Here is a 57,671-nt window from a genome sequence, read left to right as displayed (position 1 = left end):
GCCGCGTCCAGGTTCCGCAGGTTGTGCCGGTTGACGTCCCGCAGTTCCAGCCACCCGGCCGCTTCGCGCCGGGCACCTTGCCGGGCGCCGCCGTCGTCCGCTCCCTCCTGTGGGGCGCCTGGGAACAGGAACGGCCGTGTCACGGACTCCGGCACCTCATCGAGGCCCTGCACGGGGCCGCTGTAGAGCACTTTTCCGCCGTCTTCGCCCGCCCGCGGCCCCACGTCCACCAGCCAGTCCGCCCGGCGGACCATGTCCATGTTGTGTTCCACCACGAAGACGGAATTTCCTGACGACTTGAGCTGGTCCAGGACGGCCAGGAGGGGTTCGGCGTCGGCGGGGTGCAGGCCCGCCGACGGTTCATCCAGCACGTAGATGACGCCGAACAGCCCCGAACGGAGCTGGGTGGCGATCCGCAGCCGCTGCATTTCCCCGGGCGAAAGCGTTGGCGTGGCCCGTCCCAGCGCAAGGTACCCCAGGCCCAGTTCCAGCAGCACGGTAATGCGCTGGAGCAGGTCGCGGGTGATGGCCACGGCCACTTCGTTGGACTCCGATGACTGCTTGCGGGATGCTGTCGCTGCCGCGGCCAGTGTGGTGGTGGGGCGGATGATCGCGGCGAGTTCGGTCATGGGTACCGCGTTCGGCGCGGCGATGGTGTGGCCGGCAAAGGTCACCGCGAGGGCTTCGGGCCTGAGCCCGGTTCCGCCGCACCGCGGGCACGGCCCGGTCTCCATGAAGCGCAGGACCTTTTCCCGCATGGCGGGGCTCTTGGAATCGAGCAATGTGTGCATGACGTAGCTTTTGGCACTCCAGAACCTGCCCTTGTAGGGCTTGGCCACGCGGTCCCGCTGGGGTGTCACCTCCACCACTGGCTGCTCTTCGGTGAACAGGATCCAGTCCCGCTGTTTCCTGGGCAACCGCCGCCACGGGACGTCCACGTCGTAGCCCAGGTGGGTCAGGATGTCGCGTAGGTTCTTGCCCTGCCAGGCACCGGGCCACGCGGCGATTGCCCCCTCACGGATGCTCAGCGAGGGGTCCGGGACCAGGGACGCCTCCGTCACGGTGTGCGCCGTGCCCAGCCCGTGGCATTCCGGGCAGGCGCCGGCAGCGGTGTTGGGGGAGAAAGCGTCCGAATCGAGGGGCGCCGCGCCCTCCGGGTAGCTGCCGGCGCGGGAAAACAGCATCCGGAGCGAATTGGACAAGGTGGTGACCGTTCCCACGGTGGAGCGGGACGTTGCGGTTCCGCGGCGCTGCTGGAGGGCGACGGCGGGCGGCAGCCCGGTGATGAGGTCCACCTTGGGATTGTGGCCCTGCTGGATAAGCCGGCGGGCATAGGGCGCCACGGATTCGAAGAACCGGCGCTGCGCCTCCGCGTAGATGGTGCCGAATGCCAAGGACGACTTGCCGGAACCGGAGACGCCGGTGAACGCCACGATCGCGTCCCGCGGCACATCCACGCTGATGTTCCGCAGGTTGTTTTCTCGGGCACCGCGCACGCGGACGAATCCGTCTTCGGCGTGGGCCGCCGCGGGAGCGGAGGTGTTCAGCGCGGTCAATGTCCCGGTGTTCTGTTTGGCATGCACCGCTTCGACTCTAGTAGGCGTCCGTGCGTGGCCTGAACTTTCCGGGATCTGTCGGGACGGCGCAGACGGATTTACACTGAAGCATTCCGCGGCGCAGGCGGGGGAAGCGGACCGAAAACACAAGATCAACTACATAGGTGGAAGGGCCGGCCATGGGCAACGCGTCGCAGGGAGCTAACAGGGCAGTATCCGAGGCCGCGTCCGCGAGCCGCAGCCCGGCAGTGCGGATCCTGGCACGCGCCGGATTCGTTTTCATCGGCCTGGTGCACATCCTGATCGGGGCCATCGCGTTGCAGCTGACCCGGGGCCAGGGGGGAGAAGCCGACCAGTCCGGGGCGATCGGTGCCCTGGCTTCCAAGCCCGGCGGCGGCATCCTGCTGTGGGCCGGTGCTGTTGCGTGTGCCGCGCTGGCCCTGTGGATGGTCAGCGAGGCAGTTTTCGGGGCACGCACGGAGACCGACTCCAAAACGAAGCTGAAGAACGCAGCCAGCGCAGCGGGGAAGGCAGTGGTCTTCGGTTTCCTTGCCTTCACCTTTGCCGTCTTCACCTCCGGCGGCAGCAAGAACTCCAGCCAGTCCGCCAGTGATTTCACCGCAAAGCTGATGGGAGCGCCGGCCGGGGTGGTTGTCCTGGTGATGGTCGGCCTGGCGATCATTGGCGCCGGCGTCTTTTACGCGTTCCGGGGTGTCACCCGGAAATTCATGGAGGACCTGCAGGACCCGGGAAACGCTCGCACGGCCGTGGAGTGGATCGGCACGATCGGCTACGCAGCCAAGGGCGTGGTGCTCGCCGTCGTCGGAGTCCTGATCATTGTGGCCGCCGCAACCGCTGATCCCTCCAAATCCTCAGGCCTCGACGGGGGGCTGAAGACACTCGGTTCGCAGCCGTACGGCGTGTTCCTCCTTGCTGCCATCGCCGCAGGGCTTATCTGCTACGGCGTGTACTCCATGGCGCGTGCACGCTATGGAAAGTTCTAGGGTCCCGGAGCCCGGCCAGGGGTACCTAATGCCCTAAACGTTCCTGTGGAGTCGCTGTGCATCCTGTTGATCCGGTCACCTTTGGCCCTAAAGTAATCCCACAATTGCCTACGATGGGACACGGACAACAAGACGAACCGCTGCCGGGCACCTGCCCGGCCACCCGGTAAATCCAGGCAGGAGGAGGCGCCATGCAGGACAGCATGCTGCTGCACGGGCACCCCGCCCGGCTGTTGACGGCCGGGGTGGCCGCCATCCTCCTGGCCGTGACGTCGGGAAGCGCCGCCCAGACCCGGCCGACAGCCACCGCTTCACCCCTGGTCCGCGTTGTGGTGGTGGGGGACTCGCTGAGCACCGGCCATGGGACGTCCCCGCAGGAGGCGTGGCCGGCGCTGATGCGGACGGACCCTGGCGTGGCAGGGCTGGAAGTAGTCAACGCGGCCGAGGACGGCAGCGGCTACGTCAGCCTGGGCGACTACAACGGAACTTTCGGGACCCAGGTTGACGACTTCGTCACCCCGGACACCGGAATCGTGGTCTTCTTCGGTTCGGAGAACGACCTTGGCTATGCCTCCTCGGAGGTCGGCGACGCTGCGCTGGCGGCGATGGACAGGGCCGAGGCCCTTGCCCCGGAGGCGAGGATCATCGTGGTGGGGCCGCCGTCGTATACGTCGAATCCCGACCCCGGACTGGTGGATATCAGCGACCAGCTCAGGACCGCCACTGCGAGGGCCGGCGCAGAATTCGTCGACCCAATCTCGGAAGGCTGGATCAGCGACGACTTTGACGACCTGATCGGCCCCGACGGCGACCACCCGACCGTCCTGGGCCAGCATTACCTGCTGGAGCATATCGGGGCGTACCTTGAGCAGGCTGCGCCGGCGGCCCAGGCCGCGCTGGAAGGCCGCCAGGACCTGCACAAGCCGGCTGCCTAGGATCCCGCGGGAGCTTAGACCAGCGGCCAGGGGTAGCGCATCCCCGTGTGGTCAACCGGAAGCACCATGTCCCGCAACAGGTGCTGCACCCTTCGCTGAAGGGCAGCCACTTCGGCAGGGTGGAGCAGCCCGGCCACCTCGGCCGGAACAGCGCCGGCCAGTGGACGGATGTCCTCCAGCAGGTGGTCCGGAATGGGGTCGCCGGCGAAGTCCCAGATTACGGTGCGCAGCTTGAAGGCGGCGGAGAAGCACAGGCCGTGGTCGATGCCCCAGATCCGCCCGTCGGTTCCGCGCAGCACATGACCGCTTTTCCGGTCCGTATTGTTCGCCACGTAATCGAACAAGGCCATCCGGGCCAGGTCGTCGTGGGTCTCCGGGGCGTCGGCATACAGGGTGAAATAGTGTTCCTGGTGGTCCCCTTCGATGAACCACTGGAGCGACCCCACCCCAAGCGGGGCGTCCGTGCGCACCACCGTAGGGGGCACCATGCCCCAGCCCAACGCTTCGCTCAGCTGGAACGCTGCGCACTCGCGGCGGTACAGGCCGGCGTCGAAATCCACCAGGGGCCGTTCTCCCGCCTCCGGCTTGTAGACGGCCCACGCCGAATCACCCTCGCAGGAAACCTCCGCGAGGAACGTGGCATTGCTTCCGCTCATGATGCGGCCCAGCAGCTCCACGCGGCCGTCGGTGAGGAGGGTCAGCTCCCGCGCGGACACCGCATGCCCCATACGCATCCCGGCCTGGTCACGGCGACCTCAGACCGCTGAGGGGTTCCGACGTCGAATTCACCGTGAGCACGGCCGGTGCCTGCCCGTCAGTGTAGGAGATCACAGAGACCGACGCCGGGCTGATCATGATCCGTTGGAAGAGGTCCAGGTGCGTGCCCAGCGCGTGGGCCACGGCCGCCTTGATGGGGTCGGCATGGGAGAAACAAACCACGACGCCACCGCGGTGGGCGGCCCGAAGATCGTCCAGCGTCGCAACCATCCGGGCCTGCATCCCGGAGAAGCCTTCCCCGTTGGGAAACCGGAACGCGGACGGGTTGTGCTGGACGGTCTGCCACTCCGGCAGCGCAGCCAGTCCGGCGAGGGCCGCGCCGGTCCAGTCACCGAAATCGCATTCAAGGAGCCCGGCTTCTTCCGTGACCGGCCGTCCGGTGCGCGCGGCTGTGGGCGCCGCAGTTTCCCGTGCCCGTTCCAGGGGCGACGAGTAGACCGCCTCCACTGGCAGGCCGGCGAGCCGGCCGGCAGCGGCGTCAGCCTGCGCCCGGCCGCGTTCGGAAAGATGCAGGCCGGGGGCCCGGCCCGGCAGGACGGTGCCGGTGGTGGGCGTCTCGCCGTGGCGGACCAAAAGAATCAGTGTGCTTTCTGTCACGGCTCAAGCCTAAGGCCAGCCGCACAGGAATCTGGCGGAATCCCTCGATAAGCCGCGGGGCGGGGCTTACCGTAGAGGGGTGACTGATCGCCCCGAAATTTACACCGTTGGTGAACTGCGTGCGGCCGGGTATGTCCTGAAGGACCTGAGGCATGAAATCCGGGACAACCTCCTCGCCGCCCTGGCTGCGGGGCGTGACCCGTGGCCCGGCCTGTACGGCTTCGGCCGGACAGTGGTTCCGCAGCTGGAGCGGGCACTGCTCGCCGGCCACGACGTCGTCCTCCTGGGGGAGCGCGGGCAGGGAAAGACCCGCATCCTCCGCACCTTGGCGGGGCTGCTGGACGAGTGGTCGCCGGTCATCGAGGATTCAGAGCTGAACGAGCACCCCTTTGAACCCATCACCGAACAGTCACGCGCCCGGGCGCTGACCGAGGGGGACCGGCTGCGGGTGGCGTGGCGGCACCGTTCAGAGCGTTACGTGGAGAAGCTCGCAACACCGGATACGTCGGTGGCTGACCTCATTGGCGACGTGGACCCGATGAGGGTGGCTGAGGGCCGCCGCCTGGGGGATCCCGAAACCATCCATTACGGGCTGATCCCACGCTCCAACCGCGGCATAATTGCCATCAACGAGCTCCCCGACCTCGCTGAACGCATCCAGGTGGCCATGCTGAACGTCATGGAGGAACGCGATATCCAGATCCGCGGCTACGTCCTGCGGCTTCCGCTGGACGTGCTGGTGGTGGCCTCTGCCAACCCGGAGGATTACACCAACCGTGGCCGGATCATCACGCCGCTGAAGGACCGCTTCGGTGCGGAAATCCGCACCCACTACCCGATTGAGCTGGAAGACGAAGTAGCGGTCATCCGGCAGGAAGGGCGGCTGGTGGCCGACGTCCCGCCGTTCATCCTTGAAATCCTGGCCCGCTACACCCGGGCGCTGCGGCAGTCCCCTGCCATCAACCAGGCCTCCGGCGTGTCGGCACGGTTCGCCATTGCCGGGGCAGAGACGGTGGCGGCAGCGGCCCTGCGCCGGGCCAGCCTGCGGGGCGAGGACCAGGCAGTAGCCCGGATCATCGACCTTGAGCCCGCCGTGGAGGTGCTGACGGGCAAAATCGAGTTCGAATCCGGCGAGGAAGGACGGGAGGAGGGGATCATGGACCACCTCCTCCGGACCGCCACCGCTGAAGCTGTCCGGGCCCACTTCCAGGGCCTGGACATGGGCCCGCTCGTGGCGGCCCTGGATGGGCACCGCACCGTCACCACCGGCGAACAGGTCACGGCACGGGAGTTCCTGGGCAACCTCCCGTCGCTGAACGGATCCGGCCTGTATGACGAAATTGGGCGCCGCCTGGGTGCGGCCAACGACGGACAGCGGGCCGCCGCCGTCGAACTGGCCCTTGAAGGGCTGTACCTCGGCCGGCGGATCTCCAAGGAGTCCGACGACGAGGAAACCATCTACGGCTAGGCACAGGAGGCACCATGGCCATCCACAGGAGGTCCGCCAGGTACGGCCGGTATGCCGGCGGTCCGGATCCGCTGGCCCCGCCCGTCGACCTGGCTGAGGCCCTGGACGCCGTCGCCGAAGACGTCATGGCAGGGTACTCGCCGCGGCACGCCCTGCAGGAGTTCCTGCGGCGCGGCGGACGCGACCGGGACGGCCTGGACGACCTTGCCCGGCGGGTGCAGCAGCGGCGGCGCGAGCTGCTGGGGCGCCACCGGCTGGACGGCACCCTGGACGAGGTGAAGAAACTCCTGGACACGGCCGTGCTGGAGGAACGCAAGCAGCTGGCGCGGGACGCCATGATGGACGACACGGACCGCGCCTTCCGCGAGATGCAGCTGGAGAACCTGCCGTCCTCCACGGCGGCGGCTGTCAATGACTTGGCATCCTACGACTGGCAGTCGAGCACAGCCAGGGAAGCTTACGACCGGATCAAGGACCTGCTGGGCCGCGAAATCCTGGACCAACGCTTCGCCGGCATGAAGCAAGCGCTGGAGAGCGCCACCGATGATGACCGGGCGGCCGTGAATGACATGCTCCGGGACCTCAACGAACTGCTGGCAAAACACCGTCGCGGGGAAGATACTCAGGCCGACTTCCAGGAGTTCATGGCCAAACACGGCCAGTTCTTTCCTGAGGACCCGCAGTCCGTGGAGGAACTGGTGGACGCCCTGGCCCAGCGCGCAGCCGCGGCCCAGCGCCTCCTGCAGTCCATGTCCCCGGAACAGCGCGATGAGTTGATGCGGCTGTCCGCCCAGGCCTTTGGGTCGCCCGGGCTGATGGCCCAGCTCAGCGAACTCGATGCCAGCCTCCAGGCCCTGCGTCCGGGGGAGGACTGGTCGGGATCGGAACGGTTCGAAGGGCAGGAGGGCCTGGGACTGGGCGACGGCACCGGTGTGCTGCAGGACATCGCCGAACTCGACGAACTGTCGGAGCAGCTGTCCCAGTCGTACAACGGTTCCACGCTCGATGACCTGGACCTCGACGCCCTGGCCCGGCAGCTGGGCGAGAACGCCGCGGTGAGCGCCCGTACCCTGGCGGAGATCGAACGGGCAATGCAGGAGGGCGGCTACCTTCGCCGTGGCGCCGACGGTGACCTCAGGCTGTCGCCACAAGCCATGCGGCGGTTGGGGAAGTCGCTGCTGCGCGACGCCGCCAAGCAACTCTCCGGCAGGCAGGGAAGCCGTGACACCAGGATGGCAGGTGCCGCCGGAGAACAGACAGGATCCAGCCGGCAGTGGGAGTTCGGGGACGCCGAACCGTGGGACGTCACCCGCACCATGACCAACGCCATCCGGCGCACCATGGCCGACGGCGGGGACCCGGCCCGTGGCCTGCGCCTCGCGGTGGGCGATATCGAAGTCTCGGAGACGGAGGCCAGGACCCAGGCCGCGGTTGCCCTGCTGGTGGACGTCTCCTTCTCCATGGCTGCAGAAGGGCGGTGGGTTCCCATGAAGCGGACCGCGCTAGCACTGCATCACCTGGTCTCCACCCGCTTCCGCGGTGACCGCCTCGAACTCATCACTTTCGGCCGCTACGCCCAGTCCATGGACATCGGGGAACTCACGGCCCTGCCGGCCTTCCGCGAACAGGGAACCAACCTGCACCACGGCCTGCTCCTCGCCGGACGTTTTTTCCGCCGTCACCCATCCATGCAGCCGGTCCTGCTGATCGTCACGGACGGCGAGCCAACGGCGCACCTCCTGCCGGACGGGGACTCCTGGTTCAACTGGCCTCCGGACGCAGAGACCATCCGCGCGACGGTTGCCGAGCTGGACCGCCTTGGCCGCGCCGGCGTCCAGGCCACCTTCTTCCGCCTGGGAAGCGACCCCGGCCTGGAGCGGTTTATCCAGCGGATGGCCCGGCGCGTGGAGGGCCGTGTTGTCGCCCCGGAGGTGGGCGACCTTGGTGCGGCGGTGGTGGGGGAGTACCTGCGCGCCCACGTCCGCAGCTTCTATGGCGACGCCGGATGGGAGCTTTGATTTCTCCCATCGAGCCCGGCCTGCGAGATGAGTTCGGTCAGCCAGGGACGGTGTTCGCGGTGGAACGTCAGGCCCGCGGGCAAGCCCTGCACCGCGGCTTCGCTGCCAGTGATGTCGATAGTGATGCGGCCGCCGGCCAGGGGTGCGTTGGTGATGTGCAGGTTCCCGTAGGACTGGGGCAGGGCCGGATCCATCCAGAAACCGCCTCGGGAGACGTGGGCGTCATACCGCATCAGGCAGGTAATCAGCATGATCGGCGTGGTGGCCGCCCAGGCCTGCGGGGAGCATGCCGTGGGGTAGGGCACCGGCTGGGCAACCTGCTCCCGGCTGAAGCCGCAGAACAGCTCCGGAAGCCGGCCGCCGGAAAAGTCAGCGGCTTCAAGCAGTGCGGTGGCGATGCGCTGGGCCTCATCGACGAATCCGTGCCGCATGAGTCCCGCCGCGATGATGGCGTTGTCGTGCGGCCATACGGAACCGTTGTGGTAGCTGGCCGGGTTGTAGGCGCCCATATTGGAGGCAAGGGTCCGGACACCCCAGCCGCTGAACATTTCCGGAGACATCAGCCGTTCAGCCACAAGCGGCACCTTGTCGTCGTCAACGATGCCACGCCACAGGCACTGCCCCATATTTGATGCGCAGGCATCAACCGGCCGTTTGCTTCCGTCCAGGGCAACTGCAAAGTAGCCGCGGTCCGGCAGCCAGAATTCCTCGTTGAACCGTTCCTTCAACCCTGCCGCCTCGGCGGTGAGCCGGGCTGCCAGGGGTGCATCCCCGGCATCAAATGCCATCCATGCCCGGGACAGGAGCGCTGAGTAGACGAGCGCCTGCACCTCGCACAGCGCGATGGGCGGTTCGGCGATGGTTCCGTCCGCAAAATTGATCCCGTCCCAGGAGTCCTTCCATCCCTGGTTGATGAGGGGCTGGTCGTTGAGGCGCTGGTACTCAACGAACCCATCGCCGTCTTTGTCGCCGTAGTTCCTGACCCAGTCCAGGGCGCGGTCGGCGTTGGGAAGGAGAGCGGCAATGGTGTCCTTGCCGGTCCGCCAGCGTCTGCAGGGTGCCCAAGGCCAGGGACGGGTCCACGGGAAGGGCCATTTCCGAAGCCCACAGCGAGTCACGACCGAATAGGGTCATGAACCAGGGGGCGCCGGCTGCCACCACGATCCGTTCCGGATGCTCGGGGTCTTCGATCCGGAGAGCGCCGAGATCGTCATAACTGCGCCGCAGCGTCCGTTCAATGGAACAGTTCGTCATCTGCAGTCTGGGGATTTTGGCAACCCATTCCTGGTGCCGCCGGTCACTCGGGGAGAGCCCGTGCCCGGCCGGGCGCCAAACGTTGTCCTGTCCTGCGGGTGCCACGCTCAGCCTCGTGGACCACTGGCCGTAGCCGGGAATCACGGCATGGTATGCCAACGCGCCGGCGGAGGCGACGGCGCCACGGCCCCTGACCAGGACGGCCTTCCGCAGGTCCTGCCAGGCCGCACTGATGATCAGCGAATCGCCGTCGGCTCCGCGGGTGACGTCCCAGCGCCGCTGGACCCTTGCTTCCTTCACCTCGAACAGGTCGGCAAAGTCCGAATCGACGCCGACGGAAACGTTGCAGGCGACGGGAAGGCCCGAGTAGTTGCGGATGGTGATTTCCTCGACCACTCCGGCTGCCACTTCACGCAGGCGCTCCACGATCAAAGGGCTGTCCGCGTACCCGTCGGCCCGGGGAACGCGGCCGATGAACAGTGCCCGGTAGGGTTCCTTCGTTTCCGCCGTCAGTGGTTCGAGCGGCGAGCCGTTCACCGTCATACTCCATCCGGACAGGATGCGGGTGTCCTCATGGAATACGCCGTGGGGCAGGTCCGGGTGGATGTCCCCGTTGGCGGCGGAGATGCAAAAACATGAGCCTTCCACCAAGGTGACGGTTCCCGCGCCCACCGGCCCCGCCGCTGTGTCTGAATTCCACCCGGCCATGTCCGCTCCTTTGACGGCTGCGATGCCTCCGGCGGGATAGACGCTACGCCTGTGGAAGGGCTGATGAAAGGGGAGGCGGCACCCTTGTACGTCCCGTCCGGTCGGGCATAACATGGCCGGCACATCGACGCCGATCAGTCCTGAGGAGGCAGCCATGGGCGCCGCACCAGCTGAAATGTCACCAGCGACACTGATGGTGGACCTGATCATCTCCCTGGACGGGTATGCCTCCGCCGAGGGGTGGCCCGGGTGGTGGGGACTGGAAGGGCCGGAATACCTGGCGTGGCTCGGCCAGGAGTCGGCAAAGGAGTACACCTTCCTCCTGGGGGCGAACACTTACCGGCTGATGTACGGAATGTCTGCGCAGGCCGCGGCAGACCGGTCCGGTTTCTCCGAGGAGGAGGGCGCCAGTCTCACCGGGCTGTCCGCCGTGCCGAAATTCGTTTTCTCCTCCTCGTTGCACGCGCCGCTGGACTGGCCGAACTCGACCTTGGTCACCGGGGACGCGGTTGAGGCGGTCCGCGAACTGAAGCGCACGCAAAGAGGGCCGCTGAGTACCCTGGGAAGCATCAGCCTGGCCCGGTCGTTGCTGGCGGCCGGTCTCGTGGACAGGTTCCGGCTGGTGATCTTCCCTGTGATCACCGGGGCCACCGGCCGGGAGCGGATCTACAATGGCTACCCTGATGTCCGGCTGGAGATGGTGCAGAGCAGGACGTTCGACGGCAGGCTCCAGCTTCTCGAGTACGTACCCACGGTGCTCACCGGGCCGCCGGGCACCCGGAAACAGTGATGCGCAGAAAATACTTGAAGGTTGAAGTAAATTGGGCTACCTTTAAGTTCAAGTTTCAAGTATCCACTGCCCGCGATCCCGGAGGCTCTTTTGACCGTCGCCACCCATGCAGCCCCGCCCCGGGGTTCCCTCCCTTTGGCTACAGTCCGCACCAGCGTCACCGTGCCGCTGCGATTTCCTGACGGCTATGGCACGACGGCGGAGGTCCTTACCTTTCATGGCCTGGCGGACGGCAGGGAACACCTGCTGCTCGCCCTTGGACCCTGGGAACAGTCGCTGCTGGGACAGGGCTCCGGGGCCGGGGGCGCCGGCAGCGGGGCCCCGCTGGTCCGGCTGCACAGCGAGTGCATGACGGGTGACGTCTTCGGCAGCGAACGTTGCGACTGCGGACCACAGCTCCGGGAAGCCGTCGAAAGCATTGCCGCCACCGGGGGTTTCCTTCTCTACCTCCGGCAGGAAGGCAGGGGGATCGGCCTGTATTCCAAACTTGACGCCTATGCGCTGCAGGACCGGGGCCTTGATACCTATGACGCGAACCTCGCCCTGGGGCATGGTGAGGACGAACGCGATTACACGGCGGCAGCCCAGATGCTCAACACCCTTGGCGCCACCACGGTTCGGCTGCTCAGCAACAACCCGGACAAGGCCAACCAGTTGGTTGCACTGGGAATTAGTATCCAGCAGCAGGTTCCCACCGGCGTCCACCTTTCGGAGGCCAACTCCCGCTACCTTGCCGCCAAGCGCGACCGCACCGGCCATACGCTGGAACTTGGCCGCGCCGCCGTCGACCATTCCGTGCACCCCGCTGCCGGGACCGTGGCGGGCCTGCCGGACATGCCGGCCCGGGTCGCTGCGCTGGTTCCGGGGCTGCGCGCCAGGGCGGAAGAGGCCGAGAGGCTACGCCGGTTGCCGGAGTTGACGGTACAGGAGCTGCAGGAGGCCGGCGTCTTCCGCATCCTGGCGCCCGCCGCTGTGGGCGGGTATGGGCTGGGTGCGCGCACCTATGCTGAAGTTGTCCGGGTCCTTGCCAGGGGATGCGCCTCCACCGCCTGGACTGCCGGCCACCTTGCCGAACACGCCTGGATGCTGGCCCGTTGGCCCCGCGCGGTGCAGGAGGAGGTCTTTGCGGGCGGCCAGGTACCCCTTGCCGCCGCGACGAGCGCCCCCGTGGGAATGGCGCGGAAGGTACCGGGCGGCTACGCCATTTCGGGCCACTGGAGTTTCGCTTCGGGTGTGATGCACTCGCGGTGGGCCCTGCTGGCCGTGCAGCTCAACGGTGCGCGGCTGCAGGCGCTGGTTCCTGTAGCCGACCTTGAACTGCTCGACGCCTGGCACACCGACGGGCTGCGGGGAACCGGCAGCAATGACCTCCATGCCGACGGACTCTTTGTTCCGGACCATCGCGTGGTGGAATGGGCACTGCTCAGCAGCCCGGAGAACCCCGGCAGCCTGATCCACCAGGACGCGCTCATCCACGCACCCATGGCCATGCTCCTGAATCTCGTGGCGCCCGCCGCGGCCCTGGGATCCGCCGAGTACGCCATGGAACTTTTCCGGGAGCAGCTCCTGGTGCCAAGGCAAAAGAACGGCATCGAAACGCGGCAGGCGGATTCAACCCTCGCCCAGGCGCGCTCCGCCCGGGCGGCCGGGGCCTTGGCTGCGGCACAACTGCAGTGGCAGGCGGCCCTGTCCGTACTGCCCCCGGAGGGGCAGGCTGCTCCCGCATTGGCTGAGGATCAGCACGCCTCGTTCCGGCTCTCCCTCGCCCTCAGCGCCGAGGCCTCGCAGGAGGCGGTCCGGCTGGCGGTGGGCGGCTCAGGCGGCAGCGTGCACCGGCTCACACACCCGCTCCAGCGCATCCAGCGGGACATCGGCGTGCTCCTGAACCACCCAACCCTGGGCATCGACGCCATCCTGGAGCAGTCGGGACGGGGCCTGCTGGGGCTGGGATTCAGCACGCAGTCCTTCTAGGCGCCACGGCCGGAGTCACGGCTCCTGCGCAGCGGACCAATTCCGTGTGAGGATCGAGGTATGCCCCAGCGCCTCATGCTGCTCGACACTGCCTCCCTGTACTTCCGCGCCTTCTACGGGCTGCCGGACACCATCCGCCGCCCTGACGGGACGCCGGTCAATGCGGTCCGCGGGTTGCTGGACATGATCGCCCGCCTCAGCACGGACTACCAGGCCTCCCACCTTGTGGCCTGTTGGGATGACGACTGGCGGCCGCAATGGCGGGTGGACCTGGTCCCCACCTACAAGGCGCACCGGGTGGCCCGGGCCGTACCCGGCGGCACGGACGTCGAAGTGGTGCCTGAGGGCCTGGAAGCGCAGCTGCCCATGATCCGCCGGGCGCTGGAGCTGGCGGGCATCGCCATTGTGGGCGCGGCCGGGCACGAGGCCGACGACGTCGTGGGCACCTACGCCAGCCACGCCAGCCTGCCGGTGGACGTGGTCACGGGAGACCGTGACCTCTTCCAGGTGTGCGACGACGCCCGCGGGGTGCGGGTGATATACACCGCCCGCGGCATGAAGAACCTCGAGGTCATCGTGGAAGAGACCATAGTGGCCAAGTACAAAGTCCTTCCGCAGCAGTACGCGGACTATGCCACGCTGCGCGGCGATGCCTCCGACGGCTTGCCCGGCGTGGCCGGGATCGGTGAGAAGACGGCCGCGTCGCTGCTGCTCAAGTACGGCACCCTGGAACGGCTGCTGGAGGCGGCGGAAGCGGACGACGGCGGGGTGTCCGGTCCCGTCCGGGCCAAGCTTTCCGCCGCCGCGGCGTACCTCCAAGCAGCCCCCGCCGTCGTCCGCCTGGTGCGGGACCTCAAGCTGCCCACCCTTGAACAGGCAGGCGCGCTGCTGCAGCCGGTGACCGGCGGCCGGCGCTCCGAACTCGAGCAACTGGCCATCGACTGGAATCTGGGCGGCTCGGTCCGCCGGCTCCTCGCCGCGCTGGACCAGCGGGCGTAGCCCGTGCCCGGCGGGATGCCGATGACTCCGGATGTCCGGGCGTGACCTTTCGTTGCGGTCCGGGTCGGCGTGTTTCGGAAGGCTTTGGTGGCCCGGTTTGGTGATGGTTTGGTGGGGTAACGATCCAGACGAGAGGGCCCTCCATGACAGTCACATCAGATCTTGCTCCCCGCCGGCTTCGGGATATTTTCGGAACATTCGCCAGCGGCCTGACCGTAGTCACCGGTTCCACCCCTGACGGGCCGGCAGGCTTCACCTGCCAGTCCTTTGCGGCATTGTCGCTGGACCCTCCGCTCGTAACGTTCAGCCCATCCCGCACGTCAACCACCTGGCCCGTGCTGCGGAAGGCCGGTTCATTCACCATCAACATCCTCCCCGCGGAACACCGGCACCTCGCCGGACAGTTCGCCCGCTCCGGGGCGGACAAATTTGCCGGCGTGGAACACTCATCCTCTCCGCTGGGCAATCCGGTGCTGGACAATGCGCTCGCCTGGATCGACTGCGACCTGCACGCAGAGTATGACGGCGGCGACCACACCATCGTGGTGGCTGCCGTGCGGCACCTCCATGCCCGCCAGGACGCCGAACCATTGCTCTTTTTCAGGGGCGCCTATGCAGGTCTTGAGCCGTTGGGCCACCTGCTCGAAGCCGCCCGCTGACGCGGGTTCCGCAAACGGCACCCTTGCGCCGCGCCCACGTGGTAGTAAGCTTACTGAGCAATACTAGTAAGCTTGCTGATTAAAGTGGATGGGAGCAGGAGCCATGGGCGCAATTTTCGGTACGGCCCTGTCACTGATGCTGACCGTGGGCGGGGCGGCAGTGGCCGCACTGGACGGCCCGGGCGCGGCCCGGCACTACCTCGCCGGCCACGTTCTGCTCGGAGTAGGAATTGGACTGATGATCGCCACCGCCATGCGGACGGCCGCCCGTTTCCTCATGGCACGGCCCACCCCGACGGCACGCGGAACCATGGTGCCGGTGCCGTCCGTTGACGCGGCCCCGGTCACAGTCCTGCCCGTCCGGTCCGGACCTGCCGTCCCACTCCGGGGCAGGCATGCCGCCTGAACTGAAGCCGGCGGGGCCCTCGGTGGCCGCAGGGTCCACTCCCGCACCCCGCCGCCGGGTCCGCGCCCTGCTGGTTCTCTGCGGCGCCGTGGTCGCGTGCGCCCTCGTCGCAGGAGCGGCAGGAGCCCAGCCGGGCGGTACGGACGGCAATGTCCTGCGCGGTTTCCAGATCCGTGTGCTGAGCATCAGCCAGGCGGCGTCGGAAAACAGGATGGACGGCGCACTCGCCGCCCTGCAGGCGCTCGAGAAGGATCTCGGTGAAGCCGCCTCCGCAGGCAGGATTTCGGCCACCCGCTACCGCGGCATCGAGGATGCCCTCTCTGCTGTGCGGGCAGATATCGCCACGCAGGTTGCAGCAGCATCCGCGTCCGCACCCGCCGTGGAGCAGGACACCCCCGTGGCGCCGGCGCTGGCTGACACCTCCCAGGAAGGGCCCGCCGCCGCGGAACCGGTAGTTCCGGCGGCTGCACCCGCACCCGCCGCCGCCAAGGACGCGCCCGGTTCAAAGCGATCGGACACCGCCAAGGAAGCCAGCGGCAAGGCCAAGGGCCAGGGCAAACCCTGACCCGGTCGGAGAATTCGGCCCAGGCCAAGGAAGAATGGACGGATGATTCCTCCTGACGGCAGCCCTGCCGCCGGCACCTTCAATCTTTCTGCCATCAGTGCCGGGCTCGCGTTCGAAGCCTCCCTGCCGGCACTCCAGCAGGCCGTGGCCAGGGGCGCCGTTGTTGTCCAGGCGCCCCCGGGGACAGGCAAGACCACGCTCGTCCCGCCGCTGCTCGCAAATCTGCATGCCGGTGACGGCCGCGTCATCGTCACGCAGCCCCGGCGTGTCGCTGCCCGGTCCGCCGCCCGCCGCCTCGCCGCCCTCGACGGAACAGGCTTGGGCGGCCGCGTTGGTTACACGGTCCGCGGGGAACGCCAGGCCGGCCCCGGCACCCTGGTTGAATTCGTCACCCCGGGCATCCTGCTCCGCCGCCTGCTGGCGGACCCTGGCCTTGACGGGACGGCCGCCGTCGTCCTGGACGAAGTGCACGAACGCGGCCTTGAAACTGACCTGCTGGCCGGCATGCTGGCGGAGGTCCGTGCGCTCCGCGGCGACCTCACGCTGGTGGCCATGTCCGCAACGCTGGATGCAACCCGGTTCGCAGCGCTGCTCCGCGATCCCGACGACGGGTCCCCGGCCCCCGTCGTCGGCTGCCCGGCGGTAAATTATCCGCTGGAAGTCCAGTGGCTCCCGGCTCCTGCCGCGCGGCTGGACGCAAGGGGAGTGACGCCCGCCTTCCTTGACCATGTTGCCGTGGCTGCCGCGGACGCCCACGTCCGTGCCCTGGGAAGAGACAGCGCCGTGGATGCGCTTGTGTTCCTGCCGGGCGCCCGGGAGGTCTCCCGGGTTGCGGCGTCCCTCCGCGGCCTGCTGGGCAGTGCCGTGGATGTGCTGGAACTGCACGGCCAGGTGGCAGCGGCGGAGCAGGACCGGGCCGTCGCGGGCCGGCGCCCCGGCGACGCCCCGCGGATCATCGTCTCCACCGATCTTGCCGAATCATCCTTGACGGTGCCCGGCGTCCGGCTGGTGGTGGACTCCGGGCTGGCCCGGGAACCGCGGCGGGACTCAGGCCGCGGCATGAGCGGGCTGGTGACGATTTCGTGTTCCCGGGCGTCCGCGGACCAAAGGGCCGGCCGGGCCGCCCGCCAGGGCCCGGGCCTGGTGGTCCGCTGCTACTCGCAGCAGGCCTATGGGGCAGCCCCCGCCCACGTCACGCCGGAAATCAACGTGGCGGACCTGGCCGGCGCTGCCCTCACCCTGGCATGCTGGGGTGCGCCCGGCGGAAAGGGCCTTGAGCTGCCGGACGCACCGCCCCGCGGGTCCATGGACGACGCCGTCGAGGTACTCAGGGAGCTCGGTGCGGTGACCAGGGAAGGGCAGGTGACGGCCGCTGGCCGCGCCTTGGCCGCCATCCCTGCCGATCCCCGGCTGGCCCGGGCATTGCTCGACGGCGGAACCTCCACCGGACGCCCGCTGGCCGCCGAGGTGGTGGCCGCGCTCACCGGGGACCACCGCGCTCCGGGCGGAGACCTGCCCCGGCTGCTTGCCCAGCTCCGCGCGGACAAGGGCCCCGCAGGGCGGCGCTGGGCGGAGGAATCCAGCCGGCTTGCTGCCGTGGCGCGGCGGCAGGGAGCGGGGGCCTCGACCATTTCGGCCACCACCAGCGGCCCTGAAGCTGTGGGCGCTGTCGTTGCCCTTGCCTTCCCCGACCGCGTGGCCCGCCGCGTGGTCGGCAGTGCGGACGCGGGGCAATACCTGCTGACCTCCGGTACCCGGGCCGGCCTGCCCGCAGGCAGCACACTGTCAGACCACGAATGGCTCGCAGTGGCTGAAGTGGCGAGGGCTTCGGGCCGGGATGCTGCGGGCACGGGCGCTGTGATCCGTGCTGCCGCACCCGTGACGGCCGCCACGGCCGCCGAGGCGGCCTCGCACCTGCTCGCCGACACCGTGGACGCCGTGTTCGTGGGGGGCCGGCTGAGCGCGCGCAGGACCAGGCGGCTGGGCTCCATCATCCTGTCGACAGCACCGGCACGCCCCACCGCCGCACAGGGAAGGATGGCCGTGGCGGCCGCGCTCCAGTCCGAGGGGTTGGCGGCGCTGAGCTGGTCGGCGGCGGCGACCTCCTTGCGGCGCAGGCTTGCCTTCCTGCACAGGGAGGCGGGAGAGCCCTGGCCGGACGTGTCGGACCCGGCCCTGCTGGACAGGCTGGACGAATGGCTTGGCCCGGAGCTTGAGGAGCTTGCAGCCGGGAAACCGGTGGGCTCAATCGACCTGGCCAACCCCTTGGGCCGCCTCATGCCGTGGCCGGAAGCCGCCAGGCTGGATGTGCTCGCGCCCGAAATCCTTGAGGTCCCCAGCGGCTCCCGGATCCGGATCGAGTACCCGGAACCGGGCGACGCCGGCGCCGCCCCTGTCGTTGCGGTGAAGCTCCAGGAGTGCTTCGGGCTGGCCGAGTCCCCGCGGCTGGTGGACGGCCGTGTCCCGGTCCTGTTCCACCTGCTGTCACCGGCCCGCCGGCCCCTCGCCGTAACGGCTGACCTGACCTCGTTCTGGGCCGGTCCCTACGGCCAGGTGCGTGGGGAAATGCGGGGCCGTTACCCCAAGCACCCGTGGCCCGAAGACCCGTGGTCGGCGCCCGCCACCGCGCGCACCAAACACCGCAAATAGCCGTGCTGTGGCGCCTGCCGCCGCGCTACGGCTGCTCGGGGATCCAGGACGGTGCCTCAACACCGGCGCCGCTCAGGTTGTCGCAGCGCACCAGTTGTGATCCGATCCGCTCCAGCGGGCACGGCACAAAGCTCGGCCCCGTGGCCCCGTCCGGGAATCCGAACGCTGGCCCGGCAGTGGCCAGCGCGGCCACGAAGAGTAGGGCGGCAACGCCCTTTGTGCGTCGCGGTGAACGGAGTATGGCAGTCATGATCCGGCCTCCTTGGCTCATTGTTGGACTGACACCCACACTCTCCGCTGTCCTCCTTCCCCCCACATCCGGTATGCACCCTCAGAAGGGGGATCCCTACTCCTCATCTTTGTGGCAGGCCACCCCTGTACTGCCGGCCGACTGTGGTGGGACGCTGTGATGGTGGCCGGCAAGAACACTGGTGGCCCCTCCCTGGTGGGGCGCGACCTGGAGCTTGCGGCGCTCACCGACATGATGGACGCCGTTCGGAGTGGCACCGCGCAGACCGCGGTTGTTTCCGGGGATGCCGGCGTCGGCAAGACGGCGCTGGTCCAGGCTGCGTGCGCTGCCGCGGGGCCCGGCGACGTAATCCTTCGCGGTGCCGCCCTGCCCTTGGGCGATGTGACCGTTCCCTACCTTGGCCTGCGGTCAGCCTTGCGTTCCGCCCCGTCCTATACGCCCGCCGTTCCGTTATCCGCGGCAATGGACGGCGGGTACGCCGGGAACGTGCCCCTGCTGGTGGACGACTGGCTGACCTCGGCCAGCGCCACTACTCCGGTCTTCCTGGTCATCGACGACCTGCATTGGGTGGACCAGGACACACTGGACGTCCTCATGTACCTGGCGGGCGGCCCGTCCGAGCGGCGCCTGGGAATCATCTGCACCCTGCGGGCGGGCGAACTCGGCGAAAGCCACCCCCTGCAGACGTGGCTGGCGGACGTCCGGCGGCTGTCACAGGTCCGAATGCTGGATCTCGGCCCGCTGGACAGGCCGGCGACGGAGTCCCAGATAGCAGGCATCCTGGGGGCACCGCCGCCGCAGTCCCTTGTGACGGACGTGTTTGGCCGGACCGCCGGCAATCCCTACTTCACGGCCCTGCTGGTGGGCGGCCTTCCGGCCGGTGCGGCCGAACTTCCCCAGGGGCTCCACGGCGACCTCAGGCAGGCGGTGCTTCGGTCCTGGCGTGGCTTGCCGCAGGGTGCCCGTAACCTGACCCGCCTTCTGGCGGTGGCCGGCCGGGCAGTGACGGAGCACGAATTGGCTGCCGTGGCAACGTGCGATAAGTTGCAGGACAGCACCCGGGTGCCGCTGTTTCTGCAGGCAGCATCCGCCCGCGGCATCCTCGATCTGGGCCCGAACGGCACCTACTGGTTCCACCACCCCTTGATTGCCGAGGTGCTGGAGCTGGATGTGTCCGCGGACGAACGGAAGATCCGGCACGCCGCGTTCGCCTCTATGTATGAGTTGCAGGCAAGCACGGATCCGGACCCCCAACTTCCGGCCGTCATCGCGGACCACTACTATTTCGCCGGGAACAGCCCCGCCGCCTATCGATGGGCCCTGGCAGCCGGCGATCCGCTGACCGCTTCGGGTTCCGCAGCCGAGAGGCTCCGCATGCTCCAGCGGGCGGCGTCGCTTCACCATCAGGTGTCCGGGGAAGAAAGGGCGCAGCGGGAGCTATGGGACCGGATCCGGGCGACTGCCCAGACAACGGGGGCTTTTGCAGCTGAACTTGAGGCAGTGGATGCACTGCTGGCAGGGATGGACCTGTCGGCGGAACCCCTGGCCGCTGCGGAGCTGCTGATCCGCCGCACCCACCTGCGATATTCCACGGGGCAGGAGTTCTATGCCATGGACGGTGTCACCGAAGCGGTGAGGCTGTCCGGGGCTGCGCCGGAAAGCTGGCAACATGCCTTCGCGCTGGCAGAGTTTTCCTATGCATGCCAATGGAACGGCCTTCCGGGAGGGCCGGCGGCAGCGGCCAGTTCCCTGGAATCGGCGCGGCGGGCCGGGCACCCCCGGGCATTGTCCTACGCGCTCACCGCATCCGCCATGGTGGCCGTCCGCGCCGATCTGCCGGACAGGGCGGCCCAGCTTGCCCGCCACGGCGCCGCGGAAGCGCTCAAGGCGCACGATTTCTGGGGTTACGTTCACGCCATCAGCTGGCTGGGGAATGCCCAGGAGGCCTGGACCAGCGCCCTCTACGCGGACCTCATGCACGCGGGCAGGCTGGAGCTGGCTGCCTGCGGCGGCCCGCACACGTATGTGGCCAAGCTCGCGGCGGACGAAGCCGCCAGCCACCTGGTGGTGGGAAACTGGCGGGCGACCCAGGAGGCGTTGAGGATCGCAATAAGCCTCGATCCCGGCCCTATGGGAGACGTCAGCGGGCGGCTCACGGCAGCCCGGCTTGCCCTCCTGCAGGGCCGGGGCGCCGAGGCCGCAGCCCACCTGGCGAGGGCGGAGGAAATCAATACGGACAGCGGCGCATTCGTGAACCTAAGCTTCGCCGCCGTCCGGGCGCAGGTGGAATCCGCCGTCGGGCATTTCCGGATGTCCTACGAATCCGCGCTGGCGGGTGCCATGCGGCCCGGCCCACCACCGACCATGTGCGAATGGCTGCTCCCGCTGGCCGCCCGTGCCTTGGCCGACCTGGCCCAACAGGCCAGGGACACCGGCTTCCCGCCGGACGGATTCGTTGCCGAGGCCCGACAGCTGAAGGAGCGGTTTCCTTCCGGGCTTTTCGAATCCGGTTCCCATACCGACCTGTACCGGCGCCAGACCACGGCCTTTTCGCTGTTGTATGAGGCCGAACTGGGCAGGGTCCGGGGGATACCTGGGATTGGTGGGTCCTGGGTCCTTGCAGCCGATGCCTTCAACGCCGGAAACCTGCCCTGGGAGGAAGCCTACTGCTGCAGGCGGGCCGCCGAAGCGATGCTGCTCCAGGGCCAGTCGGGGCGGCACCGGGCCCCAGCGCTCCTGCGGCGCGGCCTGGCATTGGCCCGTGAACTCCGGTCCGCTCCCGAACAGGAAGCCCTGGAGCGGCTCGCAGTACACGCCCACATCGCCGCTGACCCCCTGCCGGCCGTTGGCGTTAAGCGGGCACACCTGCCCGGACTCACTCCGCGGGAACAGGTCATCCTCGAATTCGTGGTTGCCGGCAAGACATACAGCGAAATCGCGAGCGCCCTGGTCATCAGCGAAAAGACCGTCAGCTCGCACATCTCCAACATGCTGAGGAAGACCGGCGCAGGCAACCGCGTGGACCTGGCCAGGCTGGCAGGACTGGACGCGGTCACTCCAGGGAACTGATGAATCCAGCCACCGGCACGGCCAGTGACGCTCCGACTTCGCCTGCCGGCCGTTTGTGACCAGCAACCGCAAACGAGTGGTCCCCGCCCTCGACCCACTGCAGGACGGCGTTGCGTCCGATGCGGGAGACGACATCCTCGAGGATGTGCGGCGTGGCAAACGTGTCCCGGGTTCCCTGCAGGAACAGCATCGGAGTGGCCAACCCATACAAGTGTTCGTCACGCAGCTTGTCCGGTTTGCCGGGCGGATGGAGTGGATATCCCAGATAGACCAGGCCAGCCGCCGGCATTCCCGCCGCGACGGCCATTGACGCCATCCGGCCGCCGAATGACTTGCCGCAGGCCACCAAAGGGCCGGTGTCGCCGCGCAAGGCAGCCTGATTCGCCGCGGCATCCATCACAGCCCGCCAGGTGGCGATGGCCACCGGAGGCCGGTCCGGGAACTTGCGGCCCGCTTCCCGGTACGGAAAGTTGAACCGGAGCGTGGCGAGGCCCAGGACGTTGAGCGCAGCGGTGAAACCGAGAAGAAACGGGTGCTCCATACCGGCGCCGGCACCATGAGCCACCACGACGGTGGGTGCGTGGGGTGAAGGTTTGCCGGGACGGCCGTAGGCGGCCGACACTGTGGCATCGCCCACGGGAATGGTCAGCTGCTGATCGGTTGCGGGCATGGGACCATCATGCCGGACCAGCGGGACAAATGGTCCAGCGTCCGCGCGGCGGGGTGTACGTTGTCCCCATGGCGAGCGAACAAACCACCATCACCGTCCCGGGTCCCAACGGCGGGCGCGAGATGCGCATCTCCAGCCCCAACCGGGTCCTCTGGCCCGACCTGGGCCTGACCAAGCTCGACCTCGCACGGTACATCTGCGACGTCGGGGAGGCGTTCATCGCCGCCAACGGGGACCGCCCCGTGTCACTCCAGCGCTACTCGGACAACATCGAGGGCGAGATGTTCTTCTCCAAGAACCCCCCGAGGGGAACGCCGGGCTTCATCCGGTCCGTGAAGGTGGTGTACCCCAGTGCCCGGTCCCATCCCCAGCTGGTCCTCGACGAGCCGGCGGCCGCCGTCTGGGCCGTGCAAATGAACACCGTGGTCTTCCACCCCTGGCCGTCCCGCGCCGGGAACACCGACAATCCGGACCAGTTGCGCATCGATCTTGACCCACAGCCCGGAACCGACTTTGGCGACGCCGTGCCGGCCGCCCTGGTGCTCAAGGACGTCCTGTCGGAGGCAAGGCTGGAATCGTTCATCAAGACCTCCGGAAACCGGGGACTGCATGTCTACGCGCCAATCGAACCCGTGCACGAATTCCTGGACGTCCGGCACGCAGTCATCGCCGCCGCCCGGGAGGTCGAACGGCGCATGCCGGACAAGGTAACCACGGCGTGGTGGAAGGAGGAACGCGGTCAACGGGTCTTCCTGGACTTCAACCAGGCCAACCGGGACCGCACCATCGCCGGCGCCTATAGCCCGCGGGCCCTTCCGCACGCCCCGGTATCCTGCCCCATCACCTGGGATGAACTCGAAACCGTTGATCCCAAGGACTTCACTGTCCTCACCGTCCCGGACAGGTTGAAAACCGTTGGTGACCCCTGGTCCCGGTTTGGCGGGAACCCCGGCTCCATCGGCACGCTGCTCGACTGGTGGGACCGCGACACCAAAGCGGGCCTGGGCGAGATGCCGTTTCCGCCGGACTATCCCAAGATGCCCGGCGAACCGCCCCGGGTGCAGCCGAGCCGCGCGAAAAAGCAGCCTGACGCCAACAACGACTGACCCGCGCCCTCCAAAACGGGGCACTTTGGCACGGACACGCCGGGCGCCGTCGGAAATTACGACGGCGGCCCCGCCAAAGTGCCCCGGGAGCGCAGGTGCGGCCCGGGATTATCAGAGGCAGGTTTATTCGAAGCGGGAGGGGTCGCCCATGCCACGGCGGACAACCTCGGCCACACCGCTGGAGAAGTCGACCACCGTGGTGGGCTCGGCGCCGCAGTCCCCGGCATCAATCACGGCATCGACCTGGTGGTCAAGGCGCTCCTTGATCTCCCAGCCCACCGTCAGCGGCTCCTCCTCGTCCGGCAGCAGCAGCGTGCTGGAGAGCAGCGGCTCACCCAGTTCGGCCAGCAGCGCCTGGACCACGCGGTTGTCAGGGATGCGCACGCCCACGGTCTTCTTCTTGGGGTGCAGCAGCCGCTTGGGAACCTCCTTGGTGGCGGGCAGGATGAAGGTGTAGCTTCCGGGTGTCACCGCCTTGATGCTGCGGAAGACGTCGTTGCCGATGTTCACGAACTGGCCCAACTGCGCGAAATCCCGGCAGACCAGCGTGAAGTGGTGCTTGTCGTCCAGGTGCCGGATGCTCCTGATCCGGTCCAGGGCTTCCCGGTTTCCCATCTGCGCACCCAAGGCGTAGCAGGAGTCCGTGGGGTAGGCGATCAGGCCGCCGTCGCGGATGATCTTCACCGCCTGGGCAATGGCGCGGGGCTGCGGGTCGTGGGGATGAACATCGAAAAATCTGGCCATGCCCCGAGCCTACGTTCCCCGGGCCCCCACCGCACCATGCAGCAGGCCGGACAGGGGACCGTTCCCCCTACCGGTCCTCACCCGGATCGGGCAGGATGTTGTCTGCCCCGGGTTTCGGGCCCAGCAACTTCCGGCACTGTGAAGGAGATCCCAACATGCCCACGATCCTCAATCCCTACCTGAGCTTCCGCGATAATGCACGCGATGCCATGAACTTCTACCAATCCGTGTTTGGCGGCGAACTGACGCTAAGCACTTTCGGCGACTTCCAAGCCAGCGAGGATCCAGCGGAAGCGGAGAAGATCATGCACGGCATGTTGACCACCACCCAGGGCTTGGTGCTCATGGGCGCTGACACCCCGAACAGCATGGAGTACCACGCAGGATCTGCCATTTCGGTATCCCTGAGCGGCGACAACGAGGCGGAACTTCGCGGCTACTATGAAAAGCTCAGCGGCGACGGGGGAGCGGTGACAGTCCCCATGGAGAAGGCGCCGTGGGGTGACGTCTTTGGCATGTGCACGGACCGGTTCGGCGTCTCATGGCTGGTGAACGTCAACTCGGGGCAGGCAACCGCGGCGCCGTGACCACCCGGCGGTAGCGGCTGGAGGGGTGCCGGGCCGGTTGCCCGCGGATCTTACCGGTGCTTCTTGAGGCCACGCCCCCGGACTGCGAGGATTAAGGCGTGAGGTCCTTGATGGAGTTCCTGTCCGATAAATGGTGGATGGTGTTTCCACTGATGGCTTTTGCCGGCCGGTGGGCAGGTGGCTGGCGGCGTTCGGCGGAGCGCCGCCACCGGCGCCGGGTTGAACTCCATGCCCTCAAGAACCAGGCGGTGGAAGCCGAGAAGGCGTCGACGGAGGAGGTGCGCGCGCTGATGGCCACGCACGATGCCACCAACCGCCGTTGGCTGGAGTATGAGCTCGACGTGGGCAAACTCATCGACTTCCCCCTCATGACCGACGTCCGCGAACCCCTCACCGTGGCCTTCCTTCGCGCTAAACGGGAAGCCGACGGGCAGCGTCCAGCGAACGCCGGAGACCTGCGGTCCGTGTCCGGTCTGGACGCGTACCGGCAGGCGGTCAACAACTTCGCCGTGGCCCTCGACGTCGCCGAGCGTGAAGCGCGCCGCATCAGGGACAGCAAATTCAGTGGACCCGAGCGTGAACGCCTTGCCACAGCCCGCAAACTGCTGATGATCGCTGAGAACTCGGCAGCCACTCCCGCCGAACGGCAGGCAGCCTACAAACGGGTACGGCGCGAGCTGGACGGCCTCATAGCGCTGCCGGACGTTACCCTCGCAGCGCTCGAGGAGAAACTCGCCCCGGAACTGGACGCCGGTCCCCGGGCCGCGCAGCTCCACGGCGGCTGAAGCTGCCCGGGGCTGCGGGATGGAGTGCACCCTCTATCTGGACGTCGACGGAGTCATCTGTCCGTTCAGCCCCGAAGGGACCACCGGCTGGGGTTCCTCCTGGCAGCACGCCGACGCCGGGTTGCTGCCCGTAGCCTTCGCGGCCGAGCTCGTGGCAGGGCTGAACTCCCTGGCCCTGATGCCGGGACTGCGGTGCGTCTGGCTCACCAGCTGGGAGGAACTCGCGCCCCAATACCTGTGCCCCGCCATCGGACTCAAGGGCGGCGGCTGGCCGTACCTGGCCGCAGACGGCGCAGCCGGCGGGACTGGCTGGTGGAAACTCCGTGCCATCCAGGACGACGTCGAAGAAACCGGGCCGAGGGCGGTCGCCTGGGTGGACGACCAGCTCGCATTCGAGGCCGAAGCGCAACGATGGGCAGGTTTCCTGGGGCGGCGCATCCTCACGGTCTCACCCCATCCACGGCACGGAATCACGCCCGCGGAACTCGACCGGATCCACGCATTTCTGGCCCGACCCGTGTTTTGACCTCATGCCGTGGACGCGTACGATCGATAAGGTTTCCCACCGGTTGTGCCAACAACACAAGTCATTCCACGCAAACAGCTGGTGAACTATGCTGTCCACGGCAGCCTGGTACGAGAAACTGCTGAACGTCGACTCTGCAGATTGGGCAACAGGTGGATATCACCTTCATGGTGGCGCTGGTCATTGGACTGGCACTATTTTTCGACTTCACGAACGGCTTCCACGACACCGCGAACGCCATGGCTACGCCCATCGCAACGGGTGCCATCAAGCCCCGGACAGCAGTGGCCCTGGCCGCCGTCCTGAACCTGGTGGGTGCTTTCCTGTCCACGGAGGTGGCCAAGACCGTTTCCGGCGGCATCATCCGCGAGGGGTCCGGAGGCGTGCAGATCACTCCCGAAATCATCTTTGCCGGGTTGATGGGGGCCGTTCTGTGGAACATGGTCACATGGTTGAAGGGCCTGCCCTCCAGTTCCTCGCATGCCCTCTTCGGCGGACTGATCGGCGCCGCTGTCGTGGGAGCGGGCTTCAACTCGGTCAACTTTGAGAGCCTGCTGCAGAAGGTCATCCTGCCCGCGGTCTTCGCCCCCGTTATTGCAGGGCTTGCCGCCTACGTATGCACCCGCCTGGCCTATGCCCTCACCGCACGCCAGGATCCCGAGACGGGGTCCAAGCTCACCCAGAAACGCGGTGGCTTCCGTACCGGCCAGGTCTTCACCTCCAGCCTGGTGGCGCTGGCCCACGGCACCAATGACGCACAGAAGACCATGGGCATCATCACGCTGGTGCTGATCGCTGCCGGCAGCCAGACGCCCGGCTCCGGCCCCCAACTCTGGGTGATCACCGCCTGCGCCCTTGCCATCGCCATCGGAACCTATGCCGGCGGCTGGCGGATCATCCGCACCATGGGCTCGGGCCTGACCGAGGTCAAACCCGCGCAGGGCTTCGCCGCCGAAACCAGCACCGCCTCTGCCATCCTTGCTTCCTCGCACCTCGGCTTTGCCCTCTCCACCACGCAGGTGGCTTCCGGTTCCGTGATCGGCTCCGGCATGGGACGCCGCGGCACCACAGTCCGCTGGAACATGGTGGGCAAGATCGCGCTGGGGTGGCTCTTCACATTGCCGGCTGCCGGCGTCGTCGGCGCCCTGACCGCGCTGCTGGTGAAGACCGGCGTCGTTGGTGTCCTCATCGCCGCGATCGCCGGCACCGCGGCGGTCCTGTTCATGTTCTTCTACTCCCGCAAGTCTTCCGTGAGCCACCAGAACGCCGTCGAGGTCGAGGAAGCCGGCCAGGCCGTCCGGTTCGCCAAGAAGAAGGCCCTGGCGCGCGCCCGGGCGGAAGCAAAAGCCAAGGCGCAGGCTGACGCCAAAGCCAACAACTCCAAGGAGAATCAGCGATGAAGTGGTTGGAACTCCTGACCGTTGCAGGCACCACGCTCGTGTCAGCGGCAATTGTGGTGACCCTCTACTCGCTTGGGGTCCGGTTCACCGCCATCGCCGGCGATGCCCAGCAGGCGTCCCCCGGGGTCAAGCGCTCCATCGCGTACCTGTGCTTCGGGCTGTGCGGGGTAGCTGTGCTTCTCGGGCTGTACCTGATCATCCCGTACTTCACCAAGTAGCAGCCCCGGGGCTGGCGGCGCACACCATTGGCCGGCCTGTTGGCCCAGCAGGGCCTGCTGGCTAGGCTGGGGCCATGCCGCGCATCCAATACTTTGTGGCCGCGTCCCTCGACGGCTTCATTGCCACACCCACGGACGATCTCGACTGGCTGCTGCAGTTCGACGGTTTCGACGGCGGGACCGACAGTTACAACGACTTCATGGCCGGTGTGGGCTGCATTGTCATGGGCGGGGAAACCTACGCCTGGCTGATGGAGCATGAACCCGGTACCTGGCCGTACGACGGTACGCCCTGCTATGTCTTCACCCACCATGAACACCGTGCACCGGACGGGGCAGACATCACCTTCGTGCGCGGGGATGTGCGGGAATTCACGGCAGACTTCCGCCAGGCGGCCCGTGGCCGGAACATCTGGGTGGTGGGCGGCGGCAAGCTGGCGGCCCAGTTCGCCGACGCCGGCCTGCTGGACGAGATCATCCTCTCCGTCATACCGGTGGTGCTGGGGGAGGGAAAGCGGCTGCTGCCCATGAAGGGCCCGACGCCGCCACTGGAGTTGGCTGCCTCACGCACCCTGGGCCGGGGGATCGTGGAGTTGCGGTACCTTCTTCACCCGGCGGCCGGCCGGCAGTCCTGAGGCCGCGCGCGTCAGCCGGCGTTGTCCCGCAGCAGGTTGGTGATCCGCGCCGTTGACAGGCGCCGTCCCTGGGCGTCGGTCATGACGATTTCGTGGGTGGCCAGGGTCCGGCCCAAATGGACCGCCGTGCAGGTCCCCGTCACCAGGCCCGTAGCGATGGACCGGTGATGCGTGGCGTTGACTTCGATTCCGACGGCGTGGCGTCCCGGCCCCGCGTGCATGCCGGAGGCGAAGGAGCCCAGGGTTTCGGCGAGGACCACGTGCGCGCCGCCGTGCAGGATTCCGGCGACCTGCGTGTTGCCCTCAACCGGCATGGTGGCGACCGTCCGTTCAGGGCTCATCTCCAGGAAATGGATCCCCATCTTGACCACCAGGGCACCGACCCCGAAGGCGCCCAGCCAGTCGTGCATATGGTCGGGGATCCCGGCGGCCGCCAGCTCTTTGGCGAAAGGGCCCGGCGTGAAATTGTCTGTCATGGCAACTAGGCTGGCACCTGTGAGTGAAACAACCAAACCGGCTCCCTTCCCGTCCCAGGCCATCGATGAGGGGGCTGCCGGGCAGCGCCCCGCCGACGCCCCAAAGCCTGCAGTGACGAGCGCCGCCCCCGCCGCCGGCGGGTCTGTTTCAGCCACCGAAGCGCCGGTGGTTCCCATCACCAGCCAGCCGCGGCTGCTGGTCCTTGATGGCCACTCGATGGCCTTCCGTGCCTTCTTCGCGCTGCCGGCGGACAAGTTCTCCACCTCCAACGGCCAGCACACCAACGCCATCCACGGCTTCACCTCGATGCTGATCAACCTCATCAAGGAGCAGCAGCCCACCCACATCGCGGTCGCGTTCGACGTCTCTGACGAATCCACCCACCGCAAGACCGAGTACAGCGAGTACAAGGGCGGCCGGAACGAAACCCCCCGTGAAATGAGCGGCCAAATCGACCTCATCGGCCAAGTCATGGAGGCCTGGGGCATTAAGACCATCAAGATGCCCGGCTACGAGGCCGACGACATCCTGGCCACCCTGGCTGCCATGGGCGAGAAAGCAGGGTTCGAGGTTTTGCTCGTTTCCGGAGACCGGGACGCATTCCAGCTCATCACGGACAACGTCTTCGTGCTGTACCCGCGCAAGGGAGTCAGCGACATCCCGCGGATGGATGCTGCCGCCATCGAGGCGAAGTATTTTGTCAGTCCGGGGCGCTACTCCGACCTCGCCGCCCTGGTGGGGGAGACGGCGGACAACCTTCCCGGTGTTCCCGGGGTCGGACCCAAGACCGCAGCCAAGTGGATCAACCTCTACGGCGGCCTCGAAGGCGTCCTGGAACACCTCGATTCGATCGGCGGCAAAGTGGGCGATGCCCTGCGGGAGAATGTTGACGCCGTCAAGCGCAACCGCCGGCTGAACCAGCTCCACACCGACCTCGAGCTCCCCGTCACCCTCGACGACCTCTACCAGCCACGCCCTGACCAGGCCGCCATCGAGGACCTCTTCGACCAGCTCGAGTTCAAGGCCATCCGCGGCCGGTTATTTGCCCTGTACGGCGACGCAGACACCCCCGCCGCGGAGCGCGAAAGCATCGAAACCCCGAGTTACAGCACCCCTGCCGGTGCCGCGGAGCTGGCCGCGTTCCTGGCCGGCGGCACCGGGCAGCGGTCAGCGCTGGCCGTCGACCTCGTGCCCGGCCGGATCGGGGAGGACGCTGCAGCGGTGGCAATTGTCCGCGGGGACGCGGCAGTCCATGTCGACCTTGCCGGCCAGGACGCTGAAACCGAAAACGTGCTGGCCACATGGCTGCGCGATCCCGGGGCGCCCAAGGTGATCCACGGTTTCAAAGCCGCACTCAAGGCACTTTCGGCCCGAGGACTGGAGCTGGAGGGCGTGGTGGACGACACCTCCATCTCCGGCTATCTGATCCAGCCGGACCGCCGCACGTACGAACTGGCTGAACTCGCCCAGCACCACCTCAACGTGGGCATACCGGCCGCCACGGCCAAGGCGGGTCAACTGGAGCTGTCCTTCGACGGCGACGACACGGCGGCAGCCGACGCCCTGGTCCAGGCCGGCGCCGTGGTGCTGGCCCTGAGCCGCTACTTCGAGGACGAACTCAAGGACCGCCGCGCCGAGGAACTCCTGTCCACCCTGGAGCTGCCGGTCAGCCGCGTCCTGGCGGACATGGAACTCGCCGGTATTGCCATCGACATGGACAAGATGGACGACCAGCTTTCCGACCTTGCCAGGGTGATCGACCAGGCCCAGGAACAGGCATTCGCCGCAATCGGCCACGAGGTCAACCTGGGCTCGCCCAAGCAGTTGCAGACTGTCCTGTTCGACGAACTCCAGCTCCCCAAGACCAAGAAGATCAAGTCCGGCTACACCACCGATGCTGCGTCCCTGAAGAACCTGCTGGAGAAGACCGGGCATGAGTTCCTGGTCCAGCTCATGGTACACCGGGAGGCCGCCAAGCTGCGGCAGATGATCGAGTCGCTGAAGAAGTCCGTGGCCGAAGACGGGCGGATCCACACCACCTACGCCCAGAACGTGGCAGCTACCGGCCGCATCTCGTCCAACAACCCCAACCTGCAGAACATCCCCATCCGCAGTGAGGAAGGCCGCCGCGTGCGCGGCATCTTCGTGGTCAGCGACGGGTACGAGTGCCTGCTGTCAGCTGACTACTCGCAGATCGAGATGCGCATCATGGCACACCTTTCCGGCGACGCAGGCCTGATCCAGGCCTACAAGGACGGCGAGGACCTGCACCGGTTCGTCGGTTCCAATATCTTCCACGTCCCCACGGACCAGGTCACCAGTGCCATGCGCTCAAAGGTCAAGGCCATGTCCTACGGCCTGGCCTACGGACTGACGTCCTTTGGCCTGTCCAAGCAGCTCGAGATCTCCGTCGATGAGGCCCGCACCCTCATGAAGGACTACTTCGACCGCTTCGGCGCCGTCCGGGACTACCTCCGTGGAGTAGTGGACCAGGCCAGGGTGGACGGCTACACCGCCACCATTGAAGGCCGCCGCCGCTACCTGCCGGACCTCACCAGCACCGACCGCCAGCTGCGCGAGAACGCCGAGCGGATCGCGCTCAACAGCCCCATCCAGGGGTCCGCCGCCGACATCATCAAACGCGCCATGCTGGGCGTCCACGCCGAACTTCAGTCCCAGGGGCTGAAATCGCGGATGCTGCTCCAGGTCCACGATGAACTGGTCCTCGAAGTGGCCGCCGGTGAACGCGCAACCGTCGAGAAACTCGTCACCGAGCAGATGGCTGCCGCAGCCGACCTCAGCGTGCCGCTGGAAGTGCAGATCGGCGTCGGCCCCAGCTGGTACGACGCCGGCCACTAGGCTTCACGCCGGCCCAGCAGGCGGCCGGTGCGTTTGTGCTGGTCAAGCGACGGATCCATTGGCTAGGCTCGGGTAAATGGGTGATCTGAGCGGAAACTATGAAATCCGGCGCTTTCCCGCCGTGTCCAAAGGCAACGAAGGGTACGCGGAGGCCGAAACCTGGGCCAAGGCCGTTGGGTTCGGTTTCCACGACTCCACCCGAACGCCCGAACACCGGGAGCGGTCCCTTGCCACCTACGAGGTCGATGGCCGGATCTTCACCGGGGCGTACCAGACCGGTCCCGTGGCCCCGTCCTCGCTGCCTGCCGAGGTGCCCGTTGCCACGTTCGGGACCTTCCGCAAGACCCTGAACATTGGTTTCGGCCGCATGCTGGAGACGCAGATGGTCACGGCCGTGACCGTCCGCACTTCGCACCGCCGGCGCGGCCTCCTGCGCCGCATGATGACCGAAGACCTCCAGGCCGCCAAGGACGACGGCGTCGCCATGGCAGCACTGACAGCCTCGGAGGGCAGCATTTACGGCAGGTTCGGCTACGGCGTGGCAAGCCTCGAGCGCACCGTGAAGGTGGACACCACGGGCCGGTTCACACTGCGGCACACGGCCACGGGCGCCGTGGAAGTGGCGGACCCCAAAACACTGCTGGACGTGGCTCCCGCCGTGTTCGAACGCGTCCACCGGCACACGCCCGGGTCCCTCGGCCGGCAGGAATGGTACCGGCACCTGGCCTCCGGGTCGCTGGGACGCGACGGCAAGGAAGATCCCGCCATCAAGGTGGCGCTGCACTACGGCCCGGACGCAACCATCGACGGCTACGTCTCCTACAAGTTCCTTGGCTGGGACACCACCCCCTACACGGTGGAAGTTGTGGACCTTGTGGCCGCCACCGACCACGCCTACCTCGAACTCTGGCAGTACCTGGCGGCCATCGACCTCGTTGAACGGGTCACCTGGAACGAGGCCCCGGTGGATGATCCCCTTGCCTGGGCCCTGGCTGACCCCCGCTGCATCGACGCCTCGGACAGCCGCGACATGCTCTGGCTCAGGATTCTCGACGTTCCGCGTGCCCTCGCTGCGCGGCACTACCCGGCCGATGGCCGGCTGGTCCTCAACGTCGATGATCCGCTCGGCCTCACGCCGGGGATTTTTGCCCTGACCGTGGAGGGCGGCCAGGCCGCCGTCGAACGCCTCCCCGAAGGCACGGCCGCCGATCTCGAACTGGGGGTCTCCGCGCTGTCCTCGATCTTCCTCGGTGGTGTGTGCCCGGTGACCCTGAAGGCTGCCGGCGCCATCAGCGAGCTGCGGCCGGGGGCCGCCCTTCGGGCGCGGCAGATGTTTGCGGTGGAACGGGCGACGCACTGCCTGACCCACTTCTGAGCCCCGTCCCGGCTCCCCGCCCGCTTTGACCCCCATTGCCGGCAGCGACTAGAATGAACGGGCGTGTACCACGTGCACGCGCTTGCGGTCCTCTAAAGACGGCATTGAAAGCAATCCACAAATCAGGATGACCCGGGGAATCCATCGGATTCACCGAGAATCGCGCCTGCGTTCCATAACGCGGGCGCGCCGGTTTGCCTGACCGACTAACTATCCACAACGGAGCCCCTACTACATGACCATCACCTCCACCGAGAAGCCCGGTACCCCCGTAGTCGCGATTAACGACATCGGTACCGCTGAGGACTTCCTCGCAGCTGTCGACGCCACCATCAAGTACTTCAACGACGGAGACCTCGTCGAAGGTACCGTCGTCAAGGTCGACCGCGATGAAGTCCTGCTCGACATCGGTTACAAGACCGAAGGTGTCATCCCCTCCCGCGAGCTGTCCATCAAGCACGACGTTGATCCCGGGGACGTTGTCTCCGTTGGCGATCAGGTCGAAGCCCTGGTGCTCACCAAGGAAGACAAAGAAGGCCGCCTGATCCTCTCCAAGAAGCGTGCTCAGTACGAGCGCGCCTGGGGCGACATCGAGAAGGTCAAGGAAGAAGACGGTGTCGTCACCGGTACCGTCATCGAGGTCGTCAAGGGTGGTCTTATCCTCGACATCGGCCTGCGTGGCTTCCTGCCCGCATCCCTCGTCGAGATGCGTCGTGTGCGCGACCTTGCTCCGTACATCGGCCAGCAGATCGAAGCCAAGATCATCGAGCTGGACAAGAACCGCAACAACGTTGTGCTGTCCCGCCGTGCATGGCTCGAGCAGACCCAGTCCGAGGTCCGCTCCACGTTCCTCAACAAGCTGGAAAAGGGCCAGGTCCGTCCCGGCGTCGTTTCCTCCATCGTCAACTTCGGTGCATTCGTGGACCTGGGCGGCGTAGACGGCCTCGTCCACGTTTCCGAGCTCTCCTGGAAGCACATCGACCACCCGTCCGAGGTTGTCGAAGTTGGCCAGGAAGTCACCGTCGAGGTTCTCGAGGTCGACCTGGACCGCGAGCGCGTCTCCCTGTCGCTCAAGGCTACGCAGGAAGATCCGTGGCAGACCTTCGCCCGCACCCACGCCCTCGGCCAGGTTGTTCCGGGTAAGGTCACCAAGCTCGTTCCGTTCGGTGCGTTCGTCCGCGTCGAAGACGGCATCGAAGGCCTGGTCCACATCTCCGAGCTCGCCGTGCGCCACGTTGAGCTGGCCGAGCAGGTTGTCTCCGTTGGTGACGAGCTGTTCGTCAAGGTCATCGACATCGACCTTGAGCGCCGCCGTATCTCGCTGTCCCTCAAGCAGGCCAACGAGGGCGTCGACGCCGACAGCACCGAATTCGATCCCGCTCTGTACGGCATGGCCGCAGAGTACGACGAAGAGGGCAACTACAAGTACCCCGAGGGCTTCGACCCCGAGTCCAACGAATGGCTCGAGGGCTACGAGAACCAGCGCGCCGCCTGGGAGCAGCAGTACGCTGACGCCCAGACCCGTTGGGAAGCACACAAGAAGCAGGTTGCCCAGCACGCTGCCGACGACGCTGCAGCTGCAACGTCCGGTGACAGCGATTCCGGCGCCACCAGCTACTCCTCCGAGCCTGCTGCCACCGACACCGGTGCCGGCACCCTGGCTTCGGACGAGGCACTTGCTGCTCTCCGCGAGAAGCTGACCGGCAACTAATTGCCACCGCCCGGACTTCCCGGGCTGACACAGTGGGCCCCCGCGAAAGCGGGGGCCCACTGTGCTTTAAAGCGCCCGCCGTGCATTCCGGTCAATAGGAGCCTGGTGCCCTGGCCGCCGTCCGGACGGCTCCCGCTACCGCGCTAAAGGTCGACGACGGCGAGGACCGTCCCGTCGTCGTCGTGCGTCAGTGCCGCGCCTGCTGCGGTGAGCAGCCGCTGGGCGCTGAGGTTCCCGGACAGGGTACGCGCCGTGACGCGCTTCAGGCCTGCCCGGCGGGCCTCCGCCAGGACGAGGTCCAGGGCGGCACCGCCGATCCCCTGGGAACGGAAGCTCCGGCCAAGCCAGATGCCGGTCCCCGCAGAGGGGATCCCGGCCGTGGGGTCGCGCCTGAGCCGGACGGAGCCGGCAATGCAAGAACCGTTGAAGACGGCCCAGGACTTTTCCGCCGCAGGACCGTCCAACCCGGCGGCGGCAGCGCGGTGGTAACGGTAGAACCAGGCCGTGCGCTCGAGGTTCCAGCCAGGGCCGCCCAGCGGGGGCGCCACTTCATCAGGGGAGGCGTCGCGCTTGGCCAGTTGGAGCAGCCGGTCAGCCACTGCCTCATCCACGTCCGCCAGTGTCACATCAGTCGAGGGGCTCATCGATCCATTCCGTCCCGTCGGGAGTAAGCTCGGCGGCGCCTGCCGTTAGCTGGAGCAGCCGGTCAGCCGCGGCAGCAATGGCGGCAGCGTTGTCAGCCACCGCAATCCGCAGCACAGCGCGCCGGTCCTGGTAGCTGGTGTCCGCCATGACCATGCCCGCGGCGCGCAGATCGTTCTCCAGCCGCCCCGCTGCCGCGTGCGGAACGGCGGTGGAACAGATCCGGCGCCTGCTGCGCCGGACGAGGGGCGCCACGTCCAAGGCTGTCGAGATTGATTCCGAATACGCCCGGACCAGGCCGCCCGCGCCCAGCAGTACCCCGCCGAAATAGCGCACGACGACGGCACTGACGTCGCTGAGGTCAGCCACCCCCGTGGCGGTTTCCCTTTTCAGCAGCGCTTCGAGCATGGGGATCCCTGCGGTGCCTGCGGGTTCGCCGTCGTCGCTTGAACGCTGGACGGTCCGGTCCGGCCCGATGACGAATGCAGAGCAGTGGTGGCGGGCATCGTGGAACTCGCGGCGAAGGCCGGCCACCAGATCACGGGCTATGTCTTCCGTGCCCGCCCTCCGGAGGACCGTGATGAACCTGGAGCGCTTGACCTGAAGCTCATTCCGGACGTCCCGGCCCGCTGCCAGCGTGGTGTAGGAAGTGGCCCGGCTCTCTTGCTCCTGCATCCGGCCCAGTCTAGTGGGGCGCCGGCTGGTGTTGTGCCTCGCCGGAACGGCGACGGAAGGTACTCGTGATGGAGAGCTTCCCTGTGTATTGGATGGAGCCGTAGCGGAACAAATGAATGGCCAGGCGCATGACCAGGATTCCCACGATGAAGAGCTCGGCAATGGTGACCACTGATTCAACCGGGCCGAGCGTGCCGAAGCCATTACGGAGCATCGCGGTGACCGGGGCCGACAAGGGGAAATACGTGAACACCTGGACAATTGGGGAGTGCGGGTCGCTGAGGATGAGGCTGATGGCATAGAAGGGCACAAAAATGAGGGCCATCAGCGGACCAAAGATGACCCCGGCTTCCTTGGCGTTCGGCATCACTGCGCCAATCGCGCCCAATACGGCGGTGAAGAGTGTGAACCCGCCCAGCAGGAGCAGTGCCCCCACCAGCAGCGGCCCCGGTTCGAAGACGATCTCCCTCAGATCGATGTCCGGAAGCGAAAGCCGCTCGCGAAAGAAGGCATACCCAATCACGATTGGGGCCAGGAACACGGAAATCTGCACCAGGCCAACCAGCAGCAGGGAAATGATCTTGCCCACGATCAGTGTGGTCGGATTCAACGTAGTGAGGATCATCTCGGTGACCCGGTTTTCCTTCTCTTCCAGGGTGCTGTTCAGCATCTGGTTCGAGAGCAGGATGATCGTGATGTAGAACAGCACAAGGAACATCAGGGGCGGCAGGGCGGCTCCGAAACCGCCGGAGACCTGGCCGTCCCGATAGGTTTCCGTCTCCACCTTGATGTTGCCGCCGGAGGCCGCGGTGATGGCTGCGGAACCGATCTTGGCCTGCGCTGACAGGGCCAGGAGCTGTTTGGCGACCGCCTCGTATTTGCCGTTGTCGAATACGCCCTTGTCAGCACCGTAAACCTTCACTGCCTCCGTGGCAGGATTGGCCGGGAAGGCGAAAAAGGCTTCGATGCGTCCCTCCTTCACCTCACGGGCCCCGTCGGTGGAGCTGTCCGCCCTGGTGCCGCCCATTGCGGCGGCAACCTGGTCCGGGATGATTCCCGACCTGTCCGTATAGCTGAATGCCAGGGCAGCGTTTTTCTGCGCATCGGCGGAGGCGCTCCTTGAGCTGTTGCTGATGAAGAGCAGCCCGAAGATGATGGCCATAACCACCGGAATAGCCAGGGTCGCGATCCAGAACCGCGGCTTTTTGGTGGTGCGGACAAACTCGAAGCCCACCACGGTGCCGAGGTTGTGGCGGCTGGGGGAGGATTTCCTGGCCGGTGTCGTCGTCATGGTCAAACCCTTCCGGCCGCGTGCTGTTCGCCGTATACCTGGATAAAGATCTCCTCAAGGGAGACCCTGGAGGTGGTAAAACCGCTGACCGGCAGTCCAGCGGCAACCAGCTCCCGAAGGACTGCCGCTTCATTGCCGCCGGGCCGCGGGACGAGTTCAGCGCGGCCGCCTCCCTGCCGGACCACGTCGTACAGCGTTGAGGAGGGCAGGACCTGGTCTCCCGCATAGGAAAGACGGTAGACCGTGCCGCCGAATTGATCCTGGACGTCAGCTACCGTCCCATAGGCGCGGGAGGTGCCGTCCTTGAGCAGCACCACCCGGTCGCAGAGGCGCTCCACTTCCTCCATCTGGTGGGTGACCATGATCACCGTTGCCCCGCCGCGCTTGTGTTCCTCGATGATGTCCATCAGCAGGCGGCGGTTTACCGGGTCGAATCCCTTTGTAGGCTCGTCCAGGATCAGGAGTTCGGGGTCGTTCATGATGGTGACGCCGAGCTGCACCTTCTGCTGCTGGCCGCTGGAGAGTTTGTCCAGGGTCATGGTTGCCTTGTCCGCCAGCTGGACGCGTTCCAGGTATGCCAGGGACCAGCTGCGGGCCTGCGATTTGCCCAGGCCCTTGAGCCGGCCGAAATACACCATGACATCCAGGACAGGTTCCTTCTTGTAGAGGCCCCGTTCTTCCGGAAGGTACCCCAGCCGGGTCCCATCACCGGGTTCGAAGGGCTTTCCGTCGATGTGCAGAACTCCGGACGTCGGCTGGTAGATGCCCAGGAGGGCGCGGAGGGTCGTTGTCTTTCCCGAACCGTTGCTGCCAAGGAACCCGAATGTCTCACCTGCCTGGACATCGAAGGACAGGTTCCGAATCACGGTGGTGTCACCGAAATCCATCCGGAAATCCTCGATATGGACCAGCGGCTCCGCTGCCGCACCCCCTGCAGTCATGCCTTCAGCCTATCCGCATTGGCACCGGATGCAGCTGCGGCTAAGTAGGGTGGGGGTGTGCTGAGAATCGGGTTGACGGGCGGGATCGCCTCAGGGAAGTCGGTGGTGGCCGCGCATTTGTTGGAACGCGGCGCCGTGCTGGTTGACGCGGATGCGCTGGCCCGGGAAGTTGTGGAGCCCGGGACTGAAGGGTTGCAGCGCATCGCGGAGGAGTTCGGGGCAGGGATGCTCGACGACGGCGGGCGGCTGGACCGCGCCCGTCTGGGCGCGGCGGTCTTCGGCAATCCAGAGCGCCTCGCCGCCTTGAACGCCATCGTCCACCCACTGGTGCGCGCCCGCGCCGCCGCCATCACGGCCGCGGCGCCCGGTGACGCCGTGGTGGTCCAGGACATTCCCCTCCTGGTGGAGACGGGCCAGGGCAGCAGCTTCCATCTGGTGGTGGTCGTCGATGCACCGGACGACGTGCGGCTGCAGCGCATGCTCGAGCACCGGGGAATGACCAGGGAAGCAGCGCGTGCCCGGATGGACGCCCAGGCCACGCGCGGTGACCGGCTGGCCGCTGCCGATGCCGTCCTGGACAACTCCGGTACGGTGCAGCACCTGCTGGTCCAGGTGGACCGGCTCTGGGACGGGCGGCTGGTCCCCTTCGCCCGCAACCTGGCTGCGGGCCAACGGGCCGCCCGGAATGGCGGCCCGGTCCTGGAACCGCACCGGGCTGACTGGGCGCAGCAGGCGGCCCGGATTGGGGCCCGGATTGCGGCGGCCGCCCCGGAGCAGATTTTGGCAGTGGACCACATCGGATCCACGGCTGTTCCCGGCCTCTCCGCCAAGGACGTCATCGACCTCCAGGTGGCTGTGCCGGACCTTGCGGTCGCCGCTGCGATCGCACCACTGCTGTCCGCTGCAGGCTTTCCGGCGGTACGGGACGTCGAAGCCGACACTCCCAAGCCCAACGCCCCGGACCAGGGCGAATGGTTGAAGCGGTTCCACGCCAACGCAGACCCCTGCCGCGCCGTCAATGTGCACGTGCGCGCGCACGGTTCGGCTGGATGGCGGTACGCGCTCATGTTCCGCGACTGGCTGCGGAGCGATCCCTCGGCCCGGAGCCTCTATGAAGCGCACAAGGCGGAGCTTGCGGCGGAGCACGCGGGCCCGGACAGCACCAGGTCCTACGCGGAGGCCAAGGAACCGTGGTTCACTGACGTCGCCTGGCCCCTGATGGCGGCGTGGGCCAGAGCCACCGGGTGGGAACCGCCGTCGTACGGTTCCTGACCCCGCTCCACGCCTGGCGGATGTTCGCCCGTAACGGATTGGACCCATCACTGTCGGTGCCCGGCGGTAAATTGGATTCATGAGCCTTGCGCAGGAGATCAACCGTGTTGTAGCGCCCTTCGAAGTGATCAGCGAGTTTAAGCCCGCGGGCGACCAGCCGGCCGCCATCGCGGAGCTGACCGAACGCATCAACAACGGGGAGAAGGACGTTGTGCTGCTCGGTGCCACCGGCACCGGCAAGAGCGCCACCACCGCCTGGCTTATCGAGCAGGTGCAGCGGCCAACCCTGGTCATGGTGCAGAACAAGACCCTTGCCGCCCAGCTCGCCAACGAATTCCGCGAACTGCTGCCCAACAACGCGGTGGAGTACTTCGTCTCCTACTACGACTACTACCAGCCAGAAGCCTACGTGGCGCAGACGGACACCTTCATCGAGAAGGATTCCTCCATTAACGAGGAGGTTGAACGGCTCCGGCACTCCGCCACCAACGCGCTGCTGACCCGCCGGGACGTGATCGTGGTGGCCACCGTGTCCTGCATCTACGGCCTGGGAACCCCGGAGGAATACATCTCCGGGATGGTCACCCTGCGCAAGGGCGCAGAAATGAACCGGGACGACCTCCTCCGCAAGTTTGTTTCCATGCAGTACGCGCGCAACGATGTCGACTTCCACCGCGGCACCTTCCGCGTGCGCGGCGATACCGTGGAAATCATTCCCATGTACGAGGAACTGGCCATCCGGATCGAATTCTTCGGCGACGAAATCGAGAACATCCACACCCTCCACCCGCTCACCGGTGAGGTCGTCCGCGACGAGGAAGAGATGTACGTCTTCCCGGCTTCCCACTATGTGGCCGGCCCGGAACGGATGGCGCGGGCCATCAAGCGGATCGAGGATGAGCTGGCCGACCGGCTCAAGGTGCTGGAAAGCCAGAACAAGCTCGTCGAAGCCCAGCGGCTGCGGATGCGCACGACGTACGACCTCGAAATGATGCAGCAGATGGGCTTCTGCAACGGCATCGAGAACTACTCAGCGCACATTGACGGCCGCGGGCCCGGCACCGCGCCGCACTGCCTGCTCGACTACTTCCCGGACGACTTCCTGCTGGTGGTGGACGAGTCCCATGTGACGATCCCCCAGATCGGCGCCATGTACGAAGGAGACATGTCGCGCAAACGGAACCTGGTGGACTTCGGGTTCCGGTTGCCTTCTGCCATGGACAACCGGCCGCTGAAGTGGGACGAGTTCCTGGAACGCGTTGGCCAAACCGTTTACCTGTCAGCCACGCCCGGCAAGTACGAGCTGGGTAAAGCGGACGGTTTCGTCCAGCAGATCATCCGGCCCACCGGCCTGGTGGACCCCGAGGTGGTGGTCAAGCCCACCAAGGGGCAGATCGATGACCTCCTCGGCGAGATCAAGACCCGGGTGGAGAAGGATGAACGCGTCCTGGTGACCACGCTGACCAAACGCATGGCGGAGGACCTCACCGACTACCTGCTGGGCCACGGCGTGAAAGTCGAATACCTGCACTCTGACGTCGACACCCTGCGCCGCGTGGAGCTCTTGCGCGAGCTGCGGCTGGGTTCCTTCGATGTCCTGGTGGGCATCAACCTCCTCCGTGAGGGCCTGGACCTTCCGGAGGTGTCCCTGGTCAGCATCCTGGATGCGGACAAGGAAGGCTTCCTGCGCTCCTCCACCTCGCTGATCCAGACCATCGGACGTGCCGCCCGCAACGTCTCCGGCCAGGTGCACATGTATGCGGACCGGATCACCGACTCCATGGCCAACGCCATCGACGAAACCAACCGCCGCCGCGCCATCCAGGTGGCGTACAACAAGGAACACGGTGTCGATCCGCAACCGCTGCGGAAGAAGATCGCCGACATCACGGACCAGTTGGCCAAGGAAGACGCCGATACCGATGCGCTGCTGGGCAGCTTCGACTACGGCAAGGGCAAGCGTGGCATCACGGGGGCGAACAAGGCCGCTGCCAGGAAGGGCGCGGCGCAGGTCCGTTCCGACGGGCTGGCCGCCGCACCGGCGGAGGACCTGGTGGGCCTGATCGGGCAGCTCACCGAACAGATGCATGGAGCCGCGGCGGAGCTGCAGTTCGAGGTGGCGGCACGGATCCGCGATGAGGTCAGCGAACTGAAGAAGGAGCTGCGCCAGATGCAGGCGGCAGGGCACGCCTGACGTCCGCGGGCGGATGCCCGGCTTGGGGTACAGTTAAAGGACGTAGGGGAGTATCCCAAGCGCTACGATCGTCAACACGCAGGGCATCGTTGCCCTGCCGGGCGTAGCGGGCCGCCACATCAGCACAAAGTGCACAGGCTGGCCGGAGAGACTTACACCATTTTGTGTACCCTGCGAAAGGCTTTCCCGTGCTCGATTTGCCCCTGTGGTTTGAGGTTGGCTCATTTGCCGTCCTCGGCCTGATTCTCCTGGTTGACCTTCTCCTGGTGGTGCGGCGGCCGCACGAACCGTCCATGAAGGAAGCCGGCCTGTGGGTGACCTTCTATGTCACCCTTGCCCTGGCATTCGCCGGAGCCATGTTTGCGTTTACGGGGCCCGAATTTGGCAGCCAGTTCGTCGCAGGCTGGGTAACCGAGTACAGCCTCAGCATCGACAACCTGTTCGTCTTCATCATCATCATGGCCAGGTTCTCCGTGCCCCGGAAGTACCAGCAGGAAGTGTTGATGGTGGGCATCATCATTGCGCTCATCCTGCGCGGCATCTTCATCATGCTCGGCGCCATCGTGATCGAGCAGTTCAGCTGGGTGTTCTACATCTTCGGCGCGTTCCTGCTGTGGACAGCCTGGAAGCAGGCCCAGGACGAGGGTGAAGAGGAAGAGGACCGGGAGAACCCGCTGATCGCGAAGATCCGCAAGGTCATCCCGATGTCGGAGAAGTTCGACGGCGGCAAGCTGCGTACCGTGGTCAACGGCAGGAAGGTCTTCACTCCGATGGTGATCGTCTTCATCACCATCGGCCTCACTGACCTCTTGTTCGCAGTGGACTCCATCCCTGCGATCTTCGGCCTCACCCAGAGCCCCTTCATTGTCTTCACCGCCAACCTCTTCGCGCTGATGGGCCTGAGGCAGCTCTACTTCCTGCTCGGTGGCCTGATGAACCGGCTCATTTACCTCAAGCACGCCCTGTCCTTCATCCTGGCGTTCATCGGTGTCAAGCTTGTCCTGCACGCCATGCACGTCAACGAGCTTCCCTTCATCAACGGCGGACACCACATCGAGTGGGCACCTGAAATCCCCACGTTCGTCTCTCTCGCAGTGATTGTGGGCACCATCGTCGTTGCGGTTTTCGCCAGCCTGCTCAGCTCCAAGGCCCAGGCTGCCAAGATCGATCCGCGCCTCGAAGAGGACGCCCGGAAGAGCCACAGCGACGCCGAGTAGGCACGCACCCGCCTCTTTACATCAGGTAATCCCGGCCCCACGGCCGGGATTACCTGTTTAAGCCTCCGCAGGACGCATCGGTCCGCACCCCCTGTGGGATGCGCAGACGCAGGACTATGCTCGAACCATGGTCCGCACGATTCCGATGGATCCGGGCGCGCGACGGGTGCAGCGGCGAACCGTCCTGCTGTTGAGCCTGGCCCAGGTGTTTGGTGGGCTGGGGACCGGATCAACCGTATCCATCGGCTCCATCCTGGCCGTGGAACTCTCGGGTTCCAGCGCCTGGGCGGGTTCGGTGGCCACCGTGATGACCCTGGGTGCCGCGGCGTCGGCCCTGCCGTTGGCCTCGCTGGCTGAACGCCGTGGACGGCGGGCTGGGCAGGTGGCCGGCCTCTCGGCTGCCTTGGCCGGCGCAGTCCTCATGGTCCTGGCCGTTGTATCCGGGCTTTTCGTCCTGCTGGTCCTGGGGTCGGCAGGCATTGGCATCGGCACGGCAGCGAGCCTGCAGGCGAGGTTTGCCGCCGTGGACCTGGCCACCGCCGAACACCGCGGCCGGGCATTGTCCACCGTGGTCTGGGCGGTGACGGTTGGTGCCGTCGCCGGACCCAACCTCATCCAGCCCGGAACGGTCGTGGGAACACTCCTGGGCCTTCCTCCCATCGCGGGCCCGTTCGTGATTTCCGGGGCCGGCCTCCTCATCGCCGCGGTGCTCCTGTTCGCCGGCCTGCGGCCTGACCCGCTCCTGCTGGCACGGCAGCTTGCCGCGGCGTCCATCGTGCCAACCGTGCCCGGGGATGGGGAACGCCCGGCCGCAGCCGCGCCACGCAGCCGGGGGTCGCTTCGCCGCGGCCTGCATGCCATTCGCGGTTCCCGGACTGCGCTGCTCGCGGTTTCGGCCGTCGTCGCAGCCCACGCCGTGATGGTTGGGGTCATGTCCATGACGCCACTCCACCTGCAGCACCTGGTGGAAGGGCCGGGCCAGCACGCGGGCCACATTGCCGCTGGCGACGTACTGGTCATCATCGGTTTCACCATCTCCCTGCACATCGCCGGGATGTTCGCGCTGTCTCCGTTGATGGGGTGGCTGACCGACAGGGCGGGGAGGCTGGAGACCATCATTATTGGCTTCATGCTGCTGATCGCCGCCGTCGCGGTGGCCGGCCTGGGGGAGTCCTCAACCGGCGCGGTGGCGGTGGGACTGGTCCTGCTGGGCATGGGTTGGTCTGCTGCGACGATCTCCGGCTCCACGCTGCTGGCCGAAAGCGTCGGCAGGGAAGTCCGTGTGGCCGTGCAGGGCGTGTCCGACATGCTGATGGGCGCAGCAGGTGCCGTAGGCGGGGCGGCGTCCGGGCTGGTCCTGGGCTACGCCGGCTACCTCGGCCTGAACCTGCTCGGCGGACTGGCCGGAGCAGCCGTCCTGGGCGCCGCCGTCGTCACCCGGACATCACGCCGGCGGTCGGCGGCCGCCTGAGCGTGCCATGCCCAGCAGGCGGGCAAAAATCCGCTCACCGTCGTCGGCGATCCCGTCATGATGGAAGTCGGCAGTCTCCCAGACCTGCAGCCCGTTCACAGCGGCTGCAGTCCGCAGGGACAGATCCCGGTCCACGTAGATGTCATCCGTGTATACCGCCGCCGCGGCCGGAACGGTGTTGGCCGCCAGCACCCGGGGGTCGTAGAGCGGCTTCCAATCCTGCTTGGCTGCCAGCAGGTCAGCCACCTCGCGCAGCGGCTCCAGTGCGGGGTCCTGTTCGAAGTACCACGGGTACACCATTTCGCCGGTCAGGAGCAGTGGTTCGGCGTCAGGCCTGAACCAGGGGTTCTCGCCGAGGATCCGCCAGGCTGACCAGTTGGTGGCCTGGTCCTGGCCGTAGATGGACTCGTGCATCAGCGCATACAGCGGGTTGGACCGTCGTGAGACCACCCCCTGCAGCTGCTCCAGGAAAGTGTCCGACAGCCGGGGGACGCCGGACGTCTCCACGAACGCGTCCTCCAGCAGGTAATGGAGGCTGTCCACGCGGGTGTTGCCGCCCAGGAATGCGCCCGCCATCTGGAACCGCCCCACCGTGAGCGGGCTCCCGTCAGGCATGAATTCGGAGGTGCTTCGGAGGTGGCGGGCGATTCTCTCAACCGTAGCCCTGTCCTCCGGGTACCAGGCGAAGTACTCGTCGTTGCGGGCCGCGACGCGCTGGTAGGTGGCCCGGTACACGTCATCCGCGCTGCCTGAGAGCGGCGCCAGCCCGCCGGTGATCAGCACCTCCTGCAGTCCCTCCGGCGCGAACGACAGGTAGGTCAGGGCGCAGAAGCCGCCGTAGCTCTGGCCGTAAACGGTCCAGGCGGGCGAGCCCAGTGCGTGGCGGATCAACTCGGCGTCCGCCACGATCGAGTCAGCGCGGAAGTGCTCCAGGAACGCTGCTTGTTCAGCGGCGGTCCCACGGCCGGGCAGGGTGTTGCGGTCAAGGGGGGTGGAGAGCCCGGTGCCGCGCTGGTCCAGCATCAGGATACGGAAGTCCTGCGCTGCGGCCTTGCTCCAGCCGCCCAGGGAGCCCCACCGGTTGCCGCGCCCGCCCGGGCCGCCCTGCAGGAAGAGGAGCCAGGGAAGTTGCGCGGCGGCCTCCGGGGTGTGGGCGGCGGATACGTATTCACGGGCGAAAACCGTGATGGCCTCGCCGGCGGGCTCGGCATGGTCCAGGGGGACTGTGAAATAGTGCTCCACCGTGCGCATCCCGCGGAATTCGTGCCTGGCCCTGACCTCATGTCCCGAAGCGGGGGCTGATGCCCGGCGCACGTCAGCCATGGGCGGCAGCGGGAGCGGAGGTTGCCTGGCCGAAACGGTCCAGTGCCACGCCCGTCAGGCGGAACGTGGACCAACCGTCCATGGGCCGCGCGCCGAGGCTCCGGTAGAAGTTGATGGAGGGCTCATTCCAGTCCAGCACGCTCCATTCCACCCGCGCGTAGCCCTTCTCCACGGCAATCGCCGCCAGGTGCTGGAGGAGGGCCTTGCCGTGCCCTTCGCCGCGGGCAGCGGGGCTGACGTACAGGTCTTCCAGGTAGATCCCGTGCACGCCCTCCCACGTGGAATAGTTCAGGAACCACAACGCAAAGCCCTGCACCGCGCCGGCACTGTCCTCGGCCATGGTGGCAAAGACGCGCGGGTTCACGCCGAACAGGGCCTGCTCCAGCATTTCCGGGGTGTTCCGGACGGCGTCGGGTTCCTTTTCGTAACGCGCCAGCTCGTGGATCATCCGGAGGATGGCGGGTACGTCTTGCAGGGTTGCGGGGCGGATTGAACTCATTGTCCGAGCTTACCGCCGGGTCCGCCGCGCCCGCCGCAGCGCATGCACCGGCCCAGTCCGGGGGCTAGAGCCGGTTCACGTCCGTCACCCTCACCACGGCCGTTCCGGTCGCGTCGGAGTCCGCCAGGTCCACCTCTGCCGAGATGCCCCAGTCGTGGTTGCCGGCAGGGTCGTCGAAGATCTGGCGCACCTTCCAGGTCCCGCGTTCTTCGGTGATGATCAGCAGACCTGGGCCACGCGCGTCCGGCCCCGTCCCGATGTCGTCGTGTTCGTCGAAGTAGTCATCCAGCGCATCCTCCCAGCGCTCGGCACCCCAGCCCGAGGCGCCGTCGAGCTCTCCCAACGCAGTGGCGTCCTCATCGGCGAACAGCTCCACGCGGCGGAACATCTCGTTCCGCACCATGACCCGGAAGGCGCGGATGTTGGAGGTCAGCGACGGCGGCGGGGGTGGTGGAGCGTCGTGCGGCGTGGGCATCACACCGGACGCCAGCTCTTCCCACTCGTCGAGGAGGCTGGAGTCCACCTGCCGGACCAATTCCCCGAGCCAGGCGGTCAGGTCCGTCAGGTCCTCACGAAGCATGTCCTGCGGCACCGTCTGCCGGAGTGCCTTGAAGGCGTCCGCGAGGTACCGCAGCACGATGCCCTCCGACCTGGCCAGTCCGTAGAACTGGACGAATTCGCCGAAGTTCATCGCCCGCTCGTACATATCCCGGACCACGGACTTGGGGGCGAGCTCGAAGTCGCCCACCCATGGCGCGGCCTTCCGGTATACCTCGAACGCCTCGCCAAGGATTTCCGCGAGCGGCTGGGGGTAGGTGACCTCGTCCAGCATGGCCATCCGCTGGTCATAGTCGATGCCGTCGGCCTTCATGGCCGCCACAGCTTCGCCGCGGGCCTTCTTCTGCTGCGCCGAGAGGATCTGCCGGGGTTTCTCCAGGGTCGCCTCGATGACGGACACCACGTCCAGGGCGTACGACGGCGACTCCGGGTCAAGGAGGTCCAGTGCGGCAAGGGCGAAGGGGGAGAGCGGCTGGTTCAGGGCGAAGTTGGGCTGCAGGTGTACCGTCAGGCGGACTGTGCGGCCATCCGGGCCCTGTTCCTCCGGCGGGATCCGCTCGATGACTTCGGCGGCGAGGAGTTCGCGGTAGATTCCCAGCGCCTTTTTCATGAGCCGCAGCTGGGAGGAGCGCGGCTCATGGTTTTCGGTCAGCAGCCGCCTGGCGGCGGCGAAGGGGTCGCCGGGCCGTTCCATCAGGTTCATCAGCATGGCGTGCGTCACCGTGAAGCTGGAGGTCAGTGGGTCGGGGACGGATTCCACCAGCCGTTTGAATGTCGGCTCGCCCCAGGAGACAAAACCTTCGGGCGGCTTTTTCCTGACCACCTGGCGGAGCTTTTTCTGGTCGTCACCGAACTTTGCCGTGGCCTTCGCCATGGCCTTGACGTTTTCAATCACGTGCTCGGGCGCCTGGACCACCACCGTCCCCGCGGTGTCGTAACCCGCCCTGCCGGCCCGGCCCGCAATCTGGTGGAACTCGCGTGAGTTGAGCAGCCGGGTGCGGACGCCGTCGTACTTGCTCAGGGCGGTGAGCAGCACGGTGCGGATGGGGACGTTGATGCCCACGCCCAGCGTGTCCGTCCCGCAAATAACCTTCAGGAGTCCCGCCTGGGCCAGCTGTTCCACCAGCCGGCGGTACTTGGGCAGCATGCCGGCGTGGTGTACACCGATTCCGTGCCGCACCAGCCGGTTCAGCGTCTTGCCAAATCCGGCGGCGAACCGGAAATTGGCAATGAGGTCCGCGATCTTGTCCTTTTCCTCCCGGGTGCAAACGTTGATGCTCATCAGGTTCTGGGCGCGGTCGATCGCCTCAAGCTGGCTGAAGTGCACCACATAGACCGGCACCTGCCTGGTGGACAGCAGTTCCTCCAGCGTCTCGTGGACCGGTGTCTGGTGGTAGTAGTAGTGCAGCGGAATGGGCCGCTCCGCAGAACTCACCGTGGTGGTGGCGCGGCCCGTGAGCGCCGTGAGCCCCTCCTCGAACCGGCTGACGTCACCCAGGGTTGCGGACATCAGGAGGAACTGTGCCTGCGGAAGCTCCAGGAGCGGGACCTGCCAGGCCCAGCCGCGCTGCGGGTCGGAGTAGAAATGGAACTCATCCATGACCACCGCGCCCAGCTCCGCCGCGGAGCCCTCCCGCAGCGCGATGTTGGCCAGGATCTCGGCGGTGCAGCAGATGATGGGCGCATCCTGGTTGACCCCCGAATCACCGGTGATCATGCCGACGTTCTCCGCGCCGAAGATGTCGCACAGCGCAAAGAACTTTTCGGACACCAACGCCTTGATGGGCGCGGTGTAGTAGCTTCGCCGGCCCTGGGCCATGGCCTGGAAGTGCGCGGCGATAGCCACCAGCGACTTACCGGATCCGGTCGGAGTGGCCAGGATGACGTTGGCCCCGGTTGCCAGCTCCATGATCGCCTCGTCCTGTGCCGGGTACAGGGACAGCCCCCGGGACTCGGTCCAGTCCACAAAGCGGCTGTACAGGGCGTCGGGGTCGACGGCGGCGTTGGGGACGGACAGATCGCTCAGCTGGTCAACGAGTTTCATTGACTTCAACCTTAGTGCCACGTTGCGGCCGCATCGGGCGCTCCGGGAGGGTTAGGCTTCGCCTTGCCCGTGTGCATGCTAGAACCTGGAGAATTCATGAAATGGGACCCCGCAAAGTACGTCCAGTTCGATGACCACCGGAACAGGCCGTTCTTCGACCTCACCGGCCGGATCCATGCCGACCGTCCCGCACGGGTCGTTGACCTCGGCTGCGGTCCGGGGAACCTGACCGCGTCCCTGGCTGAACGGTGGTCCGAAGCCCAGGTGGTTGGACTGGACTCGTCTGCCGAGATGCTGGCACGCGCGGCCAGGCTGGCAGAGGTCGTTCCGGGCCTGTCCTTTGAACAGGCGGACATCGCAACCTGGATGCCCACCGGGGAGACGGACGTCGTGGTCAGCAACGCAGCCCTGCAGTGGGTGCCCGGCCACCGGGATCTGATGCGCCGGTGGCTGGACGCCCTCCGGCCGGGAGCCTGGTTTGCCCTGCAGGTGCCCGGAAACTTCAACGCCCCGTCACATTCCCTGATGCGGGAGCTCGCAGCGTCTGACCGCTGGTCAGGCAAGCTGGGCGGCGTGCTGCGGGGCGGGGAAACCGTGGGGGAGCCGGGGGACTACCTGAACATCCTGCTCGACGCCGGCTACGCCGCGGATGCCTGGGAAACCAGTTACCAGCAGGTCCTGCAGGGGCCCGACCCCGTACTCGAGTGGGTCCGCGGCACCGCACTGCGCCCGGTCATGGGCGTCCTCGGAAGCGAGGATGCCGGGCGCTTTGAATCCGAGTACGCGGCGGCCCTGCGGGAAGCTTATCCGAGCGGCCCCCACGGCACGGTCTTCCCCTTCAGGCGGATCTTCGCCGTGGGCCGGAAGAGGGGTTAGCACCGGCCCTCCCAACATGTTTTCGGACCAGTCACAGCGTGTGACTGCAGCTGAAAGTGATCTGGCTTACAATGGCGACTGTAGTTTAGGGGTCAAGCCGCTGGCCCCTGGTCGGCCGTAGGCATGTACAGGGGGTATTTTGCTGGTCGGACTCATGAGGCGGCAGCTTGCCGGCCAACGCGGGCACGTATGGGCGATCATCGTCCTCCAACTGGTCCAGGCAGCGGCCAACCTGCTGCTGCCCACCGTGAACGCGGCCATCATCGATGACGGGATCGTGGCCGGCCAACCCCAGGTGATCTCCCGGCTGGGTGCGCTCATGGCTGCGATCGCGGTGGTGCAGGCGGCAGCCGCCGTTGCTGCCTGCTATGTCGGCGCGCTTGTTGCGATGAAGATCGGGCACCGATTGCGGGCGGACATCTTCAACCGGATCCAGTCCTTCTCCTCGCAGGATGTGGCCCTGTTCGGAACCCACAGCCTGACCACCCGCGCCACGAACGACGTCCAACAGATCCAGGCGTTCGCCCTGCTGGTCTTCACCATGCTCTTCGCCGGGCCGGCCATGGGCATCGGCGGGATCGTCCTGGCCGTCCAGCAGGATGTGGCCCTGTCCGCGGTGGTAATCGTCATTGTTCCGCTCCTCCTGCTGATCATGTACTCGATCGTCCGGCGCCTCATCCCGCTCTACCGGGAGGGGCAGGACCTGCTGGACCGGTCAGGCGGCATCCTGCGCGAACAGATCATCGGGACGGATGTGATCCGGTCCTTTGTCCGCCAGGGCCATGAAATGCGGCGGTTTGCGGACACCAACGCCCGGCTGACCGCCAACAATCTGCGGTCGGCGCTTCTGGTAGCCGGAATGCTGCCCATGATCATGCTGGTGGTCAACATCAGCTCGGTGGCCGTGGTGTGGTTCGGCGGCCACCGCATCCAGGCGGGGTTGATGAACCTCGGCGCCCTCACGGCTTTCATCGCCTACATCATGCAGATCCTGCTGGCCATCATGATGTCAATGTATGTGCTGATGACGGCGCCGCGGGCCTCCGCTTGCGCCGAACGCATCCAGGCAGTGCTGGATACGGAGCCGTCCGTCAGCAGCTCGGCCGCGGCCGGCGCGCAGCCCCGGGTGGACACAATTCAGCCGGCTGATGTGTCTTTCCAGGGCGTCGGCTTCGCCTATCCGGGAGCTGAGGCCCCCGTGCTTGCGGAGATCAGTTTTACCGCCGCTGCCGGCACCACCACCGCAATTGTCGGCTCCACCGGAAGTGGCAAGACAACGCTGCTGAACCTGATCCCCCGTTTCCTCGACCCCACCGAGGGCAGCGTCACCCTGGCCGGCCACGACGTCCGGAACCTGTCCCTGGACCAGCTCCGCGCAGCCATGGCCATGGTGCCCCAGCATTCCCACCTGTTTACCGGGACGATCGCCGACAACCTGAGGATGGCAGCACCCGCAGCCCCCGACCACGAGCTCTGGGCGGCACTGGAGTCGGCGCAGGCCATGCGGTTCATGGGAGACCTTCCACTGGGGCTTGCCACCCCTGTCGGACAGGGTGGGGCCAGCCTTTCCGGCGGCCAGCGGCAACGGCTGTGCATCGCCCGCGCCTTGGTGCGGAAGGCGCCCGTCTACCTTTTCGACGACAGCTTCTCGGCCCTGGACTACGACACGGATACCAGGTTGCGGCGCGCCCTGGATGGGGCGCTTGCCGATGCAACCGTCATCATCGTGTCCGAACGCATCTCGGCCGTGGCAGGCGCAGACCTCATCCTGGTGCTGGACGACGGCCGCCTCGTTGCCCAGGGCACCCACCGCGAGCTGCTGGAAACGTCGGCCACCTACCGGGAAATTGCCGAATCACAGCTCGCGCTGGACGGCACCCTGTGACGGCAGGGGAGCCGGAAGCCAAGGAAAAGGAGTACAGGTTCTGGCCGACTGCGCGCAGGCTCCTTGGCCTCCTGGTGCCCTTCCGGCTGCAGATGCTCGGGGCCGTTGGAGCCACTTGCGCCTTCGCTGTCCTCAACGTGGCAGCCCCAAAGTACCTGGGTGACGCCACCGACGAAGTGGTGGCCGGCGTCCTGCAGGGCAGCCTCGACCAGCGGCTCGGAGTCCTGCTGGCAGCGGTGGCCCTGATGTACGTGTTCGCATCCATGTTCAACTGGATGCAGGGGGCGTTGACCGCGCGGGCCGTGCAGGGGCTCATGTACGGGCTGCGCGCGTCTGTGGAGGAAAAACTGCACCGACTCCCGTCCACTTACTTCCGGGGAAGGTCCCGCGGCGACGTGCTGAGCCGTGCCACCAACGACATCGACAACATCGCCCAAGCACTGAACCAGGTCCTGACACAGCTCATCGTGTCCGTCCTGATGCTGTGCGGCTCGCTGGCCATGATGCTGTGGATCTCGCCGCTGCTCGCGGCCATCGCCATTGCCACTGTCCCCGTCTCCACGCTGATCACCGTCCTGGTGGCCCGGCGGTCCCAGGAGCACTTCGCCCGGCAGTGGACAGAGACCGGCGAACTGAACAGCCACGTCGAGGAATTCATCAGCGGCCATGAAGTCATCAAAGCCTTCGGCCGCCAGGAACACGCGGCGGACGTCTTCAGCCGCAGCAGCCGACGCCTGGCGCTGGCGGCCACCAAGGCGCAGTATGCGGCCGGGGTGGTCCAGCCGCTGATGGTGCTCATGTCCAACCTCAACTACATCCTGGTCGCGGTGGTGGGGGCCCTGCAGATCATCGCTGGAGCCATGACCATCGGCGGAGTCCAGGCGTTCATCCAGTTCAGCCGGTTGTTCAGCCAGCCCGTCGGACAGATCGGCGGCCTGCTGAACGTGATGCAGTCCTGCGCTGCATCGGCGGCAAGGGTTTTCGTGCTCCTGGACGCGGGCGAGGACGCTCCGGAGCACGCCGGCCAGGGCACCCGCGCCCCGGCCGGCGGCCGCATAGTCTTCGACGACGTCACGTTCGGCTACCCAGGGGCTGTGCCCGCCGTGCGCAACCTCACCTTCGCCGTGGAGCCCGGCCAGGCGGTGGCGATCGTGGGACACACCGGTGCAGGCAAGAGCACCGTGGTGAACCTCCTGATGCGCTTCCTGGAACCCGCGTCCGGCACCATCACCATGGGGGGCCGGGACATCGCGGCAATACCGCGCGACCAGCTGCGGGCCCACTTCGGTGTGGTCCTCCAGGATTCCTGGCTCTTCGACGGCAGTATCCGGGAAAACATCGCCTACGGACTGCCCGGCGCGCCGGACGCGGCCATTGTCGCAGCCGCGGAAGCCACCCACGCCGACCGCTTCATCAGGTCCCTGCCGCACGGCTATGCCACGGTGCTGGAAAACGGAGGGGAGCCACTCAGCCAGGGCCAGCGGCAACTCCTTACCATCGCCAGGGCACAGCTGGCCGGGCGCGCCGTCCTGGTGCTGGACGAGGCAACCAGTTCCGTTGACTCCAGGACGGAACTGCTCATCCGCCAGGCGATGCAGCGTCTGCGCGACGGACGGACCAGCTTCATGATCGCCCACCGTTTGTCCACCATCCGGAACGCTGATCTAATTCTCGTCATGGACCACGGACGCATCGTCGAACAGGGCACGCACGAAAGCCTGCTCGGCGCCGACAGTTACTACGCGAAGCTTTACGACGCCCAGTTCGCCGAACGGGACGGCCGCAACGAGGTCCTGGAGGGCGGCCTGTGACCCCGGACGGGTTTCCAGGATCCTGGCGTCCCAACCCTGCCAGCAGCGTGGCGCTGTTCGAACAACTACGTCTCCAGGTGATCCACCTGGCGGACAACGGTGCGCTGGCGCCCGGCACCAGGCTCCCCGCCGTCCGCGCCCTCGCAGAGAAACTCGACGTCGCCCCGCACACCGTCGCCAGGGCATACAAGGAACTGGAGGCTGCCGGCGTCGTGGCCACCCGGGGCCGGCACGGGACAGTGGTTTCGGCCCGGGACGAGCGGCTCGGGGACCTCTCGCAAGCGGCCGCCGCGTACGCCGCCGTCGCCAAATCCCGGGGTGCCAGCTTCGCCGAAGCCGTGAAGCTGCTGGCCGCCGCTTACGATGTTCCCTGAGGGCGGAACCGTCAGTGTTCGAAAAAGTTTTCGATTAGCATTATGGGGTGCCTAAAGCCTTAGCTGAAGAAACCCCTGCCCCCTCCACTTCCCTTGCCGTCCCTTCTGCTGCCCCGCAGCGGCCGGACCTCTCCCGCCTCGTGGTGAAGGGCGCGCGGGAGCACAACCTGCGCAACGTGGACCTCGACCTGCCGCGCGACGCCATGATCGTCTTCACCGGCCTCTCCGGTTCCGGCAAGTCCTCGCTGGCGTTCGACACCATCTTCGCGGAGGGCCAGCGGCGCTACGTCGAATCGTTGTCCGCCTACGCGCGCCAGTTCCTTGGCCAGGTGGACAAGCCCGACGTCGATTTCATCGAGGGCCTGTCCCCGGCGGTTTCGATCGACCAGAAATCCACCAGCAAGAACCCGCGGTCCACGGTGGGCACCATCACCGAGATCTACGACTACATGCGCCTGCTGTGGGCCCGCGTCGGCAGGCCGCATTGCCCCGTTTGCGGTGAGCCGGTCTCCAAGCAGACCCCGCAGCAGATCGTGGACCAGCTCCTGGAACTCGACCAGGGCACCCGTTTCCAGGTCCTGGCGCCGGTGGTCCGCGGACGCAAGGGCGAGTTCGTGGACCTCTTCAAGGAACTCAGCGCCAAGGGCTACTCCCGGGCGCGCGTCGACGGCAACCTCGTCCAGTTGAGCGATCCGCCCAAGCTGGGCAAGCAGTTCAAGCACACCATTGAGGTGGTGGTGGACCGACTCGTGGTCAAGGACGGGATCAGCCAGCGGCTCACCGATTCCATCGAGACCGCCCTGGGCCTGGCCGAAGGCCGCGTCCTCGCCGAATTCGTGGACGTTGAAGCAGACGCGCCGGAACGCATCCGGGCATTCTCGGAAAATCTTGCCTGCCCCAATGAGCACCCCCTCGCCATCGACGAGATCGAGCCCCGCTCCTTCTCGTTCAACAACCCCTTTGGCGCCTGTGCTGCCTGCAGCGGAATCGGCACCCGGCTGGAAGTGGATGAGGAACTCATCGTTCCCAACCCTGAACTGTCCCTCTCGGAGGGTGCCATCGCCCCGTGGTCGCTGGGCACTGCCACCACCGAATACTGGAACCGGCTCCTGGAAGGCCTGGCCAAGGAAGTCGGCTTCTCCATGACCACGCCGTGGGAGAAGCTGGGCAAGGACGTGCGGCAGACCGTCCTGCACGGCAAGGACCACAAGGTGGTTGTGCAGTACCGCAACCGCTTTGGCCGCGAACGCAAGTACAGCACCGGCTTCGAAGGTGCCATCCAATACGTCCACCGCAAGCACGGCGAGACTGATTCCGACTGGGCCCGCGACCGGTACGAGGAATACATGCGGCAGGTTCCCTGCCCTGCCTGCAACGGCGCACGCCTCAACCCGGCATCCCTGTCGGTATTGATCAACGGCAAGTCCATCGCCGAGGTCGCCGCCCTTCCCATGCGGGACTGTGCGGAGTTCCTGAACAACCTGGTGCTGACCGGACGCGAAGCCCAGATCGCCCACCAGGTCCTCAAGGAGATCCAGGCCCGCCTGACTTTCCTCCTGGACGTCGGCCTGGAGTACCTCAACCTCGAGCGTCCGTCCGCGACCCTCTCCGGCGGCGAGGCACAGCGCATCCGGCTCGCCACCCAGATCGGCTCGGGACTGGTGGGCGTCCTCTACGTTCTCGATGAGCCCTCCATCGGCCTGCACCAGCGGGACAACCGCCGCCTCATCGAAACCCTGACACGGCTCCGCGACATGGGAAACACCCTCATCGTCGTCGAGCACGACGAAGACACCATCCACGTGGCCGACTGGATCGTGGACATTGGGCCCGGCGCCGGGGAACACGGCGGCCAGGTAGTCCATTCCGGCACCTACAAGGAACTGCTGGACAACCGGGACTCGCTGACTGGCGACTACCTTTCCGGCCGCAAGGCCATCGAGGTACCGAAGAAACGCCGGAAGTACGACAAGAAGCGCGAGATCAAGGTGGTAGGCGCGCGGGAGAACAACCTTGTCAACGTTGACGCCGCCTTCCCGCTGGGACTGTTCACTGCGGTGACCGGCGTCAGCGGTTCGGGCAAGTCAACCCTGGTCAACGAGATCCTCTACAAGGTGCTGGCTAACAAGCTGAACGGTGCCAAGCAGGTGGCCGGGCGGCACAAGACAATCCATGGCCTGGAGCACCTGGACAAGGTGGTCCACGTGGACCAGAGCCCCATCGGCCGCACCCCGCGCTCCAACCCGGCCACGTACACGGGCGTTTTTGACAACATCCGCAAGCTTTTCGCCGAGACCACCGAGGCAAAGGTACGCGGCTACCTTCCTGGCCGGTTCTCTTTCAACGTCAAGGGCGGCCGCTGCGAGGCATGCTCGGGTGACGGCACCCTGAAGATCGAGATGAACTTCCTGCCGGACGTGTATGTCCCGTGCGAAGTGTGCCACGGAGCCCGCTACAACCGGGAAACCCTGGAAGTTCACTACAAGGGCAAGACCATCGCCGATGTCCTCAACATGCCCATCGAGGAAGGTGCCGAATTCTTCGCCGCCTTCTCACCCATCGCACGCCACCTGAACACCCTGGTGGATGTGGGACTGGGCTACGTGCGGCTGGGCCAGCCGGCCACCACCCTCTCCGGCGGTGAGGCGCAGCGCGTCAAGCTCGCAGCAGAACTTCAGAAGCGGTCCAACGGCCGCAGCATCTATGTCCTGGACGAGCCCACCACGGGCCTGCACTTCGAGGACATCCGGAAGCTGCTCATGGTTCTGCAGGGACTGGTCGACAAGGGCAACACGGTGATTACCATCGAACACAACCTCGATGTCATCAAGAGCGCCGACTGGCTGGTTGACCTCGGACCGGATGGCGGTTCCGGCGGCGGCCAGATCGTTGCGGCAGGAACGCCGGAGCAGGTGGCCAAGTCCACCACCAGCCACACCGGCAAATTCCTGGCAGAAATACTCGGCTGACCGGACGAAACCACAGCGAAGTATTCCGCAACGGGAATGCGAGTTTCAGGCACTCCTGCTGTCATGAGAAACTAACCCGGTGACTTCAACAACAGTGCCCGTGATCTTTGACCTGGACGGCACTCTTGTCGATCCCGCCGGTGGAATAACCGAGGGGATTGCCTCAGCCCTCCGCGGGCTGGGGCTCCCGGTTCCCGGCCAGGACCTGCTCGATGCGATGATCGGCCCCAAGTTGAGCGACTCCCTGCTTAACGTGGCCAACGTCCCGGCGGAACACCTTGACGAGGTGGTCCGGCTCTACCGCGAGTACTACGTCGCCAAAGGTATTGCCCAGAGCCGGCTGTACCCGGGCATCCGCGGTATCCTCGAGTCCTTTGCTGAGGCAGGCCGGCCCGTCGCGGTGGCAACCCAGAAGCCCCAGCGGCTGGCACGCAAAGTGCTGGCGCACCACGGCATCGACGGCTTTTTCCACGGCATCCATGGCTCGGCTGATGACGAGACAGCCGTGGAAGGCGTTCCGCTGGGAAAGACTCAGATCATCGCCGCTGCCCTGCGAAACCTCGATACCCAGCACGCCATTATGGTGGGCGACCGCGCCCAGGACGTGTCCGGAGCCATCGCCAACGGGCTTGACTGCATCGGCGTTGTCTGGGGATTCGCCCCGGACGGCGAATTGGAGGAAGCCGGATCCGTGGCCGTTGTCAGCACGGGTGATGAGCTGGTGGCGGTCATTGAGAGGCTGCAGGCTGTCCACGCATCGGCCATGAGCGGGGTGAGCAACGATGGAAATGTTTGATGCCGTCCGCTGGACCACGCGCAACCTGATCGGCGGCACTTGCCGGCCCACCGTCGTCGGACTTG

47 protein-coding genes and 1 pseudogene (2 of these 48 only partly in view) are annotated in these 57,671 nt (G+C 66.7%); 33 read left to right on the top strand and 15 right to left on the bottom strand.

What is annotated here, in order from left to right; translation table 11 throughout:
- On the bottom strand, positions 1-1,583 hold the 5' portion of the coding sequence (locus tag J2T23_RS02150; protein ID WP_370871408.1) for an excinuclease ABC subunit UvrA. Its footprint begins 1,003 nt before the window's first position; 1,583 of the gene's 2,586 nt are visible here — the first part of the coding sequence; the start codon lies at positions 1,581-1,583; its stop codon lies beyond the left edge, outside the window.
- 152 nt (positions 1,584-1,735) lie between these two features.
- Here J2T23_RS02150 and J2T23_RS02145 point away from each other — a divergent pair, with 152 nt between their 5' ends.
- Positions 1,736-2,560 (top strand): DUF1206 domain-containing protein, encoded by an 825-nt coding sequence (locus J2T23_RS02145; protein WP_307356710.1) that lies wholly within the window; start codon positions 1,736-1,738, stop codon positions 2,558-2,560.
- A 191-nt stretch (positions 2,561-2,751) separates the two neighbouring features.
- On the top strand, positions 2,752-3,495 hold the full coding sequence (locus J2T23_RS02140; protein ID WP_141160554.1) for an SGNH/GDSL hydrolase family protein: 744 nt from the start codon (positions 2,752-2,754) through the stop codon (positions 3,493-3,495).
- A gap of 14 nt (positions 3,496-3,509) precedes the next feature.
- On the opposite strand, the gene J2T23_RS02135 is transcribed toward J2T23_RS02140, so the two are convergent.
- Both J2T23_RS02135 and J2T23_RS02130 read right to left on the bottom strand, forming a co-directional pair.
- Positions 3,510-4,229, bottom strand: a complete 720-nt coding sequence (locus J2T23_RS02135; RefSeq protein ID WP_307356708.1) for an SCO1664 family protein — start codon at positions 4,227-4,229, stop codon at positions 3,510-3,512.
- 10 nt (positions 4,230-4,239) lie between these two features.
- Positions 4,240-4,869, bottom strand: a complete 630-nt coding sequence (locus J2T23_RS02130) for an MSMEG_4193 family putative phosphomutase (RefSeq protein ID WP_307356706.1) — start codon at positions 4,867-4,869, stop codon at positions 4,240-4,242.
- 79 nt (positions 4,870-4,948) lie between these two features.
- On the opposite strand from J2T23_RS02130, the gene J2T23_RS02125 reads away from it, so the two are divergent.
- Both J2T23_RS02125 and J2T23_RS02120 read left to right on the top strand, forming a co-directional pair.
- Positions 4,949-6,337, top strand: coding sequence for a sigma 54-interacting transcriptional regulator (locus J2T23_RS02125; RefSeq protein ID WP_307356705.1), 1,389 nt, complete (start codon positions 4,949-4,951; stop codon positions 6,335-6,337).
- A gap of 14 nt (positions 6,338-6,351) precedes the next feature.
- Positions 6,352-8,355, top strand: coding sequence for a vWA domain-containing protein (locus J2T23_RS02120; protein WP_307356703.1), 2,004 nt, complete (start codon positions 6,352-6,354; stop codon positions 8,353-8,355).
- On the opposite strand, the pseudogene J2T23_RS02115 reads toward J2T23_RS02120, so the two are convergent.
- Positions 8,328-10,317, bottom strand: a pseudogene (locus J2T23_RS02115) (amylo-alpha-1,6-glucosidase). The gene J2T23_RS02120 and the pseudogene J2T23_RS02115 overlap by 28 nt on opposite strands.
- 154 nt (positions 10,318-10,471) lie before the next feature.
- Here J2T23_RS02115 and J2T23_RS02110 point away from each other — a divergent pair.
- From J2T23_RS02110 to hrpB, 7 genes are all read left to right on the top strand, one after another.
- Entirely contained in the window at positions 10,472-11,107 is a 636-nt protein-coding gene (locus tag J2T23_RS02110; protein ID WP_307356701.1) for a dihydrofolate reductase family protein, read from the top strand.
- A gap of 135 nt (positions 11,108-11,242) precedes the next feature.
- Positions 11,243-13,078 carry a GTP cyclohydrolase II RibA gene (gene ribA / locus J2T23_RS02105; protein ID WP_307356699.1) on the top strand — a complete coding sequence of 612 codons (1,836 nt, stop codon included), beginning with the start codon at positions 11,243-11,245 and terminating at the stop codon, positions 13,076-13,078.
- Positions 13,079-13,138: 60 nt separating this feature from the next.
- Positions 13,139-14,077: a 5'-3' exonuclease gene (locus J2T23_RS02100; protein ID WP_141181514.1), complete on the top strand. Its 939-nt coding sequence runs from the start codon at positions 13,139-13,141 to the stop codon at positions 14,075-14,077.
- 143 nt (positions 14,078-14,220) lie between these two features.
- Entirely contained in the window at positions 14,221-14,736 is a 516-nt protein-coding gene (locus J2T23_RS02095; protein ID WP_307356697.1) for a flavin reductase family protein, read from the top strand.
- A gap of 103 nt (positions 14,737-14,839) precedes the next feature.
- Complete coding sequence (locus J2T23_RS02090; RefSeq protein ID WP_307356696.1) at positions 14,840-15,142, top strand: hypothetical protein; 303 nt, start codon at positions 14,840-14,842, stop codon at positions 15,140-15,142.
- Positions 15,132-15,707: a hypothetical protein gene (locus J2T23_RS02085; RefSeq protein WP_307356694.1), complete on the top strand. Its 576-nt coding sequence runs from the start codon at positions 15,132-15,134 to the stop codon at positions 15,705-15,707. The genes J2T23_RS02090 and J2T23_RS02085 overlap by 11 nt, the downstream gene beginning before the upstream one ends.
- A 42-nt stretch (positions 15,708-15,749) precedes the next feature.
- Positions 15,750-18,356 (top strand): ATP-dependent helicase HrpB, encoded by a 2,607-nt coding sequence (gene hrpB / locus J2T23_RS02080; RefSeq protein WP_307356692.1) that lies wholly within the window; start codon positions 15,750-15,752, stop codon positions 18,354-18,356.
- 25 nt (positions 18,357-18,381) lie between these two features.
- On the opposite strand, the gene J2T23_RS02075 is transcribed toward hrpB, so the two are convergent.
- Complete coding sequence (locus J2T23_RS02075) at positions 18,382-18,606, bottom strand: hypothetical protein (protein WP_307356690.1); 225 nt, start codon at positions 18,604-18,606, stop codon at positions 18,382-18,384.
- A gap of 159 nt (positions 18,607-18,765) precedes the next feature.
- Between J2T23_RS02075 and J2T23_RS02070 the strand changes: the two genes are divergently transcribed.
- Entirely contained in the window at positions 18,766-21,675 is a 2,910-nt protein-coding gene (locus J2T23_RS02070; RefSeq protein ID WP_307356687.1) for a helix-turn-helix transcriptional regulator, read from the top strand.
- Here the strand turns inward: J2T23_RS02070 and J2T23_RS02065 are convergent.
- Positions 21,659-22,345, bottom strand: a complete 687-nt coding sequence (locus tag J2T23_RS02065) for an alpha/beta hydrolase family protein (protein WP_141160541.1) — start codon at positions 22,343-22,345, stop codon at positions 21,659-21,661. The genes J2T23_RS02070 and J2T23_RS02065 overlap by 17 nt on opposite strands.
- 68 nt (positions 22,346-22,413) lie before the next feature.
- On the opposite strand from J2T23_RS02065, the gene ligD reads away from it, so the two are divergent.
- Entirely contained in the window at positions 22,414-23,451 is a 1,038-nt protein-coding gene (gene ligD, locus J2T23_RS02060) for a non-homologous end-joining DNA ligase (RefSeq protein ID WP_307356685.1), read from the top strand.
- Positions 23,452-23,574: 123 nt separating this feature from the next.
- Here the strand turns inward: ligD and J2T23_RS02055 are convergent, their stop codons facing one another.
- Positions 23,575-24,195 carry an L-threonylcarbamoyladenylate synthase gene (locus J2T23_RS02055; RefSeq protein WP_141160539.1) on the bottom strand — a complete coding sequence of 207 codons (621 nt, stop codon included), beginning with the start codon at positions 24,193-24,195 and terminating at the stop codon, positions 23,575-23,577.
- Between the two features lie 155 nt (positions 24,196-24,350).
- Here J2T23_RS02055 and J2T23_RS02050 point away from each other — a divergent pair, with 155 nt between their 5' ends.
- The 6 genes from J2T23_RS02050 to J2T23_RS02025 all read left to right on the top strand — a co-directional run bounded on the left by J2T23_RS02050 (position 24,351) and on the right by J2T23_RS02025 (position 28,346).
- Entirely contained in the window at positions 24,351-24,782 is a 432-nt protein-coding gene (locus J2T23_RS02050) for a VOC family protein (RefSeq protein WP_141181522.1), read from the top strand.
- Between the two features lie 110 nt (positions 24,783-24,892).
- Complete coding sequence (locus J2T23_RS02045) at positions 24,893-25,567, top strand: hypothetical protein (protein WP_370871414.1); 675 nt, start codon at positions 24,893-24,895, stop codon at positions 25,565-25,567.
- Positions 25,568-25,586: 19 nt separating this feature from the next.
- Positions 25,587-26,093: an HAD domain-containing protein gene (locus J2T23_RS02040; protein WP_141160536.1), complete on the top strand. Its 507-nt coding sequence runs from the start codon at positions 25,587-25,589 to the stop codon at positions 26,091-26,093.
- Between the two features lie 152 nt (positions 26,094-26,245).
- Positions 26,246-27,493, top strand: a complete 1,248-nt coding sequence (locus J2T23_RS02035) for an inorganic phosphate transporter (RefSeq protein WP_141160535.1) — start codon at positions 26,246-26,248, stop codon at positions 27,491-27,493.
- The gene (locus J2T23_RS02030) at positions 27,490-27,711 is read left to right on the top strand and encodes a hypothetical protein (RefSeq protein WP_141160534.1); all 222 of its coding nucleotides are present in this window, start codon (positions 27,490-27,492) and stop codon (positions 27,709-27,711) included. The genes J2T23_RS02035 and J2T23_RS02030 overlap by 4 nt, the downstream gene beginning before the upstream one ends.
- Before the next feature lie 74 nt (positions 27,712-27,785).
- A complete protein-coding gene (locus tag J2T23_RS02025; protein WP_141160533.1) occupies positions 27,786-28,346 on the top strand; it encodes a dihydrofolate reductase family protein in 561 nt (186 codons plus the stop codon).
- A gap of 11 nt (positions 28,347-28,357) precedes the next feature.
- On the opposite strand, the gene J2T23_RS02020 is transcribed toward J2T23_RS02025, so the two are convergent.
- Positions 28,358-28,822 carry a hotdog fold thioesterase gene (locus tag J2T23_RS02020; protein ID WP_141160532.1) on the bottom strand — a complete coding sequence of 155 codons (465 nt, stop codon included), beginning with the start codon at positions 28,820-28,822 and terminating at the stop codon, positions 28,358-28,360.
- Between the two features lie 217 nt (positions 28,823-29,039).
- On the opposite strand from J2T23_RS02020, the gene polA reads away from it, so the two are divergent.
- From polA to rpsA, 3 genes are all read left to right on the top strand, one after another.
- Positions 29,040-31,682: a DNA polymerase I gene (polA, locus tag J2T23_RS02015; RefSeq protein WP_370871413.1), complete on the top strand. Its 2,643-nt coding sequence runs from the start codon at positions 29,040-29,042 to the stop codon at positions 31,680-31,682.
- 76 nt (positions 31,683-31,758) lie between these two features.
- Positions 31,759-33,057 (top strand): GNAT family N-acetyltransferase, encoded by a 1,299-nt coding sequence (locus J2T23_RS02010; protein ID WP_307356675.1) that lies wholly within the window; start codon positions 31,759-31,761, stop codon positions 33,055-33,057.
- 235 nt (positions 33,058-33,292) lie between these two features.
- Positions 33,293-34,768, top strand: coding sequence for a 30S ribosomal protein S1 (gene rpsA / locus J2T23_RS02005; protein ID WP_018761235.1), 1,476 nt, complete (start codon positions 33,293-33,295; stop codon positions 34,766-34,768).
- Between the two features lie 143 nt (positions 34,769-34,911).
- On the opposite strand, the gene J2T23_RS02000 is transcribed toward rpsA, so the two are convergent.
- The 4 genes from J2T23_RS02000 to J2T23_RS01985 are packed head-to-tail and all read right to left on the bottom strand — an operon-like array spanning position 34,912 to position 38,317.
- Positions 34,912-35,412: a GNAT family N-acetyltransferase gene (locus J2T23_RS02000; RefSeq protein ID WP_307356672.1), complete on the bottom strand. Its 501-nt coding sequence runs from the start codon at positions 35,410-35,412 to the stop codon at positions 34,912-34,914.
- Positions 35,396-36,085 (bottom strand): IMPACT family protein, encoded by a 690-nt coding sequence (locus J2T23_RS01995; protein ID WP_307356670.1) that lies wholly within the window; start codon positions 36,083-36,085, stop codon positions 35,396-35,398. The genes J2T23_RS02000 and J2T23_RS01995 overlap by 17 nt, the downstream gene beginning before the upstream one ends.
- 10 nt (positions 36,086-36,095) lie before the next feature.
- Entirely contained in the window at positions 36,096-37,376 is a 1,281-nt protein-coding gene (locus J2T23_RS01990) for an ABC transporter permease (protein ID WP_307356668.1), read from the bottom strand.
- 2 nt (positions 37,377-37,378) lie between these two features.
- A complete protein-coding gene (locus J2T23_RS01985) occupies positions 37,379-38,317 on the bottom strand; it encodes an ABC transporter ATP-binding protein (protein WP_141160526.1) in 939 nt (312 codons plus the stop codon).
- Positions 38,318-38,374: 57 nt separating this feature from the next.
- Between J2T23_RS01985 and coaE the strand changes: the two genes are divergently transcribed.
- The 4 genes from coaE (at position 38,375) to J2T23_RS01965 (ending at position 44,471) form a co-directional block, all read left to right on the top strand.
- Positions 38,375-39,589 (top strand): dephospho-CoA kinase, encoded by a 1,215-nt coding sequence (gene coaE / locus J2T23_RS01980; protein WP_307356666.1) that lies wholly within the window; start codon positions 38,375-38,377, stop codon positions 39,587-39,589.
- A gap of 79 nt (positions 39,590-39,668) precedes the next feature.
- Positions 39,669-41,783, top strand: coding sequence for an excinuclease ABC subunit UvrB (gene uvrB / locus J2T23_RS01975; RefSeq protein ID WP_141160524.1), 2,115 nt, complete (start codon positions 39,669-39,671; stop codon positions 41,781-41,783).
- Between the two features lie 188 nt (positions 41,784-41,971).
- The gene (locus J2T23_RS01970) at positions 41,972-43,000 is read left to right on the top strand and encodes a TerC family protein (protein WP_307356663.1); all 1,029 of its coding nucleotides are present in this window, start codon (positions 41,972-41,974) and stop codon (positions 42,998-43,000) included.
- A gap of 127 nt (positions 43,001-43,127) precedes the next feature.
- Complete coding sequence (locus J2T23_RS01965) at positions 43,128-44,471, top strand: MFS transporter (protein WP_307356661.1); 1,344 nt, start codon at positions 43,128-43,130, stop codon at positions 44,469-44,471.
- Here J2T23_RS01965 and J2T23_RS01960 read toward each other — a convergent pair.
- The 3 genes from J2T23_RS01960 to J2T23_RS01950 all read right to left on the bottom strand — a co-directional run bounded on the left by J2T23_RS01960 (position 44,445) and on the right by J2T23_RS01950 (position 48,895).
- Complete coding sequence (locus J2T23_RS01960; protein ID WP_307356659.1) at positions 44,445-45,794, bottom strand: alpha/beta fold hydrolase; 1,350 nt, start codon at positions 45,792-45,794, stop codon at positions 44,445-44,447. The genes J2T23_RS01965 and J2T23_RS01960 overlap by 27 nt on opposite strands.
- On the bottom strand, positions 45,787-46,293 hold the full coding sequence (locus J2T23_RS01955) for a GNAT family N-acetyltransferase (protein WP_307356657.1): 507 nt from the start codon (positions 46,291-46,293) through the stop codon (positions 45,787-45,789). Before J2T23_RS01955 ends, J2T23_RS01960 begins: the two co-directional genes overlap by 8 nt.
- 64 nt (positions 46,294-46,357) lie before the next feature.
- Positions 46,358-48,895, bottom strand: a complete 2,538-nt coding sequence (locus J2T23_RS01950) for a DEAD/DEAH box helicase (protein ID WP_307356655.1) — start codon at positions 48,893-48,895, stop codon at positions 46,358-46,360.
- Positions 48,896-48,991: 96 nt separating this feature from the next.
- Between J2T23_RS01950 and J2T23_RS01945 the strand changes: the two genes are divergently transcribed.
- The 7 genes from J2T23_RS01945 to J2T23_RS01915 all read left to right on the top strand — a co-directional run.
- Positions 48,992-49,771: a trans-aconitate 2-methyltransferase gene (locus J2T23_RS01945; RefSeq protein ID WP_307356653.1), complete on the top strand. Its 780-nt coding sequence runs from the start codon at positions 48,992-48,994 to the stop codon at positions 49,769-49,771.
- 154 nt (positions 49,772-49,925) lie between these two features.
- Positions 49,926-51,656, top strand: coding sequence for an ABC transporter ATP-binding protein (locus tag J2T23_RS01940; RefSeq protein ID WP_307356651.1), 1,731 nt, complete (start codon positions 49,926-49,928; stop codon positions 51,654-51,656).
- A complete protein-coding gene (locus J2T23_RS01935; protein WP_307356649.1) occupies positions 51,653-53,467 on the top strand; it encodes an ABC transporter ATP-binding protein in 1,815 nt (604 codons plus the stop codon). The genes J2T23_RS01940 and J2T23_RS01935 overlap by 4 nt, the downstream gene beginning before the upstream one ends.
- Positions 53,464-53,841, top strand: a complete 378-nt coding sequence (locus J2T23_RS01930; protein WP_141160515.1) for a GntR family transcriptional regulator — start codon at positions 53,464-53,466, stop codon at positions 53,839-53,841. The genes J2T23_RS01935 and J2T23_RS01930 overlap by 4 nt, the downstream gene beginning before the upstream one ends.
- Before the next feature lie 47 nt (positions 53,842-53,888).
- Positions 53,889-56,810, top strand: a complete 2,922-nt coding sequence (uvrA, locus tag J2T23_RS01925) for an excinuclease ABC subunit UvrA (RefSeq protein ID WP_141160514.1) — start codon at positions 53,889-53,891, stop codon at positions 56,808-56,810.
- A gap of 79 nt (positions 56,811-56,889) precedes the next feature.
- Positions 56,890-57,606 (top strand): HAD hydrolase-like protein, encoded by a 717-nt coding sequence (locus J2T23_RS01920; protein ID WP_307356646.1) that lies wholly within the window; start codon positions 56,890-56,892, stop codon positions 57,604-57,606.
- A protein-coding gene (locus tag J2T23_RS01915) for a lysophospholipid acyltransferase family protein (protein ID WP_307356644.1) crosses the window boundary here: on the top strand, positions 57,593-57,671 show its 5' portion. 590 nt of this gene lie beyond the right edge of the window; only the first 79 of its 669 coding nucleotides appear in the window; its start codon is at positions 57,593-57,595; its stop codon lies beyond the right edge, outside the window. The genes J2T23_RS01920 and J2T23_RS01915 overlap by 14 nt, the downstream gene beginning before the upstream one ends.

The sequence above is a fragment of the Pseudarthrobacter niigatensis genome (assembly GCF_030812615.1).
In the GTDB taxonomy this organism is placed as follows: domain Bacteria; phylum Actinomycetota; class Actinomycetes; order Actinomycetales; family Micrococcaceae; genus Arthrobacter; species Arthrobacter niigatensis.
This window is presented reverse-complemented; position numbering and strand designations above follow the sequence as displayed.

Excerpts from the sequence above, each read along its gene's own strand:
- J2T23_RS02145 (WP_307356710.1), top strand. The coding sequence starts at position 1,736 with ATGGGCAACGCGTCGCAGGGAGCTAACAGGGCAGTATCCGAGGCCGCG.
- J2T23_RS02140 (WP_141160554.1), top strand. The coding sequence starts at position 2,752 with ATGCAGGACAGCATGCTGCTGCACGGGCACCCCGCCCGGCTGTTGACG.
- J2T23_RS02135 (WP_307356708.1), bottom strand. The coding sequence starts at position 4,229 with ATGCGTATGGGGCATGCGGTGTCCGCGCGGGAGCTGACCCTCCTCACC.
- J2T23_RS02120 (WP_307356703.1), top strand. The coding sequence starts at position 6,352 with ATGGCCATCCACAGGAGGTCCGCCAGGTACGGCCGGTATGCCGGCGGT.
- J2T23_RS02110 (WP_307356701.1), top strand. The coding sequence starts at position 10,472 with ATGGGCGCCGCACCAGCTGAAATGTCACCAGCGACACTGATGGTGGAC.
- J2T23_RS02100 (WP_141181514.1), top strand. The coding sequence starts at position 13,139 with ATGCCCCAGCGCCTCATGCTGCTCGACACTGCCTCCCTGTACTTCCGC.
- J2T23_RS02095 (WP_307356697.1), top strand. The coding sequence starts at position 14,221 with ATGACAGTCACATCAGATCTTGCTCCCCGCCGGCTTCGGGATATTTTC.
- J2T23_RS02090 (WP_307356696.1), top strand. The coding sequence starts at position 14,840 with ATGGGCGCAATTTTCGGTACGGCCCTGTCACTGATGCTGACCGTGGGC.
- J2T23_RS02085 (WP_307356694.1), top strand. The coding sequence starts at position 15,132 with ATGCCGCCTGAACTGAAGCCGGCGGGGCCCTCGGTGGCCGCAGGGTCC.
- hrpB (WP_307356692.1), top strand. The coding sequence starts at position 15,750 with ATGATTCCTCCTGACGGCAGCCCTGCCGCCGGCACCTTCAATCTTTCT.
- J2T23_RS02075 (WP_307356690.1), bottom strand. The coding sequence starts at position 18,606 with ATGACTGCCATACTCCGTTCACCGCGACGCACAAAGGGCGTTGCCGCC.
- J2T23_RS02070 (WP_307356687.1), top strand. The coding sequence starts at position 18,766 with ATGGTGGCCGGCAAGAACACTGGTGGCCCCTCCCTGGTGGGGCGCGAC.
- J2T23_RS02065 (WP_141160541.1), bottom strand. The coding sequence starts at position 22,345 with ATGCCCGCAACCGATCAGCAGCTGACCATTCCCGTGGGCGATGCCACA.
- ligD (WP_307356685.1), top strand. The coding sequence starts at position 22,414 with ATGGCGAGCGAACAAACCACCATCACCGTCCCGGGTCCCAACGGCGGG.
- J2T23_RS02055 (WP_141160539.1), bottom strand. The coding sequence starts at position 24,195 with ATGGCCAGATTTTTCGATGTTCATCCCCACGACCCGCAGCCCCGCGCC.
- J2T23_RS02050 (WP_141181522.1), top strand. The coding sequence starts at position 24,351 with ATGCCCACGATCCTCAATCCCTACCTGAGCTTCCGCGATAATGCACGC.
- J2T23_RS02045 (WP_370871414.1), top strand. The coding sequence starts at position 24,893 with ATGGAGTTCCTGTCCGATAAATGGTGGATGGTGTTTCCACTGATGGCT.
- J2T23_RS02040 (WP_141160536.1), top strand. The coding sequence starts at position 25,587 with ATGGAGTGCACCCTCTATCTGGACGTCGACGGAGTCATCTGTCCGTTC.
- J2T23_RS02030 (WP_141160534.1), top strand. The coding sequence starts at position 27,490 with ATGAAGTGGTTGGAACTCCTGACCGTTGCAGGCACCACGCTCGTGTCA.
- J2T23_RS02025 (WP_141160533.1), top strand. The coding sequence starts at position 27,786 with ATGCCGCGCATCCAATACTTTGTGGCCGCGTCCCTCGACGGCTTCATT.
- J2T23_RS02020 (WP_141160532.1), bottom strand. The coding sequence starts at position 28,822 with ATGACAGACAATTTCACGCCGGGCCCTTTCGCCAAAGAGCTGGCGGCC.
- polA (WP_370871413.1), top strand. The coding sequence starts at position 29,040 with ATGGCCTTCCGTGCCTTCTTCGCGCTGCCGGCGGACAAGTTCTCCACC.
- J2T23_RS02010 (WP_307356675.1), top strand. The coding sequence starts at position 31,759 with ATGGGTGATCTGAGCGGAAACTATGAAATCCGGCGCTTTCCCGCCGTG.
- rpsA (WP_018761235.1), top strand. The coding sequence starts at position 33,293 with ATGACCATCACCTCCACCGAGAAGCCCGGTACCCCCGTAGTCGCGATT.
- J2T23_RS02000 (WP_307356672.1), bottom strand. The coding sequence starts at position 35,412 with ATGAGCCCCTCGACTGATGTGACACTGGCGGACGTGGATGAGGCAGTG.
- J2T23_RS01995 (WP_307356670.1), bottom strand. The coding sequence starts at position 36,085 with ATGCAGGAGCAAGAGAGCCGGGCCACTTCCTACACCACGCTGGCAGCG.
- J2T23_RS01990 (WP_307356668.1), bottom strand. The coding sequence starts at position 37,376 with ATGACGACGACACCGGCCAGGAAATCCTCCCCCAGCCGCCACAACCTC.
- J2T23_RS01985 (WP_141160526.1), bottom strand. The coding sequence starts at position 38,317 with ATGACTGCAGGGGGTGCGGCAGCGGAGCCGCTGGTCCATATCGAGGAT.
- uvrB (WP_141160524.1), top strand. The coding sequence starts at position 39,669 with ATGAGCCTTGCGCAGGAGATCAACCGTGTTGTAGCGCCCTTCGAAGTG.
- J2T23_RS01965 (WP_307356661.1), top strand. The coding sequence starts at position 43,128 with ATGGTCCGCACGATTCCGATGGATCCGGGCGCGCGACGGGTGCAGCGG.
- J2T23_RS01960 (WP_307356659.1), bottom strand. The coding sequence starts at position 45,794 with ATGGCTGACGTGCGCCGGGCATCAGCCCCCGCTTCGGGACATGAGGTC.
- J2T23_RS01955 (WP_307356657.1), bottom strand. The coding sequence starts at position 46,293 with ATGAGTTCAATCCGCCCCGCAACCCTGCAAGACGTACCCGCCATCCTC.
- J2T23_RS01950 (WP_307356655.1), bottom strand. The coding sequence starts at position 48,895 with ATGAAACTCGTTGACCAGCTGAGCGATCTGTCCGTCCCCAACGCCGCC.
- J2T23_RS01945 (WP_307356653.1), top strand. The coding sequence starts at position 48,992 with ATGAAATGGGACCCCGCAAAGTACGTCCAGTTCGATGACCACCGGAAC.
- J2T23_RS01940 (WP_307356651.1), top strand. The coding sequence starts at position 49,926 with ATGAGGCGGCAGCTTGCCGGCCAACGCGGGCACGTATGGGCGATCATC.